The following is a 57,217-nucleotide window of genomic DNA, read 5'->3' on the forward strand; positions in this document are numbered from 1 at the left end:
CGGCGACGGCGTTCGGACCGAGGTCGGCGGCGGCCTTCGCGAGCTCGCCGGCCGAACGGGCATCGACGACGACCGTCCAGCCGTCGCGGGTCAGCTCTGCGGCGAGGGCGCGCCCCAACCCCCTGGACGCTCCGGTGATCAGTGCGGTCTTCGTCATGCCCAAACGCTATTTCGGCTGCCCGCGCGGCACATCGGCCGCGCGGGCGCGGGGCGTCAGCCCTTGGTCCTAGGGCTCACGGCCGGTTTCACCGGTTCGGCCGGTACGCCACCACGACGGCGTCCTCCGCGCTCGGTCACCGGCAGGTGATGACGGTGCGACGAAGCCCTCGATCGCCGGATCATGGAAGGGCCGTCCGCGGCTCTACCGCCGGTGGGGGAGCGGGGCGGGGCGGCTCTCGTCCCAGCGGACGACCGGTGGGTGGCAGGGCCCGGCCCGTGGGCTGATTCGCGCCGTGCCGTCCAGCGAGTACGGTCTTCACAGGTGGACGCACGGGCGCCCGCCGAAGACGGGTGAAGGGCCGGGGCGAACCGGTGATGCGGGCATCGGACGCGGATCGCGCGGACGTGCGGAGCGGCGAGGAGGCCGCGCTGCACGCCGTGAGCTCCGCCGTGCTCGCCGTCACCCGGCACCTGTCGGTGCGTGAGGTGCTCCAGGTGATCGTCCGGGCCGCCGCGCAGCTGCTGGACGCCCGCTACGCCGCGTTGGGCGTCCCCGACGACGAGGGCTCGTTCGCCGAGTTCGTGGTCGAAGGCGTCAGCGACGCCCAGTGGGAGAAGATCGGCCCGCTGCCCCGCCAGCACGGCATGCTCGCCGCGATGCTCCGCGACAACGCGCCCAAACGCCTCTCCGACATCCGCCGCGAGCCCGAATTCGAGGGCTGGCCCGCCGCCCACCCCGTCCTGAAGGACTTCCTGGGCGTCCCGATCCGCGACGGCGACCAGGTCCTGGGCATCCTCTTCCTGGCCAACCGCCGCCACCCGCCCCGAGCCGCGTCCACACCCGAACCCGAGGCCCTCCCCACCCTGGAGGACGCCGCGCTTGGGGCTGGCGAGCGTGCGGAGGGGGCGCGGGGGTTTGGTGAGGGCGCGGGTGGGGAGCGTGGGTTCAGCGAGCGTGATCAAGAGCTGTTGACGCTGTTCGCGGCGCACGCGGCGATCGCGATCACGAACGCGCGGTTGTACGAGACGAACCGGGAGCTGACCGTAGTCGCGGAACGGAATCGGCTGGCGCGCGAGCTGCACGACGCCGTCGCGCAGAAGCTGTTCTCGCTGCGGCTCACCGCGCGGGCGGCGTCCGCGCTGGCCGAGCGCGATCCGGCCCGCGCCGTCCAGGAGCTCGACCAGGTCGAGCGGCTCGCCGCGGACGCGCTCGCCGAGCTCCGCGCGGTCATCTTCGAACTGCGTCCCGCCGACCTCGCGGACGGACTCGCCGCCTCCTTGCGCAAGCACGCCGAGGTCTTGGACCGTGCCTACGACGCGCGCGTGGTCTGCGAGGCGGACGGCGCCGTCGATCTCGACGAGGAGCAGGAGCTCGTGCTGTTCCGCATCGCGCAGGAGGCGCTCTACAACGCGCTGCGACACGCCGGGGCGCGCACCGTCCGCATCCGCCTCGCGAGCGGCCCGGACGCCGTGACCTTGGAGATCGCGGACGACGGCGTCGGCTTCACGCAGGACGCCCCGAACGCGGCCACCGAGCCCGCCCGGCCCTCACCCACCCCGGCCGGCCGCGGCTCCTCTGAAACCGCGTCAGCCGGCACCGGTCCGTCCGCCGCTACGTCGCCCGGCACGGACTCGTCCAGTGCCACGTCGGTCCGCACTGGCTCGTCCGGGATCGGACCATTCGGCGTCGCGGCGTCCGGCGGCGTGGCGTCGGGAAGCGGGACGGGCGGGGGCGACACGCCCGGGAACAACGGATCCAACGGTCTCGGACTGGTCTCGATGCGGGACCGCGCGTTCTCGATCGGGGGCACACTGTCGATCGACACCGCGCCCGGCCGGGGGACGGTGGTACGAGTGGAGGTGGCCCGTTGAGCGGCGCCGGGAACGGATCGGCGGCGGGCGCCGCGATCCGGGTGCTCATCGCCGACGATCATCCGGTCGTCCGGCAGGGGCTGCGCACGTACCTGGGGATCCAGGACGACATCGAGGTCGTCGGCGAGGCGGTGGACGGCGTCGAGGCGGTGTCCATGGCCGAGCGGCTGGAGCCCGATATCGTGCTCATGGACCTGAAGATGCCGGGCGCGGGCGGGCTGGCCGCGCTCACCGAACTGCGTGCTCGCGGGGTCGCGGCGAGGGTGCTGGTGCTCACCAGCGTCACCGAGCGGGGCCACGTACTGCCGGCAGTTCAGGCGGGCGCGGCTGGGTATCTGTACAAGGACGTCGACCCGCGGGCGCTCGTCCAGGCGATCCGAGCGGTCCACGACGGACACGTGCTGTTCGCGCCGGACGCGGCCGAGGCCGTGCTGGGCGCGGACGCGACCGGCGGGAACGGACGGCACGACGACCGCGGCCTGGCCGCGCTGACCGACAGGGAGCGTGAGGTGCTCGTGCAGATCGCGCGGGGCAGGTCGAACCGGGAGATCGCACGCGTCCTGGCGGTCTCCGAGAAGACGGTCAAGACGCACGTCAGTAATCTGCTCATGAAACTGGGAGTACAGGATCGGACGCAGGCCGCGCTGTACGCCGTCCGGCACGGCCTGGTCGCGGACTGATAGAACAACTTCCACTGACAGGATCGTCATCGAAAACGGTATGAACGTAGCAATCAGGTACGCAGCAGGCAGCGACATCGGATGCAGCCGGGAGAACAACGAGGACTCCGGCTTCGCCGGGGCGCGGCTGATCGCGGTGGCGGACGGTATGGGCGGCTACGCGGGCGGCGAGGTGGCCTCCTCGACCGTCATCGGATCGCTGCGCTCACTGGACGCCGAAGCCCCCGTCGAGGACCTCGTCCAGGCGCTCGGCCGCGCCGTCGCCGAGGCCAACGAGAAGCTCCGCATCGTGCGCGAGGAACGCCCCGACCTGTCCCGGATGGGCACCACGCTCACCGCCATGCTGTGGGACGGCACGCGCGTCGCCCTCGCCCACATCGGCGACTCGCGCGGCTACCTGCTGCGCGACAACGAGCTGTTCCAGATCACCCAGGACCACACGATGGACGAGCTGCTCAAGGCCGAGGCCGAGCAGTCCGGCCAGACGGCGGACCCGGCCGAGACGTCCCGGCTGTCGCACGTCCTCTACCGCGTCCTCGACGGACGCGAGGACCGCGAGCCCGACCTCCGCCTCCGCGAGGCCCGCCTGGGCGACCGCTACCTCCTCTGCTCGGACGGCCTGTCCAACGTCGTCGACCCGCAGACGACCTACGAGGTCCTCGCCGCCGAGCCGGACCCGTCCCGCGCCGTCCACCGCCTCATCGGCCTGGCCCGCGACGGCGGCGGCCCCGACAACATCACCGCCGTAGTGGCCGACGTCGTGGAAGCCGACCACCTCGCCGCCACCCCACCCCCGGCCCCCCTGACCGTGGGCGCCGCCGCCAACTCCTGACTCTCACCACCCCCCCAACCCGCCCCACCGCGCCACGCGCCGCCCCACGCGCGCAATCCCCCCACGCCGCGCCACCCGCGCCACCGCGCGAACGCGCCCCGCGCTAACGCGCCCCGCGCAACCGCGCCCCGCGCACCGCGCCCCGCGCGCCCTGCCCTCGCGCACCGTGCCCCGCGCCCCGCGCCGCAAGCCACACCCGCACGCCGCGCCGACCGCCCCCCGCGTAAACGCGCCTGCCTCGCGCCCCAAAGCAGCCGCGCCCCGCCGACCGAACCGCGCGTACGCCTTGCTGTCGCGGCACCTGCCGCACATCCCGTGCGACACTTCACATCCATCGCTGCACCCGCGCCCCGCCGCGAGCCGCGCCCGCACGCCGCGCTACCGCGCCTCGCATAAACACGCCCGCCGCCCCGCTCCTGCCGCGTCACCACGCTCGTCGCGCCCCGCTGTGTCGCCGAGCTCAACGTCCTGCTCCTGCCGGGCCACCGCGCTCGTCGTGCCGCGTTCGTCGTGCCGCGTTCGTCGTGCCGCGTTCGTCGCGCCGCGTTCGTCGCGCCGCGTTCGTTGCGCCGTGGCCGTCGTTGCCGCGGCCGGCGCGCCGCCATGTTCGCCGCGCCGCGCCGGTTATCCGCGTCTGCCGCGCTTCTTGTGCTGGGTCGCGCGTGTTGGGTCGCACGCCTGCCTTGCCGTAGGCGTGCTGGGGAGAGCTCGTGCTGCGACTCGTTGCTGCGCGTAGTGGTCCGCGTCCTTTGGACGTGGTGGCCGTGAGGGTTTCCCGTGGCGGGGTTCGGGGGGTTTACCTTGGGGTTTGGGGGATTTTGGGGTGGGGTGTGGGGGGTGCGTACGTTCTGTTACGCTGTCCGACCGGTTGCGGGCTGACCTGCTACGTCCTATCCCGGCAATCGCGCACTCCGTTGGGGCGAAATGTCCTACCCTGCTGCCAGGGTGGGGATGGTCAAGCGCCAGGTAACGGTCGCATCGCGGATACCTGTCCTGGCTTGACCCACCTCGGGGTGGACCCGGTATACGGGTCACCTGAACGTAAGTGTCATCGAGGCGGAGGAAATCGGTGGGGGGAACGACCGGCCCGACGGTCACCGGCGCGCCGCACGGCGCGCTCGGCGGCATGGTCGACCGGAGCCTCGTCGCCGCTCGTCGCGGTCCCCTGGGCGTCGCCCTGCGGGTCGCGGCCATGGCCACGGCGGCGGTCGCCGCGGCCTGGGTCCACCGCGTCCACGACCCCGGCGTGCTCTGTCCCCTCCGGACGCTCACCGGGATCCCGTGCCCCCTGTGCGGGGGCACCACCGCGTTCATCGAGCTCGGTGCCGGCCGTCCCGGCCACGCCGTGCTCGCCAACCCGGTGGCGCTCACCGGAGCCGTGGCGTTGGCCCTGGCTCCGCTCGGGCTGGGAGCCCGGTGGTGGGAGCTGGCCCCGGAGACCCGACGGCGGGTCCTCGGCGCCGCACTCGTGGCCTCGGAGCTCTGGCAGCTCGTCAGGCTCGGCGTCCTGCGGGTCTGAGCAGGCGTCCGTCGTCGGCCAGATCCGTGGAGCCCTCCAGGTCCGGCGGACGTCACAAACACCACAGGGTCAATCAATCAAGGAGCGAGTGTGGGCAACCCCTACGACCCGTACGGCCAGCAGCAGCCGGGGTACGGCCAGCAGCCCGGTTACGGGCAGCAGCCTCCGGCGCAGCCCGGTTACGGCCAGCAGCCGGGTTACGGCCAGCAGCCTCCGGCGCAGCCGGGCTACGGCCAGCAGCCCGGATACGGCCAGCAGCCCGGTTATGGGCAGCAGCCTCCGGCGCAGCCCGGTTACGGCCAGCAGCCCGGGTATGGCCAGCAGCCCGCCGCCTACGGACAGCAGCAGTACTACGGTGGCGCGCCCGCCGGTGGCGGCCAGCTCGCCGAGTGGGGTTCCCGCGTCGGCGCGACCTTCATCGACGGCCTCATCCTCGGTGTCCCCGTCGGCATCGTCTACTTCATCGCCATCGCCCTGGCGTCGAAGGTCGCGGTGCTCGGCCTCCTGCTCATGCTGGTGGTCTGGCTGGGCGCCCTCGGCGTCGGCCTCTGGTTCATCTACCAGGAGGGCACCACGGGCCAGACGATCGGCAAGCGCCAGATGGGCATCAAGCTCGTCAGCGCCGACACCGGCCAGCCGATCGGTTTCGGCATGGCGTTCCTGCGCCGCATCTGCCACGCCGCCGACACCTTCGCCTGCTACGTCGGCTACCTGTGGCCGCTGTGGGACGAGCGCAAGCAGACCTTCGCCGACAAGATCGTCAACACGCTCGTCGTCCGGGCCTGATCCCACGGCAGCCGTTCGCGGGGCGTCCTCTTCGGAGGCGCCCCGCTTCGCGTTTCCCATCGCATTGCGCGGTCGGCCGGCGTCCACCCGTGTTTCGGGCCCGGTCAGCCCGCTTGCGTTTCGCGTGTGGCCGTAGTGGGGCCTGGCGTCGAGGGTCAGCGGTCGGGGACGGGGTCGAAGACGCTGTCGCAGGCGGCGATCATGGCGCGGCGGACGGCGCGGTCGAGGAGGCGGAGGGCCTCGTCGCGGCGGCGCATCTGCGGGGCGTCCAGGCCGCGGGCCTCCAGGCGGCGCGCGAGCCGGACCACCGTCGCGAGGTGGACGGCGCGGGCCGCGGTCCGCTGGGCGCGCGGCGGATAGCCGGGGGCGAGCGGCGGCTCGTCCGCCCCCGCCGAGCGCAGGCTCATCAGCTCGTCCGCGATCTCCGGCGGGACGGATGAGACGTCGCTCACGGTGAGCAGCGCCTCGGTGGCCTCGCGCATCGCGAGGGTGAGGTCGCGGTCGGCCTCCGGCAGGGACGGCACGTCGGGACGTCCGGGGGACGCCGGGGCGAGCTCCCAGAGCACGCCCGCGTAGGACGAGCCGCGCCGGTCCTCGCGCGGGACGAGCCCGACCGCGCGGTCGGCGAGGACGGCGACCACGGCGGAACCCGCCGCGATCGCGGCGCGGTTGAAGGCGGGCGGGCCGGTCAGCCCGAGCGGGTCGCCCGGGACCGGCATCGCCAGCCGGAGCGAGGTCATCCCCTCCACCCGCAACTCGCCGAGCGCGCGACGAAGCGGCATGTCTTCGGAAACTCCGGGCAGCGCGAGCCCGGCGTGCAGCCCGGACGACCCGGACGGCCCGGACGGCCCGGACGGCGAGGACGGGGTGTCCGGTACGTCCGCCGTCGCCGGGGACATGCCCACGACCTGCGGACCCGCGGCCCGCTCGACGGCGTCCACGGCCTCGTCCAGACCAACGTGTCCGGCCAGCCAGGCGTTCCCCCACGCGGTGAGCGCGGTCGCCGCGTCGCCCGTCGAGCTCGTTCGATCAGCGCCTGCGTCCATGCCGACCACCATAAGCGCTGCGAATCGCATAGGTTCTTTGTTGCGAATCGGATCGCCTGAGAACGCGAGATTGGGGACAAAGGCGCGCGATGGCCGGCGAGGTACTGCAACTCCGGGGAGTCGGCGTCAGGCGCGAGGGGGCCACCCTGCTGCGCGACGTGACGTGGACGGTTAACGAGAACGAGCGTTGGGTGGTCGTGGGGCCGAACGGGGCGGGCAAGACCACGCTGCTCCAGATCGCCGCCGCGCTGCTGCATCCCACCGAGGGTTCGGTGGAGATCCTGGAGGAGGAGCTCGGCCGCACCGACGTGTTCGAGCTGCGTCCCCGCATCGGGTTCGCGAGCGTCGCGGTCGCGGAGAAGGTCCCGGCCGGGGAGACCGTCCTCGACGTGGTCCTGACCGGCTCGTACGCGATCCTCGGCCGGTGGCAGGAGGAGTACGAGTCCACCGACCTCGCGCGCGCGATCGAGCTGCTGGACACGCTCGGCTGCTCCGACCTGATCAAGCGCCGCTTCGCGACGCTCTCCGAGGGCGAGCGCAAGCGCGTGCAGATCGCGCGGGCGCTGATGCCCGACCCCGAGCTGCTCCTGCTGGACGAGCCCGCCGCCGGGCTCGACCTGGGCGGACGCGAGGACCTGGTGCGCCGGCTCGGCGTCCTCGCGAACGATCCGGCCGCGCCGACGACCGTGATGGTCACCCATCACGTCGAGGAGGTCCCGGAGGGGTTCACGCACGCGCTGCTCCTGCGCAAGGGCGAGATCGTGGCGTCCGGCAAGGTGGACGAGGTGTTCACGCCCGAGCACCTGACCGAGTGCTTCGGCGTGCCCCTGAGCATCGACCGGCAGAACGGCCGCTGGTACGCCCGCGCCGCCTACTGACGCCGCCCCCGCGGGAGCTGAGGCCGGGGCCGAACCCGGCGCGGGGGGCGAGGCGGGGCCGGGGTTGGGGGCCGGGCGAATCGCCCCCTGTTCCTCCGGGATGACCCGACTTACCATCCAGGAGTGAGCGCCACGCTGATCCTGGCCGTCGTCGTCATCGCGGTGGGCGGGCTGCTGCTGTACCGCTCGGTGCGGATCGTCCCGCAGGCCATGGCCTACATCGTCGAGCGGCTGGGCCGCTACGACCGGACCATGCCCGCCGGGCTCAACATGGTCGTCCCGTTCATGGACCAGATCCGCAACCGCGTGGACCTGCGCGAGCAGGTGGTGCCGTTCGTGCCGCAGGCGGTGATCACGTCGGAGAACCTGGTGGTCAGCATCGACACGGTGCTGTACTACCAGGTCACCGACGCGAAGGCCGCGACCTACGAGGTGTCGGACTTCCTCAGCGCGATCGAGCAGCTCACCGCCACCACGCTGCGCAACATCATCGGCGGCATGGACCTGGAGCGCACCCTCACCTCCCGCGAGGAGATCAACTCCGAGCTGCGCGGCGTGCTGGACGAGGCGACCGGCAAATGGGGCATCCGGGTCAACCGGGTCGAGTTGAAGGCCGTCGACCCGCCGGACTCCATCAAGGACGCCATGGAGAAGCAGACGCGCGCGGACCGGGACAAGCGCGCGTCCATCCTCACCGCCGAAGGCCAGAAGCAAGCGGCGATCCTCACGGCGGAAGGCGAACGGACCTCGGCCGTCTTGCGCGCGCGAGGCGAGGCCGAGGCGGTCGTGCTGTCGGCCGAGGCGGACGCCAAGGCCCAGGCGACGCGGGCGCGCGGGCAGGCGCAGGCCATCGCGACGGTGTTCAAGGCCATTCACGACGGACGTCCCGACCAGCGACTCCTCGCCTACCAGTACCTCCAGACGCTCCCGAAGATCGCCGAGGGGAGCGCGAACAAGGTCTGGGTCGTCCCCGCCGAGATGGCCCGCGCCCTCGACCACCTGGGCGGCTTCTTCAACGGACGACTTCCGGCGGACGAGCCCAACGAGTCCCCCGAACCAGGCGCCGCCCCTACCTCGCCGAGCGAGTTCACGCCGTCGAGTGGCTTCACCCCGCCGAGCGAATTCGCCGGGCCGAGCGCGTCAGGCGGGTTCGCCGGGCCGAGCCCGTCAGGCGGATTCGCCGGGCCTAGCGCATCAGGCGGGTTCGCCGGGCCGGGTGGTTCCGGCGCATCCGGCTCGTCTGGCTCGTCTGGCGCGGCTGGCACGCCCGGCGCTTCGGCGTCCGGAGGGTATCCGCGCTCGGACGCCGGGACGTCCGCTGCGGCGCCAGGCGCCGAGGACGACGAGCCGGGCAACGGCGTCTCCCCCCGCCGTCCCGACGAGGACGACTTCCGCCCGTACAACCGCTGAGCGACGTCTCAGCATGTGGGCGAACGACCCCGCCCCATCCGGTCATCTCGGCCTTCCCTAGCATCGGGGGATCGCAGGACTCCGGATCATGGGACGGGACGATCGTGAATGTGCTGGACGCGGCCGCGGTGTTCGCCGCGGGAGTCGCCGCGGGCGGGATCAACACCGTGGTGGGCTCCGGCTCGCTCATCACGTTCCCGACGATGGTGGCCCTCGGCTTCGCGCCCGTGACGGCGAACGTCTCGAACAACATCGGCCTCGTCCCGGGCTCGGTCACCGGCGCGTACGGGTACCGGGACAAGCTCAAGGGGCAGCGGGCGCGGCTGCTGCGGCTCGGCAGCGCGTCCGCGCTCGGCGCGGCGGTCGGCGCGTTGCTGCTGCTGGCGCTGCCCGCCACGGCGTTCAAGGTGATCGTCCCGGTGCTGATCGTCATCGCGCTGGTGCTCGTGGTGTTCCAGCCGCGCCTGCAGGGCTACCTGCGCGCGCGCGAGATGCAGCGCGAGCACGGCGGCCCGATGCTGTGGTCCGGGGTGTTCGGCGCGGGCATGTACGGCGGCTACTTCGGCGCGGCGCAGGGGATCGTCCTGATCGGCCTGCTCGGCACCGCGCTGAACGAGGACCTGCAGCGCGTCAACGCCGCGAAAAATGTTCTGTCCGCGCTGGTCAACGGCGTCGCGGCGGTCGTGTTCATCGGCTCCTGGGCGCTCGGGCGGACCGACATCGACTGGCTCGCCGTGCTGCTCATCGCGTGCGGCTCGACGGTGGGCGGCCTGATCGGCGCGAAGGTCGGCCAGCGGATCCCCCCGACCGTGCTGCGCGGCGTCATCGTGGTCGTCGGGCTCGTCGCGCTCTACAAGTTCCTGGCCTGACCTGCGGTTTCGACGGTTGCGGACCCCTTGATCCGGGTAAAAGTCGAATATACGTTCGACTGTGCGAGGGGTGCTCATGAAGGGCGACAGGGTCGAGATCGTCATCGACGCGGGCGGCGAGGGCGTCCGCACCTACGAGGTCGCCGCGACCCGCGCCGGACGCCGCGTGGAGATCGCCAACCGCCGCGGCGTCGTCGAGGTCAGCGAGGTCACCCGCACCGGAACCCCCGTCCGGACGGCCCGCTTCATGGCGAGCCGCGTCCTGGCGCTCGTCGAATACCCCATCGCGGACGACCAGGCCGAACCACCCGCTGCTTCCTGACGCGCCTCAAGGCTTTTCGGCGGGCGCGGGCTGTGAGTGCGCCGCGCGGTCATCGGGTGCGGACGGAGCGATAGCCGGGATGGACGCCCGGCACGAGTCCGTGATCTTCGGCGATGCGCCTGAGGAGGCTGGTGAGCTGCCGGTGTTCCTCGGGTGAGAGGGGAGAGACCAGGTCCTTCTCGTGCTCGATCGCGAGGGGGATCAGCTCGTTCAGGAGGGATTCGCCCGCCTCGGTGAGGTAGAGGGCGTGGAGGCGGCGATCGTCCGGATTGCGCCGCCGTTCGACCAGGCCGCGCTGCTCCATCGTGTCCACGAACGGGACGAAACGGCTCGGCGGCATGCCCAGGCGGTCCGCGAGTTCGCGCTGGCTGCCGCCCGGCCGCGCCTTGAGCATGCGCAGCAGCCCTGCCTGGGGCGGCGTCAGGTCCAGGACCTTGATCCGCTCGGCGAAGACCCCCGCGGCGTGCGCCCCCAACTGTGCCAGCAGGAACGCCGCTCCGACGGGTGGGCCGCCCTCGGACTCGGTGGCCGCCGGGGCGGGACGGGACTCGTTCGTGGTCATGCCTGAGATCATACTCGCTTGACAATCGTTCAATTCTGTAATCATTCTGGAAGAGAACGAAATGAGGAGTTGACATGACCACCGCGTCTCACCCCGCCGTCCCGGCCGCCCCGCGGCGCCGCCACCCGCAACTCGGGCCGCCGCTGCTCGTCCCCGTCCTGGTCTATGTGGCGCTGACCATCGCTTATGTCGCGGTCAACGCGTCCACGCCGCAGCCGACCGCATCCGGAGCGGACGTGCTCCGGCACGATCTGGACCATGCCCCACAGATCAAGGTCGGCGCCTTCCTGCTGGTCGCCTCGGCGACGCCGCTCGCCGTCAGCGCCGCCGTCCTCTCCCGGCGGCTGCGCGCGCTGGGCATCACCGCGCCGGGTGGTGCGATCACCCTGATCGGTGGCGCGCTCGCCGCGTCCGCGCTGGCCCTTTCGGGCATGTTCGCGTGGACGGGCGCGCGCCTGGCGTCCGACGCGAGCCCCGCGCTGGCCCGCGCCCTCGCCGATCTGTCCTTCGCGACGGGCGGGCCGGGCTTCTCGGCGACGTGCGCGCTGCTGATCGCGGGCGTCTCCGTGCCCGGGCTGCTCGGCCGTCTGCTGCCGCGTCCGGTCGCCGTCCTCGGCCTGGCGATCGCCGTGGTCGGGGCGCTGTCGTCACTGACCTTCGCGGTCTATGGCTTCACTTACCTGGTTCCGGTCGTCCGATTCGGCGGGACGCTCTGGCTCATCGCCACCGCGGCGCTCCTGCCCCGCACCCGCGTCCGCTCTCACGAGTGACGGTGAGGGCACGCCGGACTGGGACGGCTTCGTCCCGCGCGTGGGGAGCCGAGCGGCACGCGAGCTGCTCGGCTTCGTGCTGTCACTCAGGGCGATAGCCGGGCTGACGTTCTGAAGGACGGACGGCCTTTCCGGACAAGCCGTCTCGTCCCGACGGAAAGCGCGGATCCGGCCAGTGCCGGACCCGCGGGTTCGCGTCGAGCGATAGAACGGCCAGTCGGCAGATCGCCGGTCAGGAGAGCGGCCGGACCTGGACAGTGCCCTCGTCGCTCACGCGGGTCTCGAAGGCGGGCTGGCGGCCGGTGGCCGGGCCGTGCACGACCGAGCCGTCCGCCACGCGGAAGGTGCTGCCGTGCCAGGGGCACACGACGCAGGTGTCGCCGTCGTCGTCGACGGTGATGCGGCCCTGGTGGAGCGGCCCGGCGAGGTGGCTGCACCGGTCGGCGAGGACGTGCACGTCGTCGTCCTCGCGCAGCACGAACAGGCTGATGTAGCCCAGCGTTCGGCGGACGGGCCAGCCGTCGGGCAGGTCGGCGATGGGGCACAGGTCGTGCCAGCCGAGCGGGACGAGGTGGGAGACCTGGTCCGCGTGGTTGGCCCCGGCGGCCTGCCGGAAGGCGAGATGTCCGCCGAGATAGCCGCCGGCGAGCAGGGCGCCGAGACCGGCGAAGCCCAGGGCGCGACCCGCGCCGTACCGGCCGCGTAGGCGTGCGACCAGCGACGCGCCGTACAGGACGCTCGCGGTGGCCGTCCCCATGGCGTGGACGAGCCCGACCCGCTGCTGCTCGCGGTGGAGCGCGGACCAGTCGGCGAGGCCGGTCAGCGCGGTCGGCACGGCGCCGGCCAGCCCGGCCGCCACCAGGGCGGACGACGCGCGTTCGGTGCCGGGGATCAGGTCGAGGACGGCCGAGGACATCCAGCAGCCCATCGGCAGGTCCGTGAGCGGGGGATGCGCCGGATGCCCGACCGGGACGCCGTGGAGCGCGTCCTTGACGGGGCCCGGGGGCAGCGCCCGCTGGACTCCGCCGGATATCACCCGGATGGCGCGGTCCAGGACGCCCGCCTGTTCGAGGCCCTCCGCCATGTCCAGCGGATGCGGCCTGACCTGCGGCCGGGGGCCGCGCCGGAAGATGCTGCTCGCCCGTCGGTTCAAGGTCGTCCCTCCTCGGGTGCGTGCCTCCGATCCGGTTCCGGACGGATCCGGTTCCGGAAGGCTCCGGTTCCCGACGGCCGAAACAGGACGCTCGTTCGCGACCCTAGCCGCCGCCCCGTCCGCGCGGCCACCCCAGGTGAGCGGCCGGACGGACCCGACCCGCGCCGTCACGTTCCGCCACGGCGGGCCGTCCATGCCGAGGGATACCTACCAGTGAGTAGGAGTCCCTAAACACGTCTACGGACATCCACTACCCCTCTGAGAGGGGTCAACCACCCTGGGTGAGGCGAGTGGGCCAAACCGGTCCAAAACCAGCCTCCGCCCCGGGCCGGTCGAGCACTCGAAGAAATCCGGAACAGCCCCCCAACGTTCCGTGGCCGCCGGACGTTTTACAGGGGTGAGGACGACGGCGAAGACGGCTGAGCCCGACGAAGGGGCTGAGGCGGAGCGGGAAGGAGCCGAGCTGACCAAGCAGGTGAAGGCGAGCAGGAGTCGGCGAGGACAAGAGACAGGGTGAAGGTGAGCGGAAGCGAGAACTAGCCGGAAGCGGATGACGACGGTGAAGCGGATGAGGCCGACGGGGAGACGGAAGAGAGCGAGGGGGAGTCCGCCGCTCGCAGGGGAGTCAGGGTGACGGGCACGCCGTTGAAGGCGGCGTTGCCGGAGAGGGGGTCGATGAACTGGTCGTCGGTGATCGCGTTGACGCTGACGCCGGGATCGGTGGCGGCGACGCGGGCGCGCGTGCCGGGCAGGCCGTGACCCCAGCCGTGCGGGAGGCTGACGACGCCGGGCATGACGGTGTCGGTGGGGGCGGCGACGGCCTCGACCGTGCCCGTGCGGGACGTCACGCGGACGAGCGTGCCCTCGGCGATGCCGAGGCGGTCGGCGTCGGCCGGGTTCAGTTGCAGCGTGCAGGTGTTGGAGCCGCCGCGTAGCTGCGGGACGTTGTGGAGCCAGCTGTTGTTCGAGCGCAGTTGCCTGCGCCCGATCAGTACGAGGTCGGCGGGCGGCGCGTCCAGGGCGGCGGCGAGCCGGTCGGTGTCGGCGGCGAACGCGGGCGGGCACAGCTCGATCCGTCCGGACGCGGTGCACAGCACCTCGTCCAGGCGCGGCTTCAGCGGCCCGAGGTCGATACCGTGCCGGTGCTCGTCACGCAGCCGCGCGAGGGTCAGGCCGGACGGGTCGGCGCCGAAACCCTCGCCGTACGGGCCGAGCCGCAGCATCATGTCGAGCCGCTGCTCGGTGAGGGACGAGCCGCTGGCGAGCTCCTTGCGCAGCTCGACGGGATCGCGGCCGTACACCGGCGAGCCGGGCGCGGCGACGGCCCGGCCGAGCGTGGTCATGATGACCAGCTCGTCCAGGTCCGCCGTCGAGGCGTCGGTCCCGGCGGCGATCGTCGCGAGCCGCGCGATGATCTCCGTTTCGGCCGGACGGCCGTCCGGGAGCGGCACGGCCGGCGGCGAGTACCGCGCGTAGTCGCGCACGGCGAACGCCAGCAGGGCGACGTCGTAGTGCGGAGTCTGCGCGGGGCGCGGAGGCGGCAGCAAGACGTGCGCGTGCCGGGTCGTCTCGTTCAGGTACGGGTCGACGCTGACCACGAGGTCGAGCGAGGGAAGGAGGCGATCCAGACGGGCCCCGTCCGGAGCGGACAGCACCGGGTTGCCGCCCACCGTGATCAGCGCGCGGATCTGCCCCTCGCCGGGCGTCTCGATCTCGTCCGCGAGGGTCGCGACGGGCAGCTCGCCCATGGTCTCGGGCAGCCCGCGCACGCGGCTGCGCCAGCGGCCCGTCGTGAACGGACGCCGCTTCCGGTACACCGCCAGGTGCGCGGGGCGCGGGAACATCGCGCCGCCCGGGCGATCCAGGTTGCCGGTGAGGATGTTCAGCACGTCCACGAGCCAGCTCGCGAGCGTGCCGAACTCCTGCGTGCATGTGCCGATCCGTCCGTACACGGCAGCATGTTCGGCAGCGGCCAGCTCGTGGGCGATCCGGCGGATCACCTCGGCCGGCACGCCCGTGACCGGCGCGACCCGCTCGGGCGAGAACCCGACGGCGATCGCGCGCAGCTCGTCCAGGCCGTTGAGCGGCAACCCCTCGGGGATACTCGTCAGCTCCTCGGCGAACAGCGTGTGGACGAGCGCCATCAGCAGATGCGCGTCGGTGCCGGGCCGGACGAACAGGTGCTCGTCCGCCAGGGACGCCGTGCGCGTCCGGCGCGGGTCCACGACCACGACCCGTCCGCCGCGCGCCCGGATCGCCTTCAGCCGTCCGCCGAAATCGGGCGCCGAGCAGAGCGACCCGTTCGACTCCAGCGGGTTCGCCCCGAGCATCAGCAGGTACCCGGTGCGGTCGAGGTCGGGCACCGGGACAGCGAGCGGGTCCCCGAACAGGTGCCCGCAGCTCACATGCTTCGGCATCTGGTCGGCGGTGCTGGCGGTGTACACGTTCCGGGTGCCCAGCGCCTTGATCAGCGCCGACCCGTAGAGCGGCCCGGCCACCGAGTGCGCGGTCGGGTTCCCGATGTAGATCGCCACCGCGTCCCGCCCGTACCGCGCGATCACCCCGCTCAGCTCGTCCCGGACGGCCTCGAACGCCTCGTCCCACCCGACCGGAACCCCGCGAACCAGCGGCGCGTCCAGCCGATCCGGATCGCCGTCGAGCGCCCCGAGCGTGGCGCCCTTGGGACACAGGAACCCCGCGCTCAGCGGATCATCCCGATCCCCCCGCACGCCGGTGATCCCGCCCGCCTCATCCAGCGTCAGCTCCAACCCGCACAGAGCCTCACAAAGCGGACACGTCCGCCACGCCCTCCGGCTGCCCATGGCCGCCACCCCTCGTCGCCGACACCGCCCTCATGATGACCCGCCCCCACCCTCCACCGCCACCAACACCCCCCATCCACCGCCCCGCCCCCGACCCACTCACCCCCACCCCGCAATCCCTCCCCGCACCGTGCCGCGTCATGGAACGCAGGGCGCCGCACGGTGGCGCGCTACGCCGCGCCGCACTTGTGCTGCACCGTGCTGCGCCATGGGACGCAGGGCCCCGCACGGTGGCGCGCTGCGCCGCGCTGCGCCGCGCCGCACTGTGCTGCGCCGTGCCGCGCCATGGCACGCAGGGCGTCGCACGGTGGCGCGCTACGCCGCGCGGCACGGTGCCGCGGCCGCGGCGGGACGGGGGTGTAGCAGGCTGCACTGTGCTGGGCCGCGCTGCGTCGCCTCGCGGCTTTGCTGGGCTTGGGGGCTGCTGTTTCGGGGCGTGGGGGGCGGCGCTGGGGGGTGGGCGTGTTGGGGCTGGATGGGGTTCGGGGCGGGGGTCAGGGGATTCGTTGAGCGGGGGTGGGAGCGGAGTTAACGTGAAAGGAGGACATCGACCGCCTCTGGGAGATGACGCGGATGGAGGCGTGGGTCGGCTGGTTGCTGGTCGCGGCGTTGCTCGGGGTCGCCGAGGTGCTGACGCTCACGCTCGCGCTCGGGTTGCTGGCGGTGGCGGCGCTGGCGGCCGGGTTGACGGCTGCGGCCGGGCTTCCGGTGCTGGTGCAAGGGGCCGTGTTCGGGTTGTTCGCGGTCGGCGGGGTCGGGGTGGTGCGGCCGATCGCGCGGCGGCACATCCGGCAGCCTCCGGCGCTGCGGTCGGGGACGGCGGCGCTGGTGGGGCGCGAGGCGGTGACGCTCACCGAGGTCAGCCGGGCGGGCGGGCGCGCGCGGATCGGGGGCGAGGAGTGGACGGCCCGTCCGTACGATCCCGACCTGGTCATTCCCGCCGGGGCCGTCGCTGACGTGCTCGCCATCGAGGGGGCGACGGCGCTGCTCTATCCGGTGCGGATTCCGGAGGTGGAGGCATGACCGATATCGCCATCGCGCTGCTGGTGGTGCTGCTCGCGGGGGTGGCGGTGCTCGTCACCGCGACCATGCGGACGGTCTGGATCATCCCGCAGGCGCGAGCGAGGAACGTGGAGCGGCTCGGGCGCTACCACCGGACGCTGGAGCCGGGCATCAGCTTCGTGGTGCCGTTCGTGGACCGGGTGAAGGCGCTGATCGACCTGCGCGAGCAGGTCGTGTCGTTCAAGGCGCAGCCGGTGATCACCGAGGACAACGTGGTGGTGCACATCGACACCGTGCTGTTCTTCCAGGTCACCGACCCGCGCGCGGCGGACTACGAGATCGTGAACTACATCAAGGCGATCGAGCAGCTGACCGCGACGACGCTGCGGAACGTGATCGGCACGCTGGACCTGGAGGCCACGCTGACCTCCCGGGACCGGATCAACACCGCGCTGCGCGGCGTGCTGGACGACGCGTCCGGCAAGTGGGGCATCCGCGTCACCCGCGTGGAGATCAAGGCGATCGAGCCGCCGGCGTCCATCAAGGACGCCATGGAGAAGCAGATGCGCGCCGAGCGGGAGAAGCGCGCGGCGATCCTCACGGCGGAGGGCGCGCGGCAGGCCAAGATCCTCACGGCGGAGGGGGAGAAGCAGGCCGCGATCCTGCGGGCGGAAGGCGGCAAGCAGTCCGCGATCCTGGAGGCCGAGGGGCAGGCCACCGCCATCCACAAGGTGTTCACGGCCGTCCACCGCGCCGACCCGGACCCGAAGCTCCTCGCCTACCAGTACCTCCAGACGCTGCCGAAGCTCGCCGAGGGGCAGAACAGCACTTTCTGGATCATTCCGGGCGAGGTCACCTCGGCGCTGGAGGCCGTCAAGCGGGCCTTCGGCGGCGGCATGACCTCGACGGAGGCGAAGCCCGCTTCCGAGGAGACCGGGGACGAGGGTGTCTCCGGTGGGGGCCAAGGCGGTCGGGCTTTGGACGTGGCCGGACAGGAAGCGCGGGATGCGCTCAGTGCGGCTGAGGAGGAGGCTCGGTCCGCGCTCGACGAAACCGAGCGACGGCCTGCGCTTGATGCGCCCGTTGAGCGGTGAGCGCGCCTCCTGAGCGCTGTCCTTGGTCTCTCGGTGTGGCGGACGTCCGAGAGTGGGTGCCGCTGAGGAGCGCGGGACGTGAGGGTGTTTCAAGTAGTTGCTGTTTCGGGCGGCGAGAATTGGCAGGTTTTCTAGTGCCCTGAACGGCCGGGGTCGCTATCGTCACGCTGGCCGCGTCCGGTATCGGACGGGGTGCCAACCCCGTTTTCGGGCTTCGCGGTGCGGGCCCGTCCAGGTATCGGAGCGTGAACATGCCGCGTGGCCGTCGGTGGCGCCGGGGAGCCGGTGCGCTGGCCGGAACGTCGCTCGTCCTGGCCGCTGGGCTGGTGGCTCCTGCCGACGCCGGCGCGTCCGGCGGGCTGCGCCGCGCGGACACCGGGGCGGCGATCGTGGCGCAGAAGCGGGTGGACGCGCGGACGTTCGACGTGTCCGTCCGGTCGCCCTCGCTGCGGCAGACCGTGAAGGTGCGCGTGATCACTCCGGCCGGGTGGTCGCGGACGTCCGCGCGGACGTGGCCGGTGCTGTACGCCTACCACGGCGGCGCGGACCACTACGAGTCGTGGACGCGCAGCACGGACGTCGAGAAGGTCGCGTCAGGCTGGGACGCGATGGTCGTCATGCCCGAGGGCGGCCTGGACGGGTCGTACACCGACTGGTTCAACTACGGGAAGGGCGGGTCGCCCAAGTGGGAGACCTTCCACACCCGCGAGGTCACGCAGCTGATGGAGCGGAACTTCCGCGCCGGGACGAACCGGGCCGCGATGGGCATCTCGTCCGGCGGGCAGGGCGCGCTCACCTACGCGGCGCGGCACAAGGGGTTGTTCAAGTACGCGGCGTCCTTCAGCGGGATCGTGCATCTGACGCAGCCCGGCATCCCCGCGGTGCTGATGTTCCTCGGGTACGCGTTCGGTCCGAAGGGCGACGACCCGTTCCGCATCTGGGGTCCGCCGAGCGGCGACATGTCCAACTGGAAGGCGCACGACCCGTACCTCCTGGCGAACAACCTGCGCGGCGTCGGGCTGTACCTGTCGTCCGGGACGACCGGTGAGCCCGGGCCGCTCGACCCGCCGTTCAAGGACTGGGACTACGTCAAGATGCGGCTCGCGGGCGGGGTCAGCGAGCAGACGGCGGGCTCGACCAACGTCTCGCTCGCCGCGCGTCTTCGGCAGCTCAAGATCCCGGCGACGACGCACCTCTACGGCAACGGCTGGCACCAGTGGGCCTACTGGCAGATCGAGATGCACTCGGCCTGGCCCCTGATGATGCGTGCCATCGGCGCGCACAAGGTCGCTTCCTAGCACGCAGAAGCGCGGGCTCCATACGGAACCCGCGCTCTCGCGCCGATCAGGCGGCGTCGCAGTTGAGGCCGACCGGCGTGCTCCTGCTGCTCAGGCGGCGTCGCCGTTGACGCCGACCGGCGCTCTCCTGCTGGGCAGGAGGCGGCGCTGTTGACGCCGACCCGCGCTCTCGCGCCGATCAGGCGGCGTCGTTGACGCCCAGGCCCTTGGCGACGCGGTCGCCCAGGTCCTTGTGGACGTTGCGCCAGTACTCCACGACGCGCTTCTTGGTGTCGGCGGTGACCTCCGGGGCGGAGGCGTGGCCGACGATGTTGGTGACCATGTGGTCGCGGTCGGTGTCGGACAGGACCTTCTCCCACAGCGCGCGCGGCTGCGCGTAGTCGTCGTCCTCCCGGTGCGGCTCGTAGGCGTGCCGGACGATCTCGCCCGCGACCCCGTAGGACTCGCCGGCCCAGACGGACGGGTCGGCCGCGACCGGGCCGCCCGCCGAGTTCGGCGCGTACACCGGGTCGGACGGGTTCCGGTACGTCATCGGCCCGTCGAAGTTGTAGGAGTGGACCGGGTTCTTCGGCTGGTTGACCGGGAGCTGGAGGTAGTTCGGGCCGATGCGGTAGCGGTGCGCGTCCGGGTAGGAGAACAGGCGGCCCTGGAGCATCTTGTCCGGGGACGGCCCGATGCCCGGCACGAACGCGGACGGCTCGAACGACGCCTGCTCGATCTCGGCGAAGTAGTTCTCCGGGTTCCGGTTCAGCGTCCACCGCCCGATGGTGATCTCGGGGTAGTCCTCGTGCGGCCACACCTTGGTGAGGTCGAACGGGTTGAACCGGTAGTCGGCGGCCTCCTCGAACGGCATGATCTGCACGTTCACCGTCCAGGACGGGTGGTCGCCGCGGTCGATCGCGGTCCGCAGGTCGCGGATGTGCAGGTCCGGGTCGGCGGCCTGCGCGGCCTTGGCCTCGGCGTCGGTGAAGTTCCGGATGCCCTGGTCGGTCTTGAAGTGGTACTTCACCCAGAACTTCTCGCCGGCCGCGTTGTACCAGAGGAACGTGTGCGAGCCGAAGCCGTGCATGTGCCGCCACGACTGCGGGGTGCCGCGGTCGGTCATCAGCAGCGAGACCTGGTGGGCGGACTCGGGGGACAGCGTCCAGAAGTCCCACTGCATGTTGTTGTCGTGCAGGTGGGTGTCCGCGCGGCGCTTCTGGCTGTGGATGAAGTCGCTGAACTTCTGCGGGTCGCGGATGAAGAAGACCGGCGTGTTGTTGCCGACGAGGTCGTAGTTGCCGTCCTCGGTGTAGAACTTCATCGCGAAGCCGCGCGGGTCGCGCTGGGTGTCGGGCGCGCCGAGCTCGCCCGCGACCGTCGAGAACCGCACCAGGGACTCGGTGCGCGCGCCCTTCTGGAACAGCTTGGCCTTGGTGAACTGGCTGACGTCCTCGGTGATCTCCAGGACGCCGTACGCGCCGCCGCCCTTGGCGTGCACCACCCGCTCCGGGACCCGTTCGCGGTTGAAGTGCGCCATCTTCTGGATCAGGTAGTGGTCCTGGAGCAGCAGCGGGCCGTTCGGCCCCACGGACTGCGAGTGCTCCAGGCTCGGCGCCGGGTTGCCGCCGTCGGTGGTCGCGATGCGCTTGTCGGACATGGGCGCGGTCTCTCCTTGCTCGTCGGGTGATGCGGTGCCGCGAGGCGCTCTCATGCGCCTGCCGGCCCCGAACCGGACGGACGCTCCGAGGCGGGTCGGCGGTTCGGGCGGGGCGGGGTGTCGGGGGTGGTCTCGCGGCAGGTGGGGCAGAGGCCCCAGAAGGTGATGTCGGCCTCGTCGACCAGGAAGCCGGCGTCGTCGGGCGGGTCGGCGCAGGGCGCGGCGCCCGTGACGCAGTCGACGTCCCGGACCGTTCCGCAGCGGCGGCAGACCAGGTGGTGGTGGTTGTCGCCGACGCGGCCCTCGTACCGGGCCGGGCCGCCCGCCGGCTCGACGCGGCGGACGAGGCCCGCCGCGGTGAGGGCGTGCAGCGCCTCGTACACAGCCTGGAGAGAGACGTGGCCCACACGTTCCCGGACGCCGGCGGCGACCGCGTCCGCGCCGAGGTGGTCCCCGGCCCGGACGGTCTCCAGGATCGCGACGCGGGCCGCCGTGACGCGCAGGCCCGCGCGGCGCAGCTCGTCCGGGGTCGTGGCCGGCGTCCGGGATGAGGTCATGGCTCGACTCTAGGTCCTAAACACGAATGATTCAAGAAAACGAGCAACCAAACTTAGCGAACGCTTCGGGTTCGCTCCTGGATGTATGCCCGGTCTGGGCGGTTGATACTGGTCCGGGCTGCTGATGTTTCATGTGGAACCAGGTAAAGGAAGGGTCGTGGGAGGGTCGAGCACCGGGGCGAATCCCCCGGAATCTCCCTGCTCGCGTGCCATCCTTGGCCGAACCGATCAAGGAGGTGCGGGTGCGATGCGCGACGGACACCCCGCGTTCAGCGCGGTGAAGGACGCGGAACCGGGCGGTGCGCTCCGGCGCGCGCGCCCGCAAAGAACGGCGGACGGTGCGCGCCCGCAGAGGAGCGCGGACAGTGCGCGTCTGCGGAGGGCGGGCGGCGGCGTGTCCCGGCGCGCGGGTTCGCGGAGGACGGCGGGTGTCGCGCTGGCGGCGGTCGGTTGCGCGGTGGCGCTCGCCGCGTCCGCGTGCGGGGGCGGTGGCGGGGGGAACGACGCGTCCGCCGACAGCAAGGGCAAGCCGCCCGCGTCGTCCGGCGAAGGGGGACCGAAGACCGGCGGCCAGCAGCCGGACGCCGTGCGGCAGCCGATCACCATCGCGTTCGGCGGCGACACGCACTTCGAGGGCTCGCTGCGCGGACGGCTCGACTCCCCGCGCACCGCGCTCGGGCCGATCGCGAAGACGCTGAAGGCCGCCGACTTCACCATGCTCAACCTGGAGACGGCGATCACCACCGGCGGGACGAAGGCCCCGAACAAGGAGTTCACCTTCCGCGCGCCGCCCTCGGCGTTCACGGCGCTGAAGGCGGCCGGGGTGGACGTGGTGTCCATGGCCAACAACCACGGCATGGACTACATGGAGACGGGCCTGCGCGACTCGCTCCGCGCGATCAAGAAGAGCGGCTTCCCGGTCGTCGGGATCGGGAAGGACGCCGCGGAGGCGTACCGTCCGGCGCGGTTCACCGTGAAGGGCAACCGGATCGCGGTGGTCGGCGCGACGCAGGTGCTCGACGACCACCTGATCCAGGCGTGGACGGCGACCGACGGCAAGGGCGGCCTGGCGTCCGCCAAGGACGTCCCGCGCCTGGTCCAGGCGGTCAAGGAGGCCCGGAAGGGCGCCGACTACGTGATCGTCCACCTGCACTGGGGGCAGGAGATGCGCAACTGCCCGCTGCCCCGGCAGCAGGAGCTCGCGAAGGCCCTGGTCGCGGCGGGCGCGGACGTCGTGGTCGGCGGGCACGCGCACATCCCGCTCGGTGGCGGCTACCTGGGCGGCAAGTACGTCCACTACGGGATGGGGAACTTCGTGTTCTCGTCCGCGTCCGGGCTGACCGCGAACTCCGGCGTCCTCCTGCTGCGCCTGGACGGCGGGAAGGTCGCCAAGGCCACCTGGAAGCCCGCCCACATCTCCGGCGGGCTCCCCACGCTGATGACCGGTGCCGCCGCGACCGCCGAGCTGAAGCGCTGGAACGGCCTCCGCGCCTGCACCGGCCTGAAGGCCAAACCCTGACGTTCCGTCCTCCGGCTGGACTCTCCCCTCGTGGGAGACGGGACAGTGGAGGACGTGAGCGGAGATCTCCTGCCGATCGGGCGGTTCGCGCGGCTGTGCCGGCTGAGCGTGAAGCGGCTGCGGCACTACGACGAGCTGGGGCTGCTGTCCCCGGCGCACGTCGACCCCGGTTCCGGCTACCGGTACTACCGGCCCGCGCAGGCGCGGGACGCCCTGGCGATCGGACTCCTGCGGACGCTGGACGTCCCGCTGCCGATGATCGCCCGGACGCTCGCCGAGGACGACCCGACCGCGCCGCTGACCGAGGTCCGGGACCGGCAAGCCGCCGAGCTGGCGCGCCGCCGCCGGGCCCTGGACGTGCTGGAACGCCTCCTCACCGAGGGCCTGCCCGCACCACCGGTGACCGTCGTGGACGAGCCCGCCCGGACGGTCGCCGTCGCGCGGGACACCGCGTCCATCGACGACATCGCCCCCGCGATGGGGCGCTGCGTCGCGCGCCTGGCGAGCGTCACGCCCGCCGAACCCGCGATCGGGCTCTTCCCGCTCGACCCCACGGAGGAGTTCCCCGTCGCGCTCGCGTACGTCCTGCCGTCCGGGGCCGAGGCGCCGGACGGCACGCGGCGCGAGGTGCTCGAAGGCGGGCCGTTCGCCACGGCCGTCCACACCGGGCCGTTCGACCAGGTCGGACTCGTCGTGCACGGCCTGCTGGCCTGGTGCGCCGACCACGGTCACACGCCCGGCGCGACGACGCGGGAGACCTACCTCTCCGACCCCCGGACCACGCCACCGGACGCCCTGGTGACGCGCGTGCAGATCAGACTGGAGGACGAACGATGACCGACGCTTGGTATGCGGCCACCGACGAGCCGGCGCTCGTGGAGCTGCCCGCCGTCCGCGGATTGTCCGTAAGCGGACAGGGCGAGCCGGGAGGCGCCGAGCACTCGGCCGCCGTCGAGGCGCTCTACGCGGTGGCCGGCGCGGCGGGTGCGGCCGGTGCGCCGCTCGAAGGGCGCTGGTGGGTGGAGGACGAGCGTCCCCCGCTGGACGTCCCGCGCGCCGAGTGGCGCTGGCACCTGTTCATCAAGGTGGACGGCGACCTCACGCCCGAGCGGGTGGAGCGGGCGCTGGACGCCGTCCGGCCGAAACTCCCCGCGGCGGCGCGCGTGCACCTGACGGAGTTCGCGGAGGGAACGTCCGTGCAGGTCCTGCACCACGGCGGGTACGAGGACGAGCCCGCCACCCTCGCCCGCATGGACGCCTACATGCAGGCCGAGAACCTCGTCCGGCGGGGTCTGCACCACGAGATCTACCTCAGCCTGAGCGAGCTGACCATCCTGCGCCAACCCGTCGTGAGGGTCGATCCCGGAGGCGCGCGGGCGTAGGTTCGCGGAAAGGGCACCCTCCGACGGAGAAGGTGATCGCGGTGCGGGATCACAGGGTGAGGTCGGGCGAGGTCGAACTGGCCGTGCGCGAGCGAGGGGAGGCGCACCGGCCGACGGTCGTGCTCGTGCACGGCTATCCGGACACCAGCGCCGTGTGGGACGAGGTCGCGGACATGCTCGCGCAGCGGTTCCGCGTCCTCGCCTACGACGTGCGGGGAGCGGGCGCGTCCACCACCCCGGACGACCCGAACGACTACCGCATGGAGGCGCTGCTCGGGGACCTCGCCGCCGTCATCGACGCGGTGGGCGGCGACGCGCCCGTCCACCTGGTCGGGCACGACTGGGGGTCCGTCCAGGGCTGGGCGGCCGTCACCGACGACCCGGCGGGCGAGCCGCTCCAGGGCCGGATCGCGTCCTTCACCTCGATCTCCGGCCCGGACTGGCGCCACGTCGCCGAGTGGGCCCGGCGGGAGACGACGGGCCGCGGCGAGCGCCGCCCGGCCCGTTCCGGCCGTCCCGCTCGCTCCGGCCGTCCCGCCGCCGCGCGCGAGCGAGCCGCGGACGACGGCGAGCGCGACCACGACCGCCCAGATCAAGCCGAAGGCGGGCGCGACGCCGCGGAGCGGATGGAAGGCCGGCGCATGATGGCCGGGCAGGCGGCCGAGCGAGCGCGCGCGACGGCTGAGCGAGCGCGCGCGATGGCCGAACGGGCCCGAGCAATGGCCGAACGGACGCGCGGCATGCGTGAAGGCGCGGGACGGACGCGCGGTGTTCGCGAAGGCGCCGGATGGATGCGCGGCGGTCGCAACGGCGCCGGATGGATGCGCGGCGGTCGCGACGGCGCGGGACGGACGCGCGATGCCCGTGAAGGCGCGGGCCGGATGCGCGGTATGCGCGAAGGCGGAGAGCGGATGCGCGGCGTTCGCGAGGGCGCGGGGCGGGTGCGCGACCGTGCCCGCCGGACGGCGCGCGTCCTCGACCAGGCGCGGCGCAGCGCCTACATGCCGGTGTTCGCGGCGCCCGGGACGGGCGAGGCGCTCGCCCGCGTCGTGAGCGCCACGTTCGCGCGCGGCCTGAAGCGCGCCGAGGGCGGCGAGCCGAGGCCCGGGCACCCCGCGCCGACGCTGGCCCGCGACGCGCGCAACGGGCTCGGGCTCTACCGGGCCAACCTGCGGCGGATCCCGTCCGGCGACGGAACGGCGCGGGTGCCGGTGCAGCTGATCGTCCCGACCCGCGACCGGTACGCCACGCCGGAGGCGCTGCTGTCGGCGCGCGGGCACGCCGATCCGCTGTACGTCCGGCGCATCCCGGCCGGGCACTGGGTCGCGCGGACCCACCCGGACCGGATCGCGAACTGGGTGACCGAGTTCATCGACCACCTCGCGGGCGGCCCGGACACCCCGGACCTCGTGCGCGCGCGTGCGGCGGGACGTCCCGGCGGCGAGTACACCGGACGGCTCGTCCTCGTGACCGGCGCGGGCAGCGGCATCGGCCGCGCGACGGCCCGCGCCTTCGCCGCCGAGGGCGCGGAGGTCGTGGTCGCCGACATCGACGAGGGCGCGGCCAAGCACGTCGCCGACGAGATCTCCGGCGCGGGCGGCGGCGACGGCGCGCACGGCGAGGCCCACCCCTACGGCGTGGACGTCGCGGACGCCGAGGCGATGGAGCGGTTCGCCGACTACGTCACCGAGAACTTCGGCGTGCCCGACGTCCTGGTCAACAACGCGGGCATCGGCGTGGCGGGCCCGCTGCTGGAGACCGGCGAGAGCGACTGGGCCCGGATCCGCTCGGTCAACCTGGACGGCGTGTACCGCGGCTGCCGCCTGTTCGGCGCCCGGATGGTCGCGCGCGGCGAGGGCGGGCACATCGTCAACATCGCGTCGATGGCCGCGTTCGTGCCCGGCCCGCACGTCGCCGCGTACTCGGCGACGAAGGCGGCCGTCCTGCAGCTCAGCGAGTGCCTGCGCCAGGAGCTCGTGGACGAGGGCATCGGCGTCACCGCGATCTGCCCCGGCGTGATCGACACCGAGATCCCGCGCCGCACCCGGTACGTCGGGGTGTCCGCCGAGACGGCCGACGACCTGCGGGAGAGCACCGCCCGCGCGTTCGCCCGCCGGGGCTACCCGCCCGAGCGCGTGGCGCGGGCGATCCTGCACGCCGTCCGGCACAACCGTCCGGTCGTCCCGGTCGCCGCCGAGGCGCGGGTGGGCCGGACGATCTCCCGGTTCGCGCCGTCCGCCAACCGCGCCCTCGCCCGCGTGGCCCGCCGCGCGGGCGAGCGCCGCTTCATCGACCAACCGGACATGCCCTCAAGCTGAACCGAGAAGCGCACCGCCGCCCCCGGCGGTGCGCTTCCCCTTTTCCTCCTCCACCCGTCGTTCTCGTGCTGCCGTGCGGCATGGCTTCACGCGTCGGGGAAGCGGCGTTTCTTGGCGTTGTCGAGGAGCACGAGCAGGACGGCCGCGGCGATGACGGCCGCCGTCGCCACGATCCACCAGGCGGGGGACGGCATGCGGGACGGCACGGACAGCAGCGGCCTCCAGCCGAAGTACTTGGCGGGGAACGGCAGCAGCCCTTCGTAGAAGCCCGCGAAGAACACGATCGACTGGAGCCCGTCGTAGGTCTTCGGATCGTCCATGCCGCCAGCTTCGCCGCAGGTCGGGGCGGTCACCAGCGACCAAGGTCGATGGCGCGGGTACCAAGGGGGATCGGCGGCGCGGGCGATCTCTTGTGATTCCTCTGGAACAGGAGGTATGCCCGGATCGTTATCGGGACGGGTGGCGCGGAGACCGCCGCCCTGAACGGCGCCCAGCGGGGGCGGGCGCCGACCGGACCGTCGCGGCCGGGCCGTGGCCCGGCCGCGAGAGCCGGTCGCCGCGGTCGTGGACGCCGGCCCGCATGCCTGGTGGCAGCGCCCGGACCGTCGCGCGGAGCCGCCCTCGACGCGCCGGTCCGACCGACACGAAGGAAGCCTGATGACCAGCCACCGGGCGGGGCCGCCGGTCCCTCAGCCGAGCGAGCCGTCCCCGGACGGCCCTGTCCGCGCGGACACCGGCGCCTGGGCCGCGCCGACCGGCGCTTCGTCCGCGCCCACTGGCGCTTCGTCCGTGCCGACCGGCGCGTCGGCCGCGGGCATCGGCGCTTCGGCCGCGGCTCCGGGCGCTTCGGCCGCGGGTCCCGGCGCTTCGGCCGTGCCCGCCGGTGCTTCGGCCGCGGCCACTGACGTCCCCGAACCGGTCGTCTCCGAGGCGTCCGCTGAGTTCGCGGCGGCGTTCGCCGCTCATGAGGTTCCGCCTACCGCGTCCGTCGTGCCCGGTGCGGGTGGGGTGGACGTGCGGTTGGTGCGGGAGAGGGCCGGCCGGCGGTCCGACGGTTACCGGACGCGAAGGTTGCGGCGTCGTCGGCGGGTTCGGCGGTTGGTGCCGCTCGGAGTGCTGGTCGCGTTGCTGCCGGTCGCCGGGTTCGGGCTTTACTACCAGGTGGACGGCAACATCAGGCATGTGAGCGCGGCGGACCTCGGCCCGCGTCCGGCGAAGCTGACGCGGGCACAGAACATCCTGGTCGTCGGCTCGGACAGCAGGGACGGCGCGAACGCCGCGTACGGGAAGGACCAGGGCGCGCGCACCGACACGATGGTCCTGTTCCACGTCCCGGCGGACGGCAAGAACGTCCGCGGGGTGAGCCTGCCGCGCGACTCGATGGTCCAGATCCCGGCCTGCCGGACGGCGGGCGGCGCGACCGTCGCGGCCCGGACGGGGCAGATCAACGCGGCGTTCAACGAGGCCGGGCTGGCCTGCGCGTGGAAGACCGTCGAGGCGGACACCGGCGTGCGCGTCGACCACGCCCTCCAGATCGACTTCACCGGGTTCAAGTCGATGGTGGACGCGCTCGGCGGCGTCGAGCTGACCGTCCCGGCGAAGATCGACGACGCGAAGGCGAAGCTGCACCTGAACCCCGGGCGGCAGAAGCTGGACGGCGAGCAGGCGCTCGGCTACGCGCGCGCCCGGTACAGCGTCGGGGACGGCTCGGACCTCGGCCGGATCAAGCGGCAGCAGCAGCTCATGACGGCGATGGCGGACAAGGCGCGCGGCCAGCTCGGCAATCCGGCCCGGCTGTACTCGTTCCTGCGGGCGGCGTCCAGGTCCGTGACCACGGACGGCGGGCTCGGGCTGAAGCAGATGTTCGACCTGGCCAACGGGATCGGCGACACCGGGAAGATCAGCTTCACGACCGTTCCGGTCGGGCCGTATCCGGCCGACCCGAACCGCGTCCAGTGGACGCAGCCCGCGGCCGGCCGGCTCTTCCAGTCCCTGCGCTGAGCCCCGTCCGCTCGCCTCCATGCCCGGCCAAGGCGCTCTTCCAGGTTTGCGCTGAGCCCCGCCGGCTCGCGCCCGTGTTCGGCCAAGGCGCGTCAGTCGCGGCGGAAGCGCAGGCAGGCGACGGCGGCGGCGACGCCCGCGCCGGCCATGAGGTACCAGCCGAACCGGTAGTCGGCGAGCACCGGACGGTCGCCCAGCACGAACGTCAGGACGGCGACGCCGAGCGCGGACGCGATCTGCCGCGTGGTCATCAGCACCGCCGAACCGAGCGAGATCCGGTCGCCGGGCAGCGCGGTGGACGCCCCGAACAGCGGCGGCTGGAGCAGCGCCGTGCTCGCGCCGAACAGCACCGCGCCGGGCAGGTAGCCGGGCGCGTATCCGCCGTCGATGCCGACCGCCCACCAGGCCGCGCCGACCGCGAGCGTCAGCCCGCCGAGGACGGCCGAGGCGCGTCCGCCGATGCGCGCGACGACCCGTCCGGACAGCGGTGACAGCACCATGCAGGCCAGCGGGACGGGCGCGAGCGCGAGCGCCGCCTCGACCGCCGACCAGTGCCGGACCTCCGTGAAGTACAGCGTGGTCGAGAGGAGTCCGGCGGCGAACGCCAGGTAGTACAGCCAGACCCCGGTGACGGCGACCGCGAACGTCCGGTTCCGGAACAGCCGGGGGTCGATGATCGGGTCGTGCGCGCGCAGGAGCCGCGCGGCCAGCAGCGGGAGCAGGACGGTGAGCAGCGCCCCGCAGAAGAACGTCGGGATGGACGGGTAGCCCCAGCCGGGTCCCTGCGTGAGCAGCGCGGTCAGCGTCCCGGCCGACGCGAGCAGCAGCGCGGCGCCCTGGAGGTCGAGCGGGCGGCGCTTCACCGCCGTGCCGCCGCCGTTGGCTTCGGCGGTGTCGGGGGTGTCGGGGGCGAGGATCCGCCGTCCCATGACCAGCGCCGCCGCCGCGACCGGCAGGTTGATGAGGAAGATCCAGCGCCATCCGGCGAGCAGCAGCACCCCGCCGAGGACCGGGCCGCAGCCCGCACCGGACGCCGCGACCGCCGTCCAGATCCCCATCACGGTCGGGTGCTCGCGGCGCGGGAAGGCGGGCAGCGCGAGCCCCAGCGACGTCGGGATCAGCAGCGCGCCGGCCACCGCCTGGACGACGCGGGCCGCCACGAGCAGCCCCAGCGTCGGGGCCGCCGCGCAGGCGACCGACGCGACGGCGAACAGCGCCATCCCGGCGAGGAAGACGCGCCGCCGCCCGGCGTCGTCCGCGACGCGCCCGGCGGGCACGAGCAGCGCCGCCAGGACGATCGTGTACGCGTTCAGCACCCACGACACGTCCGCGAGGGACGCCCCGCCGAAGCTCTCCCGCAGCGCGGGGAAGGCGATGTTGACCGCGAACAGGTCGAGGATCGCGAGGAACTGCGCGACGGACGCGACGCCGAGCACCCACCACCGCCGGCGGGAGGGGACGGCGCGCGCGGCGGGCGGGGCCGGTGTGGCGAGCACGCCCGCCAGAGGGGTCTTGGTGTTCATGGTCAAAGCCTCGTTCGGCGGGCCTTCCGCGACGAGTGGCAGAAATGACGCGATGCGCTAGATTCCTGCCATGCGCGTTCTCGCCGTCGTCGTGATGGACGACATGCCGGTGTTCGAGGTGGCCATCCCCTGCCAGATGTTCGGCACGCCCCCGCTCGGACACGAGGGCCCCTGGTACGACATGCGGATCTGCGCCGAAGGCGGGCCGCGGCACGTCCCGATGCGCGGCTCGTCCGGGCACCACGACCTGCCCGGCATGTTCGGCGTCCACGCCACCCACGGCCTCGACGCCCTCCGCGACGCCGACACCGTCATCGTCCCGGCGACCGCCGACGTGAACCGCGACCCGTCCGACGCGCTGCTCACCGCGCTCCGCGACGCCCACGAGCGCGGAGCCCGGATCGTCTCGCTCTGCTCGGGCGGGTTCGTCCTCGCCGCCGCCGGGCTCCTGGACGGACGTGCCAGCGCCGTCCACTGGAAGCACGCCGAGACGCTCGCCCGCCGGTTCCCGCGCGTGCCGGTCGACCCGTCCGTGCTCTACCACGACCACGGCGACCTGCTCACCGGCGCGGGCAACACCGCCGGGATCGACCTCTGCCTGCACCTGATCAGGCACGACCTCGGCTCGGAGGCGGCCACCGCGGTCGCGCGGCACATGGTCGTCCCGCCGCACCGGTCCGGCGGGCAGGCGCAGTACGTGGACGTCCCGATCCCGCGCGCCCACCGCGACGACGGCCTCGGACCCGTCCTGGACTGGGCCGTCGAGCGGCTGCACGACCCGCTGACCGTCGCCGACCTCGCCGCCCGCGCGGGCCTGACCGTCCGGACGCTGCACCGCCGCTTCCACGCCGAGCTGGGCGCGACGCCGCTGCGCTGGCTGCTGACCCAGCGCGTCCTGCGCGCCCGCGAGCTGCTCGAACGCACCGACCTCCCGATCGACGCCGTCGCCGTCCGCTGCGGCCTGGGCAGCGCCCCCAACCTGCGCGCCCACTTCTCCCGCGAGATGGGCGTCTCCCCGAGCGAGTACCGCCGAGCCCACCGCGCCCGCGGCACCGCGGGCGCGTCCGCGCCCGAAATCTTGGACGCGGACGTGCCCGGAACCTTGGACTCGGATGCGACCGGGCTCGTGGACTCGGATGCGACCGGGCTCGTGGACGCGGACGCGACCGGAATTCTGGACGCGGGCGCGGCCGGGGTCGTGCAAGCGGGCGCGGCCGGGATCGTCGCGGCGTGATGTCCGGGGACGGCGCGGACGGGAGACAATGGGGGGTGTGACCGAGATCCGAACCCCGCTCCGCCGCCGTCCCGCCCAGCGCCGCAGCGCCGAACGCGTGCAGCGGATGCTGGACGCCTGCGCGGAGATCCTCGACGAGGACGGCTACGACGGCCTCACCACGACCCGGATCGCCCAGCGCGCCGAGGTCGCGATCGGCTCGGTCTACCAGTTCTTCCCCGACAAGCGGGCGGTGGCGCAGGCGCTCGCGCTGCGCAACCTGGAGGAGTTCGAGCGGCGGGTGTCCGAGCGGCTCGGGCAGGGCGGCTTCGACGACTGGTCCGACACGGTCGGCGCGATCATCGAGATCTTCGTGGGCATGCACCGCTCGGTGCCCGGCTTCCGGGTGCTGCGGTTCGGCGACGTGGCCGACGTCCGGCTGCTGGACGAGGGCGCGGAGAACAACTCCGTCGTCGCCGACCGGCTGCGCGAGCTGATCGTGGAGACGTTCGGCGTCGCCGAGACGCCCGGGCTGGCCACCGCGCTCGCGATCGCGGTCGAGGCCGCCGACGCCGTGCTCAAGCTGGCCTTCCGCCGCGACCCGGACGGCGACCCGGCGATCCTCGCCGAGGCCGAGCGGCTCATCCACGGCTACCTCGCCGACCACATCACCGCCGGCTGAGTGGCGCGGGTCAGGGGGTGGCGGCGGTGTAGGGGGCGCGGTCGCCGCCGACGCCGCTGACCGACGGGTACGGGTACTCGCGGTGGCCGCGCCACCGGGGCGCGCCGCTCGCGAAGGCGTCGAGGGTGACGGCGGTGGCGTCGATCTTCTTCGTGGACGGCCCCGCGCCCACGGGGAAGGAGCCCGGCCAGGCGTGCCCGGCGCCGGAGACGGTGTACAGGTCCACGCGGGCGTCGCGGCGGCAGCCCGTCCAGGAGTGCCGGCGGACGCCCGCGGCGGGCTCGGCCGAGGCGGTCCTGTCGCAGCTGAGCGCGCGTCCCCAGGCCGTCGCCGAGGCGCTCACCGACGGCAGGTCGAACGAGCCGTCCGCCGGGAGCATCCAGGACGGGATCCGGTCGCGGTTCCCGCCGAACGGTTCGCCGCCCTGGTACGGGACGACCGGGTCGGCCGTGCCGTGGAACGCCACGATCGTGGTCGGCGCCGGGCGCGGGCAGGGCCGGGCCAGGTTCAGCCCGGAGACGGCGGCGACTCCGGCGAGCCGTCCGCCGAGGCCGCAGACGAGGGCCGTGGCGAGGCCCGCGCCGTTGGAGAAGCCCGCCGCGAACTCGCGCCGCCGGTCGATGCACAGGCCCTTCTCCAGGTGGTCGAGCAGCGCGCCGACGTAGGCGATGTCGGCGTCGCCCTCGGCCATGCCGGGCAGCTTCCAGCCGGTGCGTCCGGGGGCGCTGTCCGGCTCGACGACCGTGAAGCCGCGCGCCGCGCCCGCGTCGGCGAGCCGTCCGTAGATCGCCTGCTCGAACCCGGACGAGTTCAGCCCGTGCAGGTCGAGGATCAGCGGCGCGGGGCCGCGGTCCTGCGGGTCCCGCCCGGCCCGGTCGGGGGTCTTCACGAGGAAGCCGCGGCCCTGGAAGACGTGCTGCCCGGTGGTCAGCGTCCCGCCGGTGCAGCCGAGGCTGCCCCAGCGCGGCACGGCGGGCGCCGGGCCGGCCGGCTCGGCCTTGATCGTGCCGGGGTCGCCGTGGCAGCCGGCCGCGAGGACACCGGCCACGAACAGCAGCGCGATGACCCTGTGGGACCGGCGCACCGGGACTCGGGAGCTCAGAGCCATCCCTGCGCCCGGGCGGTGTGGACGGCCTCGATGCGGTTGCGCGCTCCCACCTTGTTGATCGCGGAGGAGAGGTAGTTGCGGACGGTGCCCTCCGACAGGTGCATCCCGGCGGCGATGTCGGCGATGGTCGAGCCGTCCGCGCCCGCCGTCAGGACGTCCCGCTCGCGCGGCGAGAGCGGGTTCGGGCCGGCGCTGAGCGCGGCGGCGGCGAGGTTCGGGTCGATCACCCGCTCGCCCGCGACGACGCGGCGGATCGCGGCGGCGAGCTCCTGCGCCGGGCTGTCCTTCACCAGGAACGCCGAAGCGCCCGCCTCCATGGCGCGGCGCAGGTATCCGGGACGGCCGAATGTGGTCAGGATCATCACCCGGCAGGACGGCACGGCGGCGCGGATCTCGGCGGCGGCGGTGAGCCCGTCCTTGCCCGGCATCTCGATGTCGAGGAGGGCGACGTCGGGCCGCTCGCGCGCGGCGGCCAGCACGGCCTCCGCGCCGCCCGCGGCCTCGGCGACCACGTCCAGGTCGTCCTCCAGCCCGAGGAGCGTGGCCAGCGCGCCGCGCACCATGCCCTGGTCCTCAGCCAGCATCACCCGGATCACGACGCAGACCCTACTGCGGGCCTGGAGGTCGCGCCGTCGGCACCGGGAGGTCCGGACGGTCCGGACGGCTCCGGCGGTCCGGACGGCCCGTCCGGTCCCGGCGGCGCGGAGGGGGACAGGGGGAGGCTGGCCGTCACGGCGAACCCGCCGGACGGCCGGGGCTTCGCGGTCAGCGTCCCGCCCGCCGCGTCGATCCGCTCGGCGAGGCCGGTGAGGCCGTTCCCCGGCGTGAAGGACGCCTCGGACGCCTTCCCGTCGTCGGTCACGGTCAGCACGGCGGCGCCGGCCTCGCGCCGGACGGCGATCTCGCAGCGGTGCGCGCGCGAGTGCCGGACGACGTTCGTGACGGCCTCGCGGACGGCCCAGCCGAAAAGGCCGTCCGCGTCGTCCGGAAGCGGGGTGCCGGAGGTGCGGACGACCGGCTCGATCCCCGCGGCGGTCAGCACGGCCCGCGCCCCGTCGAGCTCGCCGGTGAGGTCGCGGCGGCGGTACCCCGAGATCGTGGCGCGGACGTCGCGGAGCGCCTCGCGCGCGACCGACTCGATGTCGTTGACCTCGGCGATCGCGCGGTCCACGTCGCGCGGGGCCATCCGCCGCGCCAGCTCGCTCTTCAGCACGATCAGCGACAGGCTGTGCCCGAGCAGGTCGTGCAGGTCGCGGGCGATGCGCAGCCGCTCGTTGGCCGCGGCGAGGCGGGTGGTCTCCGCGCGCGCCTCGCGCAGCTGCTGGACGAGCGTCCGGGCGTGCCGGAAGGCGAGCATGAACAGGCCGATGGACAGCGCCGTCATCGCGATGGTCAGCAGCCCGTTCCGGCCGACGCCGAGCAGCCGGCACTGGAGCGCGGCGAGGGCCGCCGCCGAGACCACCCCGTACGGGACGATCTTCAGCGGCAGCGTCATCGCCGCGACGATCGACAGGTAGATCGGCATCCCGACCCACTCGGCGCCGAACGCGAACGGCAGCCCCACGCACACCAGGGCGAACAGCCCGAACAGCACGTAGGTGCGGCGACGCGGCGGGACCATCCAGCTCGTCATCGTCAGCGGCGTCGCCATGTACAGCGTGACGAACGCGATCACCGCGAGCACGGCCAGGACGAGCCGCGGCCCGTGGTACCCGGCGACGATCTTGACGAGCGGGACGCTGTAGACCAGCCCGAACGCGGCCCAGAACGCGCGGCGGGGCCGGGACCGCCCGGGGTCCTCGCCGTCGATCGTCTCGTTGAACAGCCGCTTCATGGCTCGCTTCCGTCGGTGCGTCGCTCCGGTCCAGTATTTCGCGTCGTGTCCCCTTCGTTCAGCTCGCCCGCATGGTACGCCGGTAGGCCGGGACGGCCAGCGCGGCCAGCCCGGCCGTCCAGCCCGCGAGCACCAGGGCCGTGGTGGCCGACGGCGCGTGCCCCGACACCAGCGTCCAGCCCAGCGACCCGAACCGGTTGGACGGCGTCCACGCCGCCACCGAGCGCAGCGCGGACGGCAGCTGGCTCACCGGCATCCAGAGACCGCCCAGTATGGACAGCGTGAAATAGCACCCGAGTGTCACCGGCTGCGCGGCGTCCGGGCCGACGAGGCTGCCGATCAGGATGCCGAGCGCCGCGAACGGCAGCGACGCCACCCACATCAGCACGACCATCAGCAGCCAGTGCACCGGATCCACCCGGACCCCCTCGAACGCGACGGCGACCAGGCTGACCAGCAGGATCGCGGGGAGCGCCAGGAACATCGAGGCGACCGTCCGGCCGGCGACGATCGCCCACGGCCGCAGCGGCGTCGTCTGGAGCTGGCGCAGCCAGCCGGACGCGCGCTCGGCCGCGAACCGCTGCCCGGTCGACGACAGCGCCGCCCCGATCGCGCCGAACGACGCCATCGACACCATCAGGTAGGTCTGCGCGTCCAGACCGGTCTTCGCGTCGTGGCCGTCGCTCTTGAAGACGTTCGCCCACAGCAGGTAGAAGCCGACCGGGACGGCGAGGGTGAAGAACGTGAAGCGCCGGTCGCGGAACATCCGCACGATCTCCAGGCGCAGGTAGGCGAGCATCGGAGGGTTGCCTTTCGAGAGGAGGAACGGGGGCGACGGGGATGCGGGTCAGGCGGGGTCGGTGGTGAGGTCGAGGAAGGCCTCCTCCAGGTCGGCGCCGCGGACCTCCAGGTCCCGGACGGTCAGCCCGGTGCGGTACAGCGCCGCGGTCGTCGCGTCGGCGTCCGCGCTGGTCAGGACGGCCGAGGTGCCGCGGATCTCGACGCCGGTGACGCCCGGCAGCCGGTCCAGCCCGGCGGCGGGCTGGTCACCGAGGGTGAACCGGACGGTCCGGGTCCCGGCCCGGGACTTGATCTCGGCGGGGGAGCCGTCGGCGACGATCCGCCCGCGCGCCATGACCACGATCCGGTCGGCGTTCTCGTCCGCCTCCTCCAGGTAGTGGGTGGCGAACAGGATCGTCCGGCCGCCCGCCGCGTAGGCGCGCATGCTGGACCAGAAGGTGCGGCGGGAGGCGACGTCCATCGCGGCGGTCGGCTCGTCCAGGACGAGCAGTTTCGGCCCGCCCGCGATCGCCAGCGCGAACCGGACCCGCTGCCGCTGCCCGCCGGACAGCTTGTCCGCGCGCCGTCCCGCGACCTCGGTGAGGTCGGCGGTTTCGAGGATCTCGCCGAGCGGCAGCGGCTCGGGGTACAGCCCGCGGACGAACCCGACGACCTCCTTGACGGTCAGGCCCTCGACGAGCGCGCCGTCCTGGAGCATCGCGCCGACGCGCCCGCGGGCGACGGCGGTCAGCGGGTCGTCGCCGAACACCTCGACGCGGCCGGAGTCGGGGCGGGCGAGGCCGAGCAGCATGGAGATCGTCGTGCTCTTGCCCGCGCCGTTCGGGCCGAGCAGCGCGAGCGTCCGCCCGGCCGGGACGGTGAGGTCGAGCGCCTCGACCGCGCGGACCTCGCCGTAGCTCTTCGCGACGGTGGTGAAGGTGATGGCGTCCATGGGTCCAACGCTAGGAAGGCGCTGGTCACGGGGTTAGTGAAGGTTGTCGCGGGCCCGCGATGACTTTTGTCATGGCGCCGGCGGCGATTCCGGACGGCGCGAAGGGGTCTGGTCCCGGCCCGCTTTACATGTTACGAAGGGATGTAAAGCGGTGGGCGGCACCACCCCGCGCCGTCCCGCGGCCGCGCCGAGGCCCGCGGGCGGCCGCGTCCCGGGAGGCTGGCACGCATGACCTCGTACGACTTCTACGTCTCGCCCGTCCCCAAGGAGACCTGGGACGTGCCCATGTCGGGCGACGCCCGGTTCACCTGGGAGTACGACGACGGCCGCGACCGGCTGCTGAACCTGTACCAGAAGGGCAAGGACAAGCAGTGGGACGCGCAGAAGCGCATCGACTGGGACCTGGAGGTCGATCCGGACAACGTCGCGGGCCTGCCCGAGCAGTTCAACCCGCTGTTCGGCTCGGACATCTGGGACAAGATGTCGCAGAAGGAGCGGGACGAGTTCGGACGGCACCAGGGAGCGTGGCTGTTCAGCCAGTTCCTGCACGGTGAGCAGGGCGCGCTGAACGTGTCGGCGCGCATCGTCCAGTCCGTCCCGGACCTGGACTCCAAGTTCTACGCCGCCACCCAGACCATGGACGAGGCGCGGCACGTGGAGCTGTACTCGCGGTTCCTGCGCGAGAAGATCGGCATGTACTACCCGATCAACCAGGACCTGGCGAAGCTGCTCGCCGAGTCGCTGGAGGACTCCCGCTGGGACCTGCCCTACCTCGGGATGCAGGTGCTCATCGAGGGCCTCGCGCTCGCCGCGTTCGGGCTGTACCGGGACATGTCCACCAACCCGCTGGTCAAGCAGCTCCTCGCGTACGTGATGCAGGACGAGGCGCGGCACGTCGCGTTCGGACGGCTCGCGCTGCGCGACTACTACGCCGAACTCACCACGAAGGAGCGCGCCGAGCGCGAGGAGTTCGTCGTCGAGGGCTGCTATCTGATGCGCGACCGGTTCAAGGGCCGGGAGGTCTTCGAACAGCTCGGGATGCCGCTCGACACGTGCATGGAGTACGTCGACAACTCCGACATGTACACCCTCTACCAGTCGCTGTTGTTCAGCCGGATCGTGCCGTGCGTGAAGGACGTCGGGCTGTGGGGCGAGAAGGTGCAGGCGGCCTACCTCGACATGGGCGTGCTCGACAACGCCAAGGCCGACCTCGAAGCGCTGATGAAGCAGGACGAGGACATCGCCGACGCCGTGGACCGCGAGCGCTACGAGCGCGAACTCGCCGCCCGGCGCACCGAGGTCGACGAGGCCATCGCCCTGGGCGACGGCTGAGCCGCAGGTGAGCCGCAGGTGGGTCGCTGGTGAACCGCGGGTGGGTCGCTGGTGAGCCGCGGGCGAGCCTCGGCTGAGCCGCGGGCAGGGCGCGGGCGAGCCGTTGGCGAGCCGCGGGACCGTTTGGGCTCGACATAGGGCTTGGGTGCGGACGGTAAAAAGCGAGGACGCCGGATCGGCGTCCTCGCTTCGCCGTCTCTCCCAGAAGTTCCCAAATGGCCTTGGTGAAGCGGGCTGAAATGCCGCCGGATGTCCTGGAATAACGGACGGACTTCCGGGGCCGAGGCCTTTCCTTTGGATCGTTTCTCGCGTCTTCAATTCCTTCGTGTATCGGGTGTGCGCGGCCATCGGCTGTACTAACGTCCCCGCTCGGAAACCGGTGCACGCCACCGGACGGCACAGCGGGGCCCGCATCGATGGCCCGCCAGTGCAGGATCAATCCGATTCCCGGGGGGAAACATGAACCGATCCGCGCGCAACCTGATCAGGGCCACCGCCTTCGCGCCACTCGCCGTCGCGCTGGCGGGCCTCTCCGGCCCGGCCTACGCCGGCCAGCCCCTTCCGGCCGACACGGGCCAGGCCCGTCCGGCCGACGCCGCCCCGGAGGGCCTGTACAGCCTCCAGGGCACGATCCAGGACCTCGCCCAGTCGCTCACCCACGCCACGGGCGGCCTCGGCCACGCCATCCCGGCCGCCGCCGGCGCGAACGAGCGCCACGCCATCCCGGCCGCCGCCGGGGCGAACCAGCGCCGCGCCGTCCGGACGCCGCGTCCCGGCGCTGCCGAGCCCGCGCCGACCGGGCAGGTCCGCCTCGGCCTGCCGAAGCAGCTGACCTCCCCGCTCGGCCTGCCGGACGAGGCGAGCCTGCCGGTCACGGTCCCGTCCCTGCCGAACGTGCCGCTGCCGCCGCTCAACCCGCCCGCGCCGAACGCGCCGTCCGCGCCCACCGGGGCGTCCGCGCCCACCGGGGCGTCCGCGCCGAACGGCCCGTCCGCGCCGAACGGCCCCTCCACGCCGAACGGGCAGATGGGCCCGAACGGCCAGACGGGTCCGAACGGGCCCACCGGCCCGGGCGGACCGACCGGGGGAAGCGGGCAGGGCGCGCACCACCACGGGCACCAGGCACACCACGCCCACCACGCGCACCACGCGCACCCGGGCCGTCCCTCGAAGCCGACCGGCCCGACGGGGCCGACCGGCCCGACCGGCCCGACCGGCCCGACCGGTCGGCAGGAGGCGCACCGGCCGGGCGCGTCGCACGCCGCGAACGGCGCCGCCAAGCCGGGCCGTCCGGCCCGGCCGTCCGGCCGGCGCATCGCGAACGGCCACTTCCCGCGGCCGCAGTCGTTCCCCGTCGCCCTGCCGGCGGCGCTGCCCGTGCTCCCGGGCCTGTTCGCGAAGCTCATGCCGCCGATGGACGCCATGAAGCCCGCCACTCCGCCGAACGCCCGCACCCGGACCGAGGAGGGGCCGGTCGGCGGCCTGGTGTCCAAGCTGACCGGCGCGCCGAACATGCTGCCGGTGTCCCTGCCGGGCGCCTCGCGGCTTCCGCTCTCCGCGGAGCGCAGGGCCGACGTCCCCGGCGCCGAGGCGCCCGGTGCCGGCGGTGTCGGCAACGTCCTCGGCGCCCTCGGCGGCGTCACCGGCATGGCGAAGAACCTGCCCATCTCGCTGCCCCACACGCCGCTGCTGCCCGGCGACCAGCAGGGCCCGGCCGGCGCGCAGAACCCCGGCGGTCCGCAGGGGCCGTCCGGCCGGCGGACGCTGCCGGCCGACCTGCCGCTGCCCGGCGGCGACGTCCTCGGCAAGCTGAACGGCGTGACCTCGCTGGTCGGCGGCCTGCCGGCGGGCCTGCCGAAGGCGTCCGGCGGGGACGTTGAGCGCGTCCGGACCGCGCCCGCGGCCACCCGTCCGTCCTCGCCGCAGCCGCAGCCGCAGCCGCAGCCGCAGATGCACCCGCTGCCCGCCCTGAACGACGTGCTGAACAAGGTGGACCACTGGTCCGGCCCGCTGGCGGGCGACATGTTCGGCCACATGAACGGGACGGGCAACGCCTGAACCGACCCTCCGGACGGACGTCCGGACCGCACCTCGGGTGACCCACGGGACGCCCGCGCCCACCCGGCGCGGGCGTCCCGTCCGTCTGTCCGGAGAAGTGAATTACACCGTTGTTATCCCGTCGAGATTGGCCCACGGAATCTTGACGCAGCGCACTAGATCCACTTCGCTGCGACAAAATCATGGTGACAAACCCCACAAAGTCCGGGCTTTCGCTTGCGTCATGCGCGGCACGCCGTACGGTCAAGGACTTGTGTGCGGCCCCATCTGAGATCGCTGTTGTTCATCCAACTGAAGATGGCCGGGAGCCGCACCACCGGACGCCCGATCCGCACCGCAGCGGACGCGTCGAACCATCGGTGCCGAGAACCGGCCACGAGGCGGAGCATCCCTCGTAGCAGCAGATCCCGCGGGGCACGCGCGACCACGAAGAGAGATCCTCGTCGGCGTGCGCGTCATGCGCGGATCCGCCCGGAAAGCGGCGCACCGGGTGTCCGGGGTCCTGTCCCCGAACGAAGGACTTCTCCGTGGGTAAGCATCGCCCGAAGTTCCGCCTCCGTACCATCCTCGTCGCCTCGGGCGTCGCGGTCGCCGTCCTGGCGGCCGGCGCGGCGGCACTGCTGATGGGAGGCGGCAGCGGCGGTTCCGCCGACGCGGCGCAGGCGCGGCAGACGGCCGCCCCGCCGACCCAGCCCCCGACCAGCCGGACCCCCCTGGCGGACCAGCCCCGCACGACCCCCGGCCGGGCCAGCCGCGGTGAAACGCGTCCCCCCGTGCCGAAGCCGGTGAAGACCACCGATGCGCCCAAGCCGAAGCCCAAGAAGCGCGCCTACACCGTGCTGTCGTCCGGCAGCTGCGAGGCGTCGTCCTACGGCGAGGGCCAGGAGACGGCGAGCGGCGAGCCGTTCAACCCCAACGCGCTGACCGCCGCGCACAAGACCCTGCCGTTCGGCAGCAGGGTCCGCGTCACGAACAAGAACAACGGCGAGTCGGTCATCGTCCGCATCAACGACCGCGGCCCCTACGTCGGAGGCCGCTGCCTGGACCTGTCCACCGCCGCCATGAAGCAGGTGGACGGCATGGGCGCGGGCGTCATCCCCGTCCGCTACGAGGTCCTCTCCCGCGCCTGATCCCGGCTCTCCCGGCGCGAGATCGCGCACCTACGAGGCTCACGGCGTGCGCGAGGAGGCGAAGGCGGTCGTCAGCGCGTCCACGAGGGACGCACCGGCCGAGCCGTCCGGATCCACGTCCGGGTCGTAGATCGCCACGTTCATGCCGACGACGCGCGGGCTCGCCAGCAGGACGGACAGCAGTTCCGCGAGGTCGTCCAGGGAGATCCCGTTCGGGTTCGGCGAGTCCACGGCGGGCATGACGCCGCGGTCGAGGACGTCCGCGTCCAGGTGGACCCAGAAGCCGTCGGACGCGGCGTCTTCGAGGACGTCCAGGGCGGCCTCGGCGGCGGCCTTCGCGCCGCGCGTGCGGATCTCCTCGCTGGAGAACTTCGGGATCGCCGAGGATTCGAAGATCTCGGACGCGAGGTCCTGGTGGTCCTCCGGTTCCCACTGGTAGCCGAGGGCGACGGTCCGCTCCTCGGCGACGTACGGGCGCAGGCCGTCCAGGTCGGTGAGCCCGTCCGGGCCGTGGCCGGTGGCCAGGCGCAGGGCGTAGCCCGCCACGTTGCGGACGCCGTGGGCCTTGGCGCGGTCGCGCGGCGGGGCGTAGTCGGCGTGCCCGTCGAGGTAGGCGAGGCCGTAGTCGCCGCGCCGCCGCAGCGCGAGCAGCGGGCCGAGCAGGATCCCGCAGTCCCCGCCGAGGACGAGCGGGAACCGGCCGTCGTCGAGCAGTTCGCCGACGCGGTCGGCCAACTGTGTCGTGTAGGCGATGTGAGCCTGTCCGTTCCGGTAGCCCGTGATCGGGTCGGGGACGGACGCGTACGGCGGCGGTTCGACGCGTCCGGCCTCCTCGGCGTCCAGGCGCGTGGCGAGCCCGTGCGCGCGCAGCGCCTCGGGCAGATGGCGCGCGCCGGGGACGTGCCCTTCGCGCAACGGGCGGAGCCCGATGTTGGACGGGGCGTCCAGCAGCCAGACCCGGCGAGTCATCGCACACCTCCTCGACACCCTCTAAACCGTTTAGGTGGTGTCGAAGATCAGCGTAGCGTCCACCGGGGCGATCGGTCGAGAGGCGTCCGCCTAGGAGGAACTGCCGGTCAGGTGCAGCGAGACCGGCGGAGCGGACCGGGACGCCGGCTCCGCCAGCCGCTCCCGGAACCAGTCGGTGAGCACGCCGTCCACCCGGACCGCCTCGGTGATCGGCGCCCGCGCCTCCAGGCCCGGCTCGGCCGCGAGCGCGTGCCCCATCCGGAACGTCGCCGACTCCACCGTGGGCGCGCCGCACCGCGACAGCAGGTCGCGCAGCGCGGTCACCTCGGCCGCCGGGACGATCCGGTCCCGCGCCCCGCCGATCAGCAGCAGCGCCGCGCCCGCCCCGGCGATCCGCGCGGCGTGCTCCGACAGGTCGAGCCGCTCGGCCATCGCGATCGCGCCGGGACTCCAGATGCGCTCCCGCCCCGCGCGCTTCTCCACCGAACGCGCCGCCCGCGCGGGCGAGACGACCGGCGCGATCAGCGCGGCCGTGCTGACCTGCACCTCCCGCCGCGCGAGCACGAGCAGCACCACCGCCGCGCCCGCCGAGAACCCGGTCAGCGCCACCGGCCCCGCCGGGACGCCGAGATCGCGGCGCAGATCCGCGAGGACGGCGGGCAGCCGGTCGGCGCCCTGCTCCACGGCCGTCCCGAAAGCGGTGATGCCCGCGTCCGAAAGGAACACCTGCGAGTCGAGCCCGGTCGGCAACCCGCCCGCCGGATCCCCGGACCGCGGCAGGTCCAGGTACACCCGCCAGGTCGGCACGCCGGTCATCGGCACCGCCGCCGCCATCGCCGCCGCCGCGCGCGGCGGATCGAACCCGGGCCACGCCACCACGAGCCGCGTCGGCCCGCTCGCCCGCGCGTCCACCGCGGTGGGCGGCAACGCGACGTAACCGAGCCCGGCAGCCGTCCCCCGAATGGGCCGCGCCAACTCCCGCCCCCCTCGCCCGACCTCGTCCCCGCCGTCCCCTACCCCGTCCCGCCGCCCCCCAACACCCACCCGCACCCCCGCGCGCTGGGTGTTCGCGGGCCGTGCGTTCGTGGCCGGCGCGGCTTCGGGCCGGGTGTTCGTGCTCGGTGGCTCCGCGTTCGGTGGCTCCGTGCTCGGCGCGTCGGTGACGCGTGTGTCTTCGTGCTGCGCGCCCGGGGGCGGCGCGTTCGTGCCCGGCGCGGGTGTGAGGGGCGGCGCGTCGGCGGGAGGGGCGGCGGACGGGCGGACGGCGTCCGGGGACGGGTCCGGGCTGGCGGCTGGGGCGGTCATCGTCCTGGTCAGCTCCTCGCGGTCGCGGCGGTCGCCTGCGCGGACACCGGCGCGTCCGGGGGCCGCAGGGGGCCGGAGGGCGCGCGGTGCCGCGGACGGACGGGAGGCGGCGCTCCTCCCGCGAGTCCGGAGTTACCTGGTCTCATGTTTCCAGCGGGCGGCGGATAATGCCCCCCAATCCCCACAGTCTGTCTACGAAAGACAGCAAAGTGTCACCCGCGATCACCGTCCTGCCGCTGGCCGGCGAGGTCGGACGGGCCGGCGGACGAGGGAACAAGATAGGTCTCGATTGCGTCTTAAATAAGGATGGGCGGGGACAGACCGCCCACAAGACCTCTCCGGGAGGGCGAGTGAACGGGAAGCGAGGCGCTGCGGCCGCCGGCCAGGCGTGGCAGATCTACAGCGAGACGCTCCAGGACGGCGCGCCCCGGTTCGGCGAGCGCGTCCGCGCCGTGCCCCGGATGCTGAAGGCCGTCCTGCGCGGCGACTACAAGGGCATGTCGATCGGGACGCTGGGCCTGCTGGCCCTGGGGCTCGTCTACATCATCTCGCCGATCGACGCGATCCCCGACCTGCTGCCCGTCGTCGGCGTCGTGGACGACACCGGCGTGGCGCTGTGGATGGCGACGGCCCTGATCCGCGCGGCCGGCGACTTCATCGCCTGGGAGCGCGGCGGCCGTCCCCACGTCGTGGTGGGGGACGTCGTCGACTGACCGACGTCCCGGAAAGAAGGCCGACGGCACGTGCCGTCGGCCTTTTCGCGTCAGGGGCGGGGCGCGCCGTCCAGGTCGGCGGCGAACCCGGCGGCCACCGAGCGCATCACCGGGACGACCTCCAGCACCGCCTCATGCGTCATCCGCGCGGACGGTCCCGACACCGAGAACGCCGTAAGCGTCGGAGCGCCGGGCAGGGGCACGGCCACGCACCGGACGCCGACCTCCTGCTCCTCGTCGTCCACGGCGTAGCCGCGTTCGCGCACGCGCACGAGCTCGTCCACCAGCGCGTTCGCGTCGGTGAAGGTGTGCGGGGTGCGGGCGGGCATGCCCGTCCGGGACAGGATCTCCCGCACGCGCGACTCGGGGAGCTGCGCCAGCAGGGCCTTCCCGACGCCCGTGCAGTGCGGCAGGACGCGCCGTCCGACCTCGGTGAACATCCGCATCGAGTGCCGCGACGGGACCTGCGCGACGTACACCGCCGCGTCCCCCTCCAGGACGGCCATGTTCGCGGTCTCGCCCACCTCGTCCACGAGCCGGGCCAGCGCGGGCCGCGCCCACGAGCCGAGCAGCCGGCCCGCGCCGTCGCCGAGCCGGATCAGCCGGGGCCCGAGCGCGTACCGCTTGTTCGCCTCCTGGCGGACGTAACCGTGGTTCACGAGCGTCCGCATCAGCCGGTAGATCGTCGGCATCGGCAGCCCGGACACCTCGGTCAGCTCCGACAGGGCCATCTCGCCGCCCCCGTCCGCCAGGTGTTCCAGCAGCTCGAAGGCGCGTTCCAGGGACCGTACGGCCTCCGCCACCGATGTCTCCTCTCCCGGGGAATCCCCCAATCCTACGGAGAACCGATTTCGCTGTGCGAAAGACGTTCACGGGGTTACGGTCCGTGTCCGAGTGGTTATAACAGCGGATGCCCCCCGGACGAGACCTGACCGAAACGGCGCAGCGGAAGGAACCGGCGATGGGGGACAAGGCGACGTATCGCCGCGAGCCACGGGCGTGCCACGCCTCGGAGGGCCGCCGCACCGGGCGCCGGCTCGGCACGGCCCTGCTGGGAGGAGCGCTCGCGATCCCGCCGGTGCTGCTGGGCCCGTCCGCCTGGGCGATCACCAGCCCGTCCGGCCCGCACCCGACGTCCGAGACGCTCGACTCGTTCGTCCTCACCCGCGACTCCGCACCCCTGGACCCGCCCGACACCGAACAGGCGAACACGCCCGCCCTCGCACAGGCGAACGCGCTCGGCACCGGGCAAGCGGACGCGTCGGCCCCCGCGCGGGCGAACTCGCAGGCGAGCGCGCCGAACACGCCCCCCGCGAGCGCGCACGCCCCGGCGCGGACGAACGCGTCAGCCCCCGCGCAGGGGAGCGCACCGGCCTCCGCGCAGGGGAGCGCGCCGGGCTCCGTGCAGGGGGGCGCACCCGCCTCCGCGCAGGGGAGCGTGCCGGGCTCCGCGCAGGTGGGCGTGCCGGGCTCCGTGCGGGCGAACGAGGTTCAGGCCAGCTCTCAGCTGAGCGCCCTCCGCCTGCACGCGACGCTGCTACCGCTGGGCGAACGGCGCGACGGATCGGATCGCGTGCTGTTCTACCTCGTCGGCGTCCGCCCCGTCGGCGGCGTCGCTCGCGCCGCCACCCTCTCCCTGAGCGCCCCTAGGCCACTGACCTGGGACGGCCGCTCCGCCGAATGCGCCGCGGGCGAGGACGCCAGCGAGCTCCGCTGCTCCTTGGGGGATCTCCGAGCCCGCCGTGCCGTCCCCCTCGCCCTCCGCGTCCCCGCCCGCGTGACGTTCCCGCACGCCCGGATCGTCGCCCGCGCCGAGAACGCGTCGGCCAGCACCGTCCTGTCCGTAACCGCGCCCCCAGCCACTCCACCGGCCAGCGCGCTCACCACCCCACCCGACTCATCCACGACCACCTCGTCCACGCACTCACCCAGCACCACCGCGCCGCGTTCTTCCGCGGACACGTCCAGCCCTCCAGCGAACGCGCCCACCACATCCGCGCACGCGTCCGGCGCGACCGCACAGGCGCCTGGCAGTGCTCCACGGGCGGTGGGTGGCTCTTCCGCGCATGTGTCGGGTTCTTCTGCGCACGGGCTCGACGCGGCCGCGCACGGGCCTGGCGCCTCCCCGCGTACGGCGGGCGGCCCGTCTGCCCAGGCGCCAGGTTCCTCCGCACACGCGCCTGGCTCGGCCGCACCCGCGCCTGGCTCGGCCGCACCCGCGCCTGGCTCGGCCGCACACGCGCCTGGCTCGGCCGCGCACGCGCCTGGCGTTGCGCCGCGGGCAGGGGGCGGCTCCTCCGCGCATGTGCCGGAATCCTCTGGGAAGGGGCTTGGCTCGGCGGCTCATGCGCCGGGGGCGGGTGGGCATGCGCCTGCTGGAGGAGCTGCGCATGTGGACGGGTCTCCCATGCAAGCGGCGGGACCCGCCTCGCAGGGGACGGGGCCGGCGGTGCATAAGCCGGGCTTGGGCGCGCAGGGGCCTGACTCGGCCGCGCATGCTGATGGATCGTCCACGTACACGCCCGGGTTGGCTCAGCCGGAGCAAGGCGCGCCGTCGCGGACGGGTGGCGGGACGGCGCGAGGTCCGCGGGTGATGCCCGACGGCGAGCACGGCCGGGCGGCCGGAGGTGGCGCGTCGCCGCACGTGGGGACGCAGGGGCCGCGGGAACAAGGGTTCGGCGGGTATCAGGGCGGCGGGTTGCCGGCGCCGCAGAGCGGGGCGGACGTGCCGGTGGTGCCGCCTGCTCCGCAGACCGTGCCTTCGGGGTTTCCGGTGCCTTCGCCGCCGGCTCAGCCGGGGCCCATGGACATGCCCACGGTCGGGCCCAACGGGGCGGTGCTGCCTACGCTCGCCGGCGCCGGGAAGGCGGCCGGGAACGGCAGGGACGTGCTGCCCGGGCCGTCCGGTGAGTCGCAGATGACGCTCGTGTCGCCGGTCAGCGATGTGAAGGACGCCCGGGACTGGGCCGTCGTGCTCGGGGTCGTGCTGGTCGCGGAGGTCGTCCTGCTGTGGGGCGCGGCGTGCCTGTCGCTGCTGCGCAGGCGGCTCGCGCTCGGCCGGGCCGGGACGGTTCGGAGTGCCGGAGCGGTACGCCGCTGAGCTGCGCGGGGCGCAGTTCCAGAGGGAGAGCGCTTGTCACCGGAGTGACAAACAGGTCCGGCGGTAATGTGCGCGGGGGCTAATGCCCGGTTCGGCTACTATCCGGTAGCTTCACGCTGCACGATCTTTGCCGCCACCGAGAGGCGCCCGCCGGGACGCCGGCGTCCGCCGGGCGGCGCGCACGTCCGCCGACGGCGTTCCGGCCCCCGCGGGCCGCCGTCCGGCCCATCCCCCGGGAGTTGGTTCCATGGCACTGGGCTCGCTGCTTCCCGAACTCGCGCCCGGCGGCTCCGGCCGGGTCCCGCTCGTCCAGCGGGTGGCCCGCTGGGCGCGGGAGAAGCCGGACGCCCCGGCCTGGACGTTCGTGGAGTACTCCGCCGACCCGTCCGGCACCCAGACCACGCTGACCTGGGCGGAGACCGATCGGCGCGCCCGAGCCACGGCGGCCCGCCTGCGCCGCGCCGCGCGGCCGGGGGACCGCGCCGCGCTGCTGCTCCCGCAGAACCTCGACTACATGATGACGATGCTCGGCGCGATGTACGCGCACGTCGTCGCCGTCCCGCTGTTCTCGCCGGACCTGCCCGGCTACGCCGACCGGCTGATCGGCGCGTACACCGACGCCGAGCCGGCCGTGATCGTCACCTCGCGGGGCGCGCTGCCGCACGTGGAGAAGTTCCTCGCCGACCACGACGTGCCGCGCCCGAAGGAGATCGTGTTCGCCGAGGAGGTGGACGCCTCCCTGGCGGACGAGTGGACCGACGAGCCGATCGGCTTCGACGATCTCGCCTACCTCCAGTACACGTCGGGCTCGACGCGCCGTCCGGCCGGGGTGGAGATCACGCACGGGAACGTGACGGCGAACGCGAGCCAGCTGTGGGCGGGCTGGGCGCCCGAGCGGCCCGATCCGGAGCTGGTGAGCTGGCTGCCGCTGTTCCACGACATGGGCCTGATCGCGACGATGGCGCTGCCGCTGGTGAACGGCGACCACGCCATCTACACCGAGCCGATGTCGTTCATCATGAACCCGATGCGGTGGATGCGGCTGATCGCCGAGCGTCCCACCAAGAACGTCTACACGGCCGCGCCGAACTTCGCCTACGAGTACGTCGTGGCGCACGCGACGCCGCAGAAGCTGGCCGGGCTGGATCTGTCCGGCCTGGTGACCTGCCTGAACGGGGCCGAGCCGATCCGTCCGTCCACGCTGAAGGCGTTCGCGGACAAGCTCGCGCCCGCCGGGCTGCGGGCGGGCGCGCAGGCCCCCGGCTACGGCCTCGCCGAGGCGACGGTGTTCGTGTCGGCGGCGGCCGAGGACGCCCCGCCGAAGGTGATCACCGTGGACCGGGAGGCGCTGACGCAGGGACGGGCCGTCCCGGTGGAGGCGGACGCCCGCAACGCCAGCCCGCTCGTGTCCTGCGGACGTCCCGTCGGCCAGTACGTCGCGATCGTCGATCCCGAGACCCGCCGCGAGCAGCCGGACGGCGTGGTCGGCGAGATCTGGGTGCACGGCCCGAACACCGCGCCCGGCTACTGGCGCAACTCCGAGCGCAGCCAGGACACCTTCGGCGGACGGCTCGCCGAGCCCGGCGACCTGCCCGAGGGCCCCTGGATGAAGACCGGCGACTACGGCATCGCGTACGAGGGCGAGCTGTACGTGACCGGCCGCATCAAGGACCTGATCATCGTGGACGGCCGCAACCACTACCCGCAGGACATCGAGCTGACCACCGAGGAGGCGCACCCGGCGGTCCGCGAGGACCACGTGGCCGCGTTCGCCGTGCCGGGCGAGGAGACCGAGCAGCTGGTGATCGTCGCGGAGCGGAACCGGCGCGTGCCGCTGGCCCGGCTCGACCTCGCCGAGGTGGAGAACGCGGTGCGCGGGGCGGTGAACGTGGAGCACGAGATGAGCGTCCACGCGTTCGTCCTGATCGAGCCGGGTGGCGTGTCGCGCACGTCGTCCGGCAAGATCGCCCGTGCCGCCACCCGGCAGCGCTACCTCGCCGGGGAGCTGCCCACCACCGAGGCGAAGCTGGCCGCGCGGGCGGCGGCGCGCGGGTAGCCTCCCGGAAGCCGGGACAATTCGCCGGAAGCCGGAACGACTTCCCGAAGCCGGGACGAAACGAACGAATCGGGAGGATCATGCTCGGGGGGCTGGGCCGTCTCATCCAACGGCAGCGCTGGACCAGCCTCGTCCTGATCCTGCTGATCACCGTCTTCGCCGCGGCCTGGGGCGCGGGCGTGCTGGCCAAGTTCAAGCAGGGCGGGTTCGAGGATCCCAAGGCGTCCTCGACGACGGTCGCCAAGCTCGGCGCCACCTACTTCGGCAGCACCAACCCCGACGTGCTCGTCCTGTACCGGAGCGACCGGATGACCGTGGACGACCCGCGCTTCCAGGCGGCGGTCGTGAGCACGGTCGCGCGGCTGCCGAAGGAGCGCGTCGCCCAGATCATCTCCTACTGGTCGTTCGCGAAGAAGGCGGACGCCGACAACCTCGCCTCGCATGACCGGCACCAGACGATCGTCACGCTGAAGATCGCTGGAACCAGCGACACCGCCCGCAACGACAACTACCTCGCCGTCAAGGACCACCTCGCCGCGCCCGGCCTCGACACGCGGCTCGGCGGCGCGTTCCCGCTCGGCACCGAGTTCGGCGAGCAGGTCGTCGCGGACATCGTGCACGCCGAGACGATCACCGCGATCCCGCTGTTCTGCCTGCTCGTGCTGCTGTTCGGCGCGGTCACCGCGTCGCTGCTGCCGCTGGTCGTCGCGCTGTTCTCCATCCTCGGCGGCCTCGCCGTCCTGCACCTGGTCACCTACGTCGCGGACGTGACGTCGATGGCGCTCGAAGTCGTCACGATGATGGGCGTCGGCCTCGCGATCGACTACTCGCTGTTCGTCGTCAGCCGGTTCCGCGAGGAGATGGACCGCGGCCAGCGGGCCGCCGGACTGCCGCCCGGGAAACCCTGGAAACAAGGGGCGACGCGCGCCGACCGCCGCGCCGCGAAGAGGGCGCACCGGGCGCTGCCGCGAGACGAGCGGCGGGCCGTCCGCAAGGACTACAAGGACGCGCTGAAGCCGGTCGTCCGCGCCGCCCTCGGCCGCACCCTCGCCACCGCCGGACGGACGATCATGGTCTCCGGCGTGACCGTGTCCGCCGCGCTCGGCGGCCTGCTGCTGTTCCCGCAGATGTTCCTGCGGACGATCGGCCTCGCCGGGATCGCGACCGTGATGGTCGCGGTGTTCGGCGCGACGATCCTGCTCCCGACGATGCTCGCCCTGCTCGGCCCGAAGGTCGAGTTCGGCCGGATGCCGTGGCGGCGGCCCAAGGCGGACAAAGACCCCGACAGCGGCTTCTGGTTCCGGCTCGGCACCAGCGTCATGCGGCACCCGGTGCCGTACTTCGCGGTCGTGGTCGTGATCCTCGGCGTGATGTTCGGGCCGTTCCTGCACGTCCAGTTCGGCGCCGTGGACGCGCGCGTGCTGCCGAAGGACAGCCCGTCGCGGGGGGTCTTCCAGACCGTCCAGAGCCAGTTCCCGAACCAGACCGCCGAGCCGATCGACGTCGTGCTGTCCGGCGACCTCGTCCCGCGGCACTGGGCGCCGTCGAAGAAGGGCGACAACATCCCGCCCTTCCTGGAGGCGTTCCGCAAGAAGCTCGCCGCGATGCCCGGCGTGACGGACGCCAAGTTCACCGGCTACGCGGGCGAGTATCCCGGCGTCCGGATCTCGGTCACGCACCGCTACCAGCCGATGGACGGGCGCGCGCAGCAGCTCGTGAAGGACATCCGGCACATGTCGGTCTCCAAGGACGGCGTCCCGATGCACCTGGACGTCGGCGGGAGCACCGCGAGCCAGATGGACCTGATGTCCAGCCTCATGCGGACGCTGCCGAAGATGGCGCTGTTCGTCGCCGTCGCCACGTTCCTGCTGCTGTTCATGTTCTTCGGCTCGGTCGTCCTGCCGCTCAAGGCGATCGTGATGAACGTGCTGTCCATCGGCGCCTCGTTCGGCGCGATCGTGTGGGGCTTCCAGTACGGGCACCTCGCGGGCGTCCTGGACTTCACGCCGACCGGCAGCGTCGAGGCGACCTCGATGATCCTCATTCTTTCCGTCGTGTTCGGCCTGTCCATGGACTACGAGGTCTTCCTGCTCTCCCGCATCCGCGAGGAGTGGGACCGCAGCCACGACAACCGCGCCGCCGTCGCCCGCGGCATGCAGCACACCGGCTCGATCATCACCAGCGCCGCGCTGCTGTTCCTCGTGGTCATCGCCGGTTTCTCGATGGCCGGGATCACCGTCGTCAAGCTGATCGGCGTCGGCATGTTCGTCGCCGTCACCGTGGACGCCGTCCTCGTCCGCTCCCTGCTCGTCCCGGCGACCATGCGCTTCATGGGCCGCGCGAACTGGTGGCTCCCCGGCTTCCTCGCCGGCCTGCACGCCGCCCTGGACCTGCGCGAACGCGACGACCTCCCCGTCCTGCCGGCCCCCGCCCCGGCCGCCGTGACCCCGGCGCCCATCGCCGTGAACTGGCAGCCCACCCCGCCCCCGCAGCCCTCGCCCCCCGCCACCGACCCCGCACCCAACCCCACATTCCCGGCACCGGACGTCCCCGCTCCCGACCCCACGCACGGCCCCTGGCGGCCGTGGGCGGACGGACGGCCGGAACCGGAGACGGCGCGCCCTCAAGATTCCAAACGTGAGATAGTTCCCAACCACGATGGTTCAGGGTGGCGCTGGAGCAGCGTGAAGGAGACCGATGACTCATGAGTCGCGTCGCGGCGTCCTCGGACGGACGGGAACGGTGGTCGCGGCCGCCGGCGTCCTCGGGGCGCTGCTGCCGCTCGGCACGGCCGGGACGGCGCAGGCCGCGTCCTTCAGGAAGTCCGACGACGGGGCGTCGATCGCCTCGTACAAATGGCTGAACAAGTCCAAGACCGCCTTCGACTTCACCGTCAACTCGCCCGCGCTGGGCGCGAAGCGGAACGTTCGCGTCCTGTTGCCGAAGGGCTGGAAGTTCAGTTCCAGCAAGGCGTGGCCGGTCGTGTACGCCTATCACGGCGGTAACGACAACTACCTTTCCTGGACGCGCAGCACCGACATCCAGAACGTCGCCTCGAAGTGGGGCGTGATGGTCGTGATGCCGGAGGGCGCGAACGGTTCGTACACGAACTGGTTCAACTACGGGAAGGGCGGACGGCCGCGCTGGGAGGACTTCCACATGAAGGAGGTCCGGCAGCTCGTCGAGCGGAACTACCACGCGGGCGCTTCGCGCGCCGTCATGGGAATCTCGTCCGGCGCGCAGGGCGCGTGCACCTATGCCGGGCGCTATCCGGGAACGTTCCGGTACGCGGCGTGCTTCAGCGGCGTGCTGTCGATGAGCCTGCCCGGAATCCCGTCGCTGCTGATGTACACCAACACGCGGGCGGGCACCGACCCGTACGCAATTTGGGGCATCCCGCGGATCGACCAGGCCAACTGGGACGCGCACGACCCGGTGAAGCTCCTGTCCAAGGTGCGCGGGACGAAGTTCTACGTGTCGGCGGGCAACGGCGAACCGGGGCCTTACGACAAGCCCGGCACCGCGCCGTGGGACATCGGCTACCTGAGCGAGAAGGCCATCAACCCGACCGTCCAGGATTTCGTGAACCGGGCGCGGCAGTTGCACGTTCCGATCACCGCGCACATGTACGGCCCGGGACGGCACTCCTGGCCGTACTGGAAGCGCGAGATGCATTTCGCGTGGCCGCAGATGATGCAGTCGATCGGGGCCAAGCCCGTCCGCTGAGCCGGCCGTAAGGGCGCACGGCGTCGCCGCGAAAGCACGCGGTGACGCCGTGCGCCTTTCGCTTTCTCGGCCGTGCGCCTACGCGGTTCCGCGTTGCGCCCTTCGCGTCCGCGCGCTGCGCCCTTCGCGTCCGGGTGATGTGACCTGCGCCGCTCGGGCTCGGCTACGGGCTGTCCGGGAAGTAGGGTGGTCCGCGACGGATCGTGAGCGGAGGAGCACGCGGACGCCATGGTCGAGCCCCCGGAGACGCCACTGCCCGGCACCCGGTCGGCGCTGGAGCCGGACCGCGCCATCAAGCCCGGTCGGCACGGACTCGCGCCCGAGGCCGTGGCCGCCATCCAACGCGACCGCCTCATCGACGCCTTCGTCCAGGTCATCGCCGAACGCGGGTACGCGGGCGCGACGATCGGACGGATCACCGAGGCGGCCGGCGTCACGAAGAAGACCTTCTACTCGCACTTCACCGACCTGGACGACTGCTTCCTCGCCGCCTACGAGCGCGGCACGGCGATCGTCCTGTCCGGCATGGCGGCGGCGTTCGGCGCGGAGCCGACCTGGCCGGACGGCATCCGCGCCGCGCTGCGGACGGTCCTGTCGATGCTCGCGGCGGCCCCGCCGTTCGCGCGGATGGCGATGGTCGAGGTGAACGCGGCGGGTCCGCGCGTCCGGCGGGCGCGGATCGAGTGCATGGAGCGGTTCCGCGCGTTCCTCGCCGGGCCGCCTCCGGGGCCCGGCGAGACGGCCGTGCCCACCGTGGTCGCGGACGCGGTCGTCGGCGGCGTCTACAGCACGATCTACGTGCACATCGAGAACGGCGAGACGACGCGGTTGCCCGAGTTGCTGCCGCAGCTCACCTACTTCGCGCTGATGCCGCTGGTCGGACGGCGCGAGGCCGCCCGCTACCGCGACGCCTGCACCTCGCACTCGGACGCGGCCGCCTTGACCGCCGTCCGAGAGCGCGAATCCGAGGCGGCCGTCCGTGCGCCGGGGGCGGAGGGCGTCTCGGAGCTCGGGGGCGAGGCGGCTGTTCGGGAGCACGAATCCGAGACGGCCGTCCGGGAGCGGGAGTCGGAAAGGGCGTAGTAGCCGAGCGCGAACCGGGCGAGGGCGGGGGAGAGCGCGGGGAGTTCCTGCGTGCGGCCGGTGGCGATGCGGGCGTAGACGGTGCCGTAGAGGCCGCCGATGATCGCGTCCCGGACGATGTCCGGGGGCGTGCCGGGGCCGGGGCTGCGGAGCAGCGCGCGCAGGCCGGACAGGAACCGCACCCGTTCGCGCCGGACGAGCGGACCGGCCGAGCTGACGTCCAGGACGCAGGCCCGCGCGTACTCCGGCCGCGCCGCGATCGTCGCGAGCACGCTGTCGAGGGCGGCGCGGAACCCGGCGCCCCAGTCGGTTCCGGCGGACCGGAAGGCGGCTTCGGCGCGGGTCCGCAGCAGCCCGGTGCAGTGCCGGTAGAGCGCGAGGAAGCAGTCGTCGAGGTCGCTGAAGCGGGCGTGGAAGGCCGCCTCGCTCAGTCCGGCGGCGGCGGCCACGTCGCGCGGACGGGTGCGGGGGTAGCCGCGTTCGGCCACGGTGCGCGCGAACGCGCCGAGCAGGCGCTCGCGGTCAGGGTCGGGTGTCGTCATCGAGGCTCCGCTACTCGGCCCGTCCGGGCCGCCGGTCCCCGGCGTCCGGATCCGGACGCCGCCCCTGACTCAGATTGACATGAAACACCGCTTGGTTTCTAGTGGCTCTGAGAACTCCCGCATCCGGCCGGTGCGTCCACCCCACCCGTCCCGAGAGAGGACGCAGCACATGCCATCGCGGATCCTGAGCACGGCCGTGGCCGCAGCCGCCGCCACGACCGGCCTGGTCGCCCTCACCGTCGGCCCGGCGTACGCCGCCGGCGTCACCCCGGCGAACACCCTCATCACCGCCACCAGCACCAACGTGAAGTTCAGCGGCACCCTGTCCGGGCTGTCGTTCTCGGTGAGCTGCACCAAGTCCACCCTGACCTTCACCACCCCGAGCTCGGGCTACGGGCCGGTCAACACCTCCGACCCGGTGTTCGGCGGCACCTGCAAGGACTCCTTCGGCGGCACGGCCACGGTGAAGACCAACCACACCAACGGCCCGTGGACGCTGCTCGCGATCGCGACCGGCCCGAAGGTCCAGGCCACCATGCCGAAGGCGGGCGCGACGTTCAGCACGACGACGCTGCCCGGCTGCGTGGTCACCGCCGCGCCCACCGGCCCGGTGACCCTCACCGGCAACTTCGACAACTCGACCGGCACCTGGCACCTGGTCAACGCCCCCGTCGCGTTCTCCGCCAGCGGCTGCGGCGCGGTCAGCCCGACCGGCACCGTCTCCGGCGACTTCGTCACCAGCCCGAAGGTCAACATCTCCTGACCCTCGCCCCCTCCCGGCGGGGCCGTCCGGCGACTCCGGACGGCCCCGCCGCCCCGCTGCCCGCACGTTTTTCCGGTGGGACGGACGTGCCGCCGCGGACGCGGTTGACGCGCGCGTCCGGACTGGCCGGATGAGGCCGGTGCGCCGCCGGCGCCTTGACCTGAGAAACCCACGGGTTTCTATTGAGGCCACGCGGATCATGGCAGTCGGATCACGACAGCAAGGAGGCGATGGCATGCGCCGTCGACGCAATCGCGCCGCGGCCGTGGCGCTCACGGCCGTCCTCGGCACGGTCCCGCTGGTCCTGCCGTCCGCCGCCGGCGCGGCGGAGGCGACCGAGTTCGGGCTCCCCATCCCGGACGTGACGCCGACCGGCGTCGCGGCGGCGAGCGACGGCGGCGTCTGGTTCACCGAGGCCCAGGGCGACATCGGGAAGGTCGGCGCGGACGGCAAGGTCAAGCACTACGCGGTGCCGCGCAACTCGCAGAAGGGCACCGGCTATCCCGACGCGATGGCCACCGCCTCCGACGGCGCGCTGTGGTTCACCGACTCGTCCACGACGGTGCCGCGCGTCGGACGCGTCGACCCGGCGACCGGCGCGGTCAGCACCTACGAGCCGCCCGCCGACGCGCTGCCGAACGCGCAGATCACCGGCATCGCGCCCGGCGCGGACGGCGCGATGTGGGTCGCGACCGGCGGCGCGGGCGCGATCCTGAAGATCACTGCGACCGGCTCGGCCGGGGTGCTCACCACCTTCGCCACCGGCCTCACCCCGTACTCGGTCACCGTCGGCCCCGACCAGGCCGTGTGGTTCACCGACCAGGGCGGCCAGGTCGGACGGCTCGACCCCGCGACCGGAGCCGTCACCACGTTCGCCCCGCCGAGCGCGCCGGGCGGCTACCCCTCGCTCGGCGAGATCGTCTCCGGCAAGGACGGCAAACTCTGGTTCACCGAGCCGGGCAGCGGCAAGATCGGCTCGATCGACCCGGCGTCCGGGCAGGTCTCCGAGTACGACGTGCCGACCGCGAACGCGCGCCCGACCGGGCTGACCGTCCGGCCGGACGGCTCGATCTGGTTCACCGAGTCGTCCTCGTCCAACCTCGGTTCGCTCGACCCGTCCAGCGGCCAGATCACCGAGTACCCGCTGCCCGCGACGCTCTCCGCGCCGTTCCGCGTCGTGAGCGGCGCGGACGGCAAGCTCTGGTACACCGCGCCCGGACGCGGCCGGATCGGGTTCGTGGACCCGGCCGACCCGCCGTCCGGCTCCCCGCACCAGGCGACCCCGCCGAACGGCCCGGGCTCGCCGACCATGGCCGCGCAGTTCCAGAACCGCTGCCCGCAGACGATCTGCCTCACCGAGGTCACCACCGGCGGCAACACCAAGATCGGCTCGTTCGCGCTGGACCTGCCCGCCGGGGCGATCCGCATCACCGGCTACCTCGGCGACCCCGACTCGACCGGGCTGCCCGTCCTGAAGCCGCCGGTCAGCGGCCCGCAGTTCGAGGGCAAGCCGATCGACGTGCCGGGCGGCCTGATCGGGCAGCTCCCGCTGGTCGGCCCGATCCTCGGCAAGACCCCGGCGGCGATGTGGGCGGTCAACAAGCTGACCGTCACGCAGAGCCTCGCCGGACCCGTCCACGTGCTGCCCGCGCCGGGCGGTTTCGGCGCGCAGACCACGATCAACATCAAGCTCAACAACGACCTGCTCGGTCCGAACTGCGTGATCGGGCCGGTGGACGCCAAGCTCGCCCCCACCTTCACCGGCGGCGGCTTCGGCGACGACCCGCAGTTCGGCTGGGTCGGCGGCCAGATGCAGATCAACGCGCCGATCGCCATCCCGAAGGCGCGGGGCTGCGGG

At 73.1% G+C, this 57,217-nt stretch carries 47 protein-coding genes and 2 pseudogenes (2 of these 49 cut by a window edge); 31 read left to right on the forward strand and 18 right to left on the reverse strand.

Annotated features, from left to right (window positions below; genetic code table 11):
* On the reverse strand, positions 1–157 hold the start of the coding sequence (locus ACFPCY_RS16745; RefSeq protein ID WP_378256097.1) for an SDR family NAD(P)-dependent oxidoreductase. Its footprint begins 548 nt before the window's first position; the window shows 157 of its 705 coding nt (coding positions 1–157); the start codon lies at positions 155–157; its stop codon lies beyond the left edge, outside the window.
* Between the two features lie 377 nt (positions 158–534).
* Here ACFPCY_RS16745 and ACFPCY_RS16750 point away from each other — a divergent pair, with 377 nt between their 5' ends.
* From ACFPCY_RS16750 to ACFPCY_RS16770, 5 genes are all read left to right on the forward strand, one after another.
* Positions 535–2,031, forward strand: coding sequence for a GAF domain-containing sensor histidine kinase (locus ACFPCY_RS16750; protein ID WP_378256098.1), 1,497 nt, complete (start codon positions 535–537; stop codon positions 2,029–2,031).
* Entirely contained in the window at positions 2,028–2,711 is a 684-nt protein-coding gene (locus tag ACFPCY_RS16755; protein WP_378256100.1) for a response regulator, read from the forward strand. Before ACFPCY_RS16750 ends, ACFPCY_RS16755 begins: the two co-directional genes overlap by 4 nt.
* Positions 2,712–2,751: 40 nt before the next feature.
* Entirely contained in the window at positions 2,752–3,543 is a 792-nt protein-coding gene (locus ACFPCY_RS16760) for a PP2C family protein-serine/threonine phosphatase (protein ID WP_378256102.1), read from the forward strand.
* Positions 3,544–4,612: 1,069 nt separating this feature from the next.
* Positions 4,613–5,062: a DUF2752 domain-containing protein gene (locus ACFPCY_RS16765; protein ID WP_378256104.1), complete on the forward strand. Its 450-nt coding sequence runs from the start codon at positions 4,613–4,615 to the stop codon at positions 5,060–5,062.
* Positions 5,063–5,152: 90 nt separating this feature from the next.
* On the forward strand, positions 5,153–5,848 hold the full coding sequence (locus ACFPCY_RS16770; RefSeq protein ID WP_378256106.1) for an RDD family protein: 696 nt from the start codon (positions 5,153–5,155) through the stop codon (positions 5,846–5,848).
* 155 nt (positions 5,849–6,003) lie between these two features.
* On the opposite strand, the gene ACFPCY_RS16775 is transcribed toward ACFPCY_RS16770, so the two are convergent.
* Positions 6,004–6,894 (reverse strand): hypothetical protein, encoded by an 891-nt coding sequence (locus ACFPCY_RS16775; RefSeq protein WP_378256107.1) that lies wholly within the window; start codon positions 6,892–6,894, stop codon positions 6,004–6,006.
* Positions 6,895–6,983: 89 nt separating this feature from the next.
* On the opposite strand from ACFPCY_RS16775, the gene ACFPCY_RS16780 reads away from it, so the two are divergent.
* The 4 genes from ACFPCY_RS16780 to ACFPCY_RS16795 all read left to right on the forward strand — a co-directional run bounded on the left by ACFPCY_RS16780 (position 6,984) and on the right by ACFPCY_RS16795 (position 10,373).
* Positions 6,984–7,772 (forward strand): ABC transporter ATP-binding protein, encoded by a 789-nt coding sequence (locus ACFPCY_RS16780; protein ID WP_378256109.1) that lies wholly within the window; start codon positions 6,984–6,986, stop codon positions 7,770–7,772.
* A 123-nt stretch (positions 7,773–7,895) separates the two neighbouring features.
* Positions 7,896–9,182 (forward strand): SPFH domain-containing protein, encoded by a 1,287-nt coding sequence (locus ACFPCY_RS16785; RefSeq protein WP_378256110.1) that lies wholly within the window; start codon positions 7,896–7,898, stop codon positions 9,180–9,182.
* Positions 9,183–9,286: 104 nt separating this feature from the next.
* A complete protein-coding gene (locus ACFPCY_RS16790; RefSeq protein WP_378256111.1) occupies positions 9,287–10,051 on the forward strand; it encodes a sulfite exporter TauE/SafE family protein in 765 nt (254 codons plus the stop codon).
* Between the two features lie 76 nt (positions 10,052–10,127).
* Entirely contained in the window at positions 10,128–10,373 is a 246-nt protein-coding gene (locus ACFPCY_RS16795; RefSeq protein WP_378256112.1) for a hypothetical protein, read from the forward strand.
* 49 nt (positions 10,374–10,422) lie between these two features.
* On the opposite strand, the gene ACFPCY_RS16800 is transcribed toward ACFPCY_RS16795, so the two are convergent.
* Entirely contained in the window at positions 10,423–10,935 is a 513-nt protein-coding gene (locus ACFPCY_RS16800; protein WP_378256114.1) for a MarR family winged helix-turn-helix transcriptional regulator, read from the reverse strand.
* 74 nt (positions 10,936–11,009) lie between these two features.
* Between ACFPCY_RS16800 and ACFPCY_RS16805 the strand changes: the two genes are divergently transcribed.
* Positions 11,010–11,705: a hypothetical protein gene (locus tag ACFPCY_RS16805; protein ID WP_378256116.1), complete on the forward strand. Its 696-nt coding sequence runs from the start codon at positions 11,010–11,012 to the stop codon at positions 11,703–11,705.
* Positions 11,706–11,937: 232 nt separating this feature from the next.
* Here ACFPCY_RS16805 and ACFPCY_RS16810 read toward each other — a convergent pair whose 3' ends face one another.
* Both ACFPCY_RS16810 and ACFPCY_RS16815 read right to left on the reverse strand, forming a co-directional pair.
* On the reverse strand, positions 11,938–12,858 hold the full coding sequence (locus ACFPCY_RS16810; protein WP_378256118.1) for a Rieske (2Fe-2S) protein: 921 nt from the start codon (positions 12,856–12,858) through the stop codon (positions 11,938–11,940).
* Positions 12,859–13,394: 536 nt separating this feature from the next.
* Entirely contained in the window at positions 13,395–15,680 is a 2,286-nt protein-coding gene (locus ACFPCY_RS16815) for a molybdopterin-dependent oxidoreductase (RefSeq protein WP_378256119.1), read from the reverse strand.
* A gap of 573 nt (positions 15,681–16,253) precedes the next feature.
* Here ACFPCY_RS16815 and ACFPCY_RS16820 point away from each other — a divergent pair.
* The 3 genes from ACFPCY_RS16820 (at position 16,254) to ACFPCY_RS16830 (ending at position 19,074) form a co-directional block, all read left to right on the forward strand.
* Positions 16,254–16,703: an NfeD family protein gene (locus ACFPCY_RS16820; RefSeq protein ID WP_378256450.1), complete on the forward strand. Its 450-nt coding sequence runs from the start codon at positions 16,254–16,256 to the stop codon at positions 16,701–16,703.
* Positions 16,700–17,776 (forward strand): SPFH domain-containing protein, encoded by a 1,077-nt coding sequence (locus ACFPCY_RS16825; RefSeq protein ID WP_378256121.1) that lies wholly within the window; start codon positions 16,700–16,702, stop codon positions 17,774–17,776. Before ACFPCY_RS16820 ends, ACFPCY_RS16825 begins: the two co-directional genes overlap by 4 nt.
* 251 nt (positions 17,777–18,027) lie before the next feature.
* Positions 18,028–19,074: an alpha/beta hydrolase gene (locus ACFPCY_RS16830; protein WP_378256122.1), complete on the forward strand. Its 1,047-nt coding sequence runs from the start codon at positions 18,028–18,030 to the stop codon at positions 19,072–19,074.
* 178 nt (positions 19,075–19,252) lie between these two features.
* Here ACFPCY_RS16830 and ACFPCY_RS16835 read toward each other — a convergent pair whose 3' ends face one another.
* Together ACFPCY_RS16835 and ACFPCY_RS16840 are read right to left on the reverse strand one after the other, a co-directional pair.
* A complete protein-coding gene (locus tag ACFPCY_RS16835) occupies positions 19,253–20,713 on the reverse strand; it encodes a catalase (RefSeq protein WP_378256123.1) in 1,461 nt (486 codons plus the stop codon).
* Between the two features lie 50 nt (positions 20,714–20,763).
* Entirely contained in the window at positions 20,764–21,270 is a 507-nt protein-coding gene (locus ACFPCY_RS16840) for a Fur family transcriptional regulator (RefSeq protein ID WP_378256124.1), read from the reverse strand.
* Positions 21,271–21,664: 394 nt separating this feature from the next.
* Between ACFPCY_RS16840 and ACFPCY_RS16845 the strand changes: the two genes are divergently transcribed.
* The 4 genes from ACFPCY_RS16845 to ACFPCY_RS16860 are packed head-to-tail and all read left to right on the forward strand — an operon-like array spanning position 21,665 to position 26,489.
* Positions 21,665–22,789 carry a CapA family protein gene (locus ACFPCY_RS16845; RefSeq protein WP_378256126.1) on the forward strand — a complete coding sequence of 375 codons (1,125 nt, stop codon included), beginning with the start codon at positions 21,665–21,667 and terminating at the stop codon, positions 22,787–22,789.
* 54 nt (positions 22,790–22,843) lie between these two features.
* Positions 22,844–23,626: a MerR family transcriptional regulator gene (locus ACFPCY_RS16850; protein WP_378256128.1), complete on the forward strand. Its 783-nt coding sequence runs from the start codon at positions 22,844–22,846 to the stop codon at positions 23,624–23,626.
* Positions 23,623–24,171 carry a GyrI-like domain-containing protein gene (locus ACFPCY_RS16855; protein ID WP_378256130.1) on the forward strand — a complete coding sequence of 183 codons (549 nt, stop codon included), beginning with the start codon at positions 23,623–23,625 and terminating at the stop codon, positions 24,169–24,171. The genes ACFPCY_RS16850 and ACFPCY_RS16855 overlap by 4 nt, the downstream gene beginning before the upstream one ends.
* 41 nt (positions 24,172–24,212) lie before the next feature.
* Entirely contained in the window at positions 24,213–26,489 is a 2,277-nt protein-coding gene (locus tag ACFPCY_RS16860) for an SDR family oxidoreductase (protein ID WP_378256132.1), read from the forward strand.
* A gap of 86 nt (positions 26,490–26,575) precedes the next feature.
* Here the strand turns inward: ACFPCY_RS16860 and ACFPCY_RS16865 are convergent, their stop codons facing one another.
* Positions 26,576–26,809 (reverse strand): hypothetical protein, encoded by a 234-nt coding sequence (locus tag ACFPCY_RS16865; protein ID WP_378256134.1) that lies wholly within the window; start codon positions 26,807–26,809, stop codon positions 26,576–26,578.
* A 781-nt stretch (positions 26,810–27,590) separates the two neighbouring features.
* On the opposite strand from ACFPCY_RS16865, the gene ACFPCY_RS16870 reads away from it, so the two are divergent.
* A complete protein-coding gene (locus ACFPCY_RS16870) occupies positions 27,591–28,490 on the forward strand; it encodes an LCP family protein (RefSeq protein WP_378256452.1) in 900 nt (299 codons plus the stop codon).
* A 92-nt stretch (positions 28,491–28,582) separates the two neighbouring features.
* Here ACFPCY_RS16870 and ACFPCY_RS16875 read toward each other — a convergent pair whose 3' ends face one another.
* Entirely contained in the window at positions 28,583–30,013 is a 1,431-nt protein-coding gene (locus tag ACFPCY_RS16875; RefSeq protein WP_378256136.1) for an MFS transporter, read from the reverse strand.
* A 70-nt stretch (positions 30,014–30,083) separates the two neighbouring features.
* Between ACFPCY_RS16875 and ACFPCY_RS16880 the strand changes: the two are divergent.
* Positions 30,084–31,079 (forward strand): annotated as a pseudogene (locus tag ACFPCY_RS16880) (GlxA family transcriptional regulator); the annotation flags it as partial.
* A gap of 205 nt (positions 31,080–31,284) precedes the next feature.
* The gene (locus ACFPCY_RS16885; RefSeq protein ID WP_378256139.1) at positions 31,285–31,908 is read left to right on the forward strand and encodes a TetR/AcrR family transcriptional regulator; all 624 of its coding nucleotides are present in this window, start codon (positions 31,285–31,287) and stop codon (positions 31,906–31,908) included.
* 10 nt (positions 31,909–31,918) lie between these two features.
* Here ACFPCY_RS16885 and ACFPCY_RS16890 read toward each other — a convergent pair whose 3' ends face one another.
* Genes ACFPCY_RS16890 through ACFPCY_RS16910 form a run of 5 tightly spaced genes read right to left on the reverse strand, consistent with a single transcriptional unit; the run spans position 31,919 to position 36,582 of the window.
* Positions 31,919–32,992 carry a CE1 family esterase gene (locus tag ACFPCY_RS16890; RefSeq protein WP_378256140.1) on the reverse strand — a complete coding sequence of 358 codons (1,074 nt, stop codon included), beginning with the start codon at positions 32,990–32,992 and terminating at the stop codon, positions 31,919–31,921.
* 14 nt (positions 32,993–33,006) lie between these two features.
* Positions 33,007–33,612, reverse strand: a complete 606-nt coding sequence (locus ACFPCY_RS16895; RefSeq protein WP_378256141.1) for a response regulator — start codon at positions 33,610–33,612, stop codon at positions 33,007–33,009.
* Positions 33,609–34,850, reverse strand: coding sequence for a sensor histidine kinase (locus ACFPCY_RS16900; protein WP_378256142.1), 1,242 nt, complete (start codon positions 34,848–34,850; stop codon positions 33,609–33,611). Before ACFPCY_RS16900 ends, ACFPCY_RS16895 begins: the two co-directional genes overlap by 4 nt.
* A gap of 58 nt (positions 34,851–34,908) precedes the next feature.
* Positions 34,909–35,649, reverse strand: a complete 741-nt coding sequence (locus tag ACFPCY_RS16905) for an ABC transporter permease (protein ID WP_378256144.1) — start codon at positions 35,647–35,649, stop codon at positions 34,909–34,911.
* Positions 35,650–35,697: 48 nt separating this feature from the next.
* On the reverse strand, positions 35,698–36,582 hold the full coding sequence (locus ACFPCY_RS16910) for an ABC transporter ATP-binding protein (RefSeq protein WP_378256146.1): 885 nt from the start codon (positions 36,580–36,582) through the stop codon (positions 35,698–35,700).
* A gap of 228 nt (positions 36,583–36,810) precedes the next feature.
* On the opposite strand from ACFPCY_RS16910, the gene ACFPCY_RS16915 reads away from it, so the two are divergent.
* The 3 genes from ACFPCY_RS16915 (at position 36,811) to ACFPCY_RS16925 (ending at position 41,102) form a co-directional block, all read left to right on the forward strand.
* Positions 36,811–37,914: a ferritin-like domain-containing protein gene (locus tag ACFPCY_RS16915; protein ID WP_378256147.1), complete on the forward strand. Its 1,104-nt coding sequence runs from the start codon at positions 36,811–36,813 to the stop codon at positions 37,912–37,914.
* Between the two features lie 459 nt (positions 37,915–38,373).
* Positions 38,374–39,972: a hypothetical protein gene (locus tag ACFPCY_RS16920; RefSeq protein ID WP_378256149.1), complete on the forward strand. Its 1,599-nt coding sequence runs from the start codon at positions 38,374–38,376 to the stop codon at positions 39,970–39,972.
* Between the two features lie 527 nt (positions 39,973–40,499).
* Positions 40,500–41,102: a septal ring lytic transglycosylase RlpA family protein gene (locus ACFPCY_RS16925; RefSeq protein WP_378256151.1), complete on the forward strand. Its 603-nt coding sequence runs from the start codon at positions 40,500–40,502 to the stop codon at positions 41,100–41,102.
* 39 nt (positions 41,103–41,141) lie between these two features.
* Here the strand turns inward: ACFPCY_RS16925 and ACFPCY_RS16930 are convergent, their stop codons facing one another.
* The gene (locus tag ACFPCY_RS16930) at positions 41,142–42,071 is read right to left on the reverse strand and encodes an arginase family protein (protein WP_378256152.1); all 930 of its coding nucleotides are present in this window, start codon (positions 42,069–42,071) and stop codon (positions 41,142–41,144) included.
* Between the two features lie 90 nt (positions 42,072–42,161).
* Positions 42,162–43,046, reverse strand: a complete 885-nt coding sequence (locus ACFPCY_RS16935) for an alpha/beta hydrolase (RefSeq protein ID WP_378256153.1) — start codon at positions 43,044–43,046, stop codon at positions 42,162–42,164.
* A 680-nt stretch (positions 43,047–43,726) separates the two neighbouring features.
* Here ACFPCY_RS16935 and ACFPCY_RS16940 point away from each other — a divergent pair.
* Positions 43,727–44,089, forward strand: a complete 363-nt coding sequence (locus ACFPCY_RS16940) for a DUF1232 domain-containing protein (RefSeq protein ID WP_378256155.1) — start codon at positions 43,727–43,729, stop codon at positions 44,087–44,089.
* A gap of 50 nt (positions 44,090–44,139) precedes the next feature.
* On the opposite strand, the gene ACFPCY_RS16945 is transcribed toward ACFPCY_RS16940, so the two are convergent.
* The gene (locus ACFPCY_RS16945; protein ID WP_378256156.1) at positions 44,140–44,892 is read right to left on the reverse strand and encodes an IclR family transcriptional regulator; all 753 of its coding nucleotides are present in this window, start codon (positions 44,890–44,892) and stop codon (positions 44,140–44,142) included.
* Between the two features lie 2,000 nt (positions 44,893–46,892).
* Here ACFPCY_RS16945 and ACFPCY_RS16950 point away from each other — a divergent pair.
* From ACFPCY_RS16950 to ACFPCY_RS16970, 5 genes are all read left to right on the forward strand, one after another.
* Entirely contained in the window at positions 46,893–47,189 is a 297-nt protein-coding gene (locus ACFPCY_RS16950; RefSeq protein WP_378256158.1) for a hypothetical protein, read from the forward strand.
* A 247-nt stretch (positions 47,190–47,436) separates the two neighbouring features.
* Positions 47,437–49,245: a fatty acyl-AMP ligase gene (locus tag ACFPCY_RS16955; RefSeq protein ID WP_378256159.1), complete on the forward strand. Its 1,809-nt coding sequence runs from the start codon at positions 47,437–47,439 to the stop codon at positions 49,243–49,245.
* 80 nt (positions 49,246–49,325) lie between these two features.
* Entirely contained in the window at positions 49,326–51,953 is a 2,628-nt protein-coding gene (locus ACFPCY_RS16960; RefSeq protein ID WP_378256160.1) for an MMPL family transporter, read from the forward strand.
* Positions 51,943–52,971, forward strand: coding sequence for an alpha/beta hydrolase (locus tag ACFPCY_RS16965; RefSeq protein WP_378256164.1), 1,029 nt, complete (start codon positions 51,943–51,945; stop codon positions 52,969–52,971). Before ACFPCY_RS16960 ends, ACFPCY_RS16965 begins: the two co-directional genes overlap by 11 nt.
* Positions 52,972–53,199: 228 nt before the next feature.
* Entirely contained in the window at positions 53,200–54,054 is an 855-nt protein-coding gene (locus ACFPCY_RS16970) for a TetR/AcrR family transcriptional regulator (RefSeq protein ID WP_378256166.1), read from the forward strand.
* 383 nt (positions 54,055–54,437) lie between these two features.
* Here ACFPCY_RS16970 and ACFPCY_RS16975 read toward each other — a convergent pair.
* Positions 54,438–54,596: pseudogene (locus ACFPCY_RS16975) on the reverse strand (TetR family transcriptional regulator); the annotation flags it as partial.
* Between the two features lie 169 nt (positions 54,597–54,765).
* Here ACFPCY_RS16975 and ACFPCY_RS16980 point away from each other — a divergent pair.
* Together ACFPCY_RS16980 and ACFPCY_RS16985 are read left to right on the forward strand one after the other, a co-directional pair.
* On the forward strand, positions 54,766–55,359 hold the full coding sequence (locus tag ACFPCY_RS16980; RefSeq protein WP_378256168.1) for a hypothetical protein: 594 nt from the start codon (positions 54,766–54,768) through the stop codon (positions 55,357–55,359).
* A gap of 235 nt (positions 55,360–55,594) precedes the next feature.
* Positions 55,595–57,217, forward strand: partial view of a Vgb family protein gene (locus ACFPCY_RS16985; protein ID WP_378256169.1) — the 5' portion only. Its footprint extends 267 nt past the window's final position; the window shows 1,623 of its 1,890 coding nt (coding positions 1–1,623); it begins with the start codon at positions 55,595–55,597; its stop codon lies off the right edge, out of view.

This window comes from Actinomadura gamaensis (assembly GCF_042652125.1).
Taxonomy (GTDB): Bacteria; Actinomycetota; Actinomycetes; order Streptosporangiales; family Streptosporangiaceae; genus Spirillospora; species Spirillospora gamaensis.

What these genes read in the sequence shown, in the direction of transcription:
- ACFPCY_RS16950 (WP_378256158.1), top strand. Translation starts at nt 46,893, where the DNA reads ATGGACATGCCCACGGTCGGGCCCAACGGGGCGGTGCTGCCTACGCTC.
- ACFPCY_RS16900 (WP_378256142.1), bottom strand. Translation starts at nt 34,850, where the DNA reads ATGAAGCGGCTGTTCAACGAGACGATCGACGGCGAGGACCCCGGGCGG.
- ACFPCY_RS16835 (WP_378256123.1), bottom strand. Translation starts at nt 20,713, where the DNA reads ATGTCCGACAAGCGCATCGCGACCACCGACGGCGGCAACCCGGCGCCG.
- ACFPCY_RS16920 (WP_378256149.1), top strand. Translation starts at nt 38,374, where the DNA reads ATGAACCGATCCGCGCGCAACCTGATCAGGGCCACCGCCTTCGCGCCA.
- ACFPCY_RS16875 (WP_378256136.1), bottom strand. Translation starts at nt 30,013, where the DNA reads ATGAACACCAAGACCCCTCTGGCGGGCGTGCTCGCCACACCGGCCCCG.
- ACFPCY_RS16760 (WP_378256102.1), top strand. Translation starts at nt 2,752, where the DNA reads ATGAACGTAGCAATCAGGTACGCAGCAGGCAGCGACATCGGATGCAGC.
- ACFPCY_RS16960 (WP_378256160.1), top strand. Translation starts at nt 49,326, where the DNA reads ATGCTCGGGGGGCTGGGCCGTCTCATCCAACGGCAGCGCTGGACCAGC.
- ACFPCY_RS16820 (WP_378256450.1), top strand. Translation starts at nt 16,254, where the DNA reads ATGGAGGCGTGGGTCGGCTGGTTGCTGGTCGCGGCGTTGCTCGGGGTC.
- ACFPCY_RS16855 (WP_378256130.1), top strand. Translation starts at nt 23,623, where the DNA reads ATGACCGACGCTTGGTATGCGGCCACCGACGAGCCGGCGCTCGTGGAG.
- ACFPCY_RS16795 (WP_378256112.1), top strand. Translation starts at nt 10,128, where the DNA reads ATGAAGGGCGACAGGGTCGAGATCGTCATCGACGCGGGCGGCGAGGGC.
- ACFPCY_RS16840 (WP_378256124.1), bottom strand. Translation starts at nt 21,270, where the DNA reads ATGACCTCATCCCGGACGCCGGCCACGACCCCGGACGAGCTGCGCCGC.
- ACFPCY_RS16980 (WP_378256168.1), top strand. Translation starts at nt 54,766, where the DNA reads ATGCCATCGCGGATCCTGAGCACGGCCGTGGCCGCAGCCGCCGCCACG.
- ACFPCY_RS16805 (WP_378256116.1), top strand. Translation starts at nt 11,010, where the DNA reads ATGACCACCGCGTCTCACCCCGCCGTCCCGGCCGCCCCGCGGCGCCGC.
- ACFPCY_RS16750 (WP_378256098.1), top strand. Translation starts at nt 535, where the DNA reads ATGCGGGCATCGGACGCGGATCGCGCGGACGTGCGGAGCGGCGAGGAG.
- ACFPCY_RS16970 (WP_378256166.1), top strand. Translation starts at nt 53,200, where the DNA reads ATGGTCGAGCCCCCGGAGACGCCACTGCCCGGCACCCGGTCGGCGCTG.
- ACFPCY_RS16815 (WP_378256119.1), bottom strand. Translation starts at nt 15,680, where the DNA reads ATGGGCAGCCGGAGGGCGTGGCGGACGTGTCCGCTTTGTGAGGCTCTG.
- ACFPCY_RS16800 (WP_378256114.1), bottom strand. Translation starts at nt 10,935, where the DNA reads ATGACCACGAACGAGTCCCGTCCCGCCCCGGCGGCCACCGAGTCCGAG.
- ACFPCY_RS16910 (WP_378256146.1), bottom strand. Translation starts at nt 36,582, where the DNA reads ATGGACGCCATCACCTTCACCACCGTCGCGAAGAGCTACGGCGAGGTC.
- ACFPCY_RS16930 (WP_378256152.1), bottom strand. Translation starts at nt 42,071, where the DNA reads ATGACTCGCCGGGTCTGGCTGCTGGACGCCCCGTCCAACATCGGGCTC.
- ACFPCY_RS16780 (WP_378256109.1), top strand. Translation starts at nt 6,984, where the DNA reads ATGGCCGGCGAGGTACTGCAACTCCGGGGAGTCGGCGTCAGGCGCGAG.
- ACFPCY_RS16865 (WP_378256134.1), bottom strand. Translation starts at nt 26,809, where the DNA reads ATGGACGATCCGAAGACCTACGACGGGCTCCAGTCGATCGTGTTCTTC.
- ACFPCY_RS16915 (WP_378256147.1), top strand. Translation starts at nt 36,811, where the DNA reads ATGACCTCGTACGACTTCTACGTCTCGCCCGTCCCCAAGGAGACCTGG.
- ACFPCY_RS16775 (WP_378256107.1), bottom strand. Translation starts at nt 6,894, where the DNA reads ATGGACGCAGGCGCTGATCGAACGAGCTCGACGGGCGACGCGGCGACC.
- ACFPCY_RS16965 (WP_378256164.1), top strand. Translation starts at nt 51,943, where the DNA reads ATGACTCATGAGTCGCGTCGCGGCGTCCTCGGACGGACGGGAACGGTG.
- ACFPCY_RS16830 (WP_378256122.1), top strand. Translation starts at nt 18,028, where the DNA reads ATGCCGCGTGGCCGTCGGTGGCGCCGGGGAGCCGGTGCGCTGGCCGGA.
- ACFPCY_RS16955 (WP_378256159.1), top strand. Translation starts at nt 47,437, where the DNA reads ATGGCACTGGGCTCGCTGCTTCCCGAACTCGCGCCCGGCGGCTCCGGC.
- ACFPCY_RS16905 (WP_378256144.1), bottom strand. Translation starts at nt 35,649, where the DNA reads ATGCTCGCCTACCTGCGCCTGGAGATCGTGCGGATGTTCCGCGACCGG.
- ACFPCY_RS16825 (WP_378256121.1), top strand. Translation starts at nt 16,700, where the DNA reads ATGACCGATATCGCCATCGCGCTGCTGGTGGTGCTGCTCGCGGGGGTG.